The organism is Schleiferilactobacillus perolens DSM 12744, from assembly GCF_001435585.1.
Classification (GTDB): domain Bacteria; phylum Bacillota; class Bacilli; order Lactobacillales; family Lactobacillaceae; genus Schleiferilactobacillus; species Schleiferilactobacillus perolens.
Window position 1 is genome coordinate 1 of record NZ_AZEC01000002.1, and the last position, 57,671, is coordinate 57,671.

The 57,671-nt window shown below is 50.0% G+C and carries 47 protein-coding genes, 1 other RNA gene and 1 pseudogene (1 of these 49 running past the window's edge); 36 read left to right on the forward strand and 13 right to left on the reverse strand.

The features are described 5' to 3' along the window. Positions 1-106 precede the first annotated feature (106 nt). Positions 107-289: an LBP_cg2779 family protein gene (locus tag FD09_RS02240; RefSeq protein ID WP_201782852.1), complete on the reverse strand. Its 183-nt coding sequence runs from the start codon at positions 287-289 to the stop codon at positions 107-109. Positions 290-396: 107 nt separating this feature from the next. Between FD09_RS02240 and FD09_RS02245 the strand changes: the two genes are divergently transcribed. Together FD09_RS02245 and FD09_RS02250 are read left to right on the forward strand one after the other, a co-directional pair. Further along, entirely contained in the window at positions 397-723 is a 327-nt protein-coding gene (locus tag FD09_RS02245) for a hypothetical protein (RefSeq protein ID WP_057817888.1), read from the forward strand. 2 nt (positions 724-725) lie between these two features. Next, the gene (locus tag FD09_RS02250) at positions 726-1,799 is read left to right on the forward strand and encodes a M42 family metallopeptidase (RefSeq protein ID WP_057817890.1); all 1,074 of its coding nucleotides are present in this window, start codon (positions 726-728) and stop codon (positions 1,797-1,799) included. 74 nt (positions 1,800-1,873) lie between these two features. On the opposite strand, the gene lepB is transcribed toward FD09_RS02250, so the two are convergent. After that, positions 1,874-2,398: a signal peptidase I gene (gene lepB / locus FD09_RS02255; RefSeq protein WP_083487494.1), complete on the reverse strand. Its 525-nt coding sequence runs from the start codon at positions 2,396-2,398 to the stop codon at positions 1,874-1,876. A 129-nt stretch (positions 2,399-2,527) separates the two neighbouring features. After that, positions 2,528-3,562 (reverse strand): hypothetical protein, encoded by a 1,035-nt coding sequence (locus FD09_RS02260; RefSeq protein WP_057817893.1) that lies wholly within the window; start codon positions 3,560-3,562, stop codon positions 2,528-2,530. A gap of 158 nt (positions 3,563-3,720) precedes the next feature. Between FD09_RS02260 and FD09_RS02265 the strand changes: the two genes are divergently transcribed. From FD09_RS02265 to FD09_RS02275, 3 genes are all read left to right on the forward strand, one after another. Further along, positions 3,721-4,488 carry a hypothetical protein gene (locus FD09_RS02265; protein ID WP_057817895.1) on the forward strand — a complete coding sequence of 256 codons (768 nt, stop codon included), beginning with the start codon at positions 3,721-3,723 and terminating at the stop codon, positions 4,486-4,488. A gap of 81 nt (positions 4,489-4,569) precedes the next feature. Further along, positions 4,570-5,532: an ABC transporter permease gene (locus FD09_RS02270; protein ID WP_162261465.1), complete on the forward strand. Its 963-nt coding sequence runs from the start codon at positions 4,570-4,572 to the stop codon at positions 5,530-5,532. Beyond that, positions 5,529-6,902 carry an RsmB/NOP family class I SAM-dependent RNA methyltransferase gene (locus FD09_RS02275; RefSeq protein WP_057817899.1) on the forward strand — a complete coding sequence of 458 codons (1,374 nt, stop codon included), beginning with the start codon at positions 5,529-5,531 and terminating at the stop codon, positions 6,900-6,902. Before FD09_RS02270 ends, FD09_RS02275 begins: the two co-directional genes overlap by 4 nt. On the opposite strand, the gene fni is transcribed toward FD09_RS02275, so the two are convergent. Genes fni through mvk form a run of 3 tightly spaced genes read right to left on the reverse strand, consistent with a single transcriptional unit; the run spans position 6,899 to position 9,942 of the window. Then, positions 6,899-7,957: a type 2 isopentenyl-diphosphate Delta-isomerase gene (gene fni, locus FD09_RS02280; protein ID WP_057817901.1), complete on the reverse strand. Its 1,059-nt coding sequence runs from the start codon at positions 7,955-7,957 to the stop codon at positions 6,899-6,901. The genes FD09_RS02275 and fni overlap by 4 nt on opposite strands. Beyond that, positions 7,950-8,960: a diphosphomevalonate decarboxylase gene (gene mvaD, locus FD09_RS02285; RefSeq protein ID WP_083487448.1), complete on the reverse strand. Its 1,011-nt coding sequence runs from the start codon at positions 8,958-8,960 to the stop codon at positions 7,950-7,952. Before mvaD ends, fni begins: the two co-directional genes overlap by 8 nt. Then, positions 8,953-9,942, reverse strand: a complete 990-nt coding sequence (gene mvk / locus FD09_RS02290) for a mevalonate kinase (protein ID WP_235812193.1) — start codon at positions 9,940-9,942, stop codon at positions 8,953-8,955. Before mvk ends, mvaD begins: the two co-directional genes overlap by 8 nt. A gap of 122 nt (positions 9,943-10,064) precedes the next feature. Between mvk and FD09_RS02295 the strand changes: the two genes are divergently transcribed. The 7 genes from FD09_RS02295 to nth all read left to right on the forward strand — a co-directional run bounded on the left by FD09_RS02295 (position 10,065) and on the right by nth (position 23,644). Continuing rightward, positions 10,065-13,733, forward strand: a complete 3,669-nt coding sequence (locus tag FD09_RS02295) for a PD-(D/E)XK nuclease family protein (protein ID WP_057817905.1) — start codon at positions 10,065-10,067, stop codon at positions 13,731-13,733. Next, complete coding sequence (gene addA, locus FD09_RS02300) at positions 13,726-17,478, forward strand: helicase-exonuclease AddAB subunit AddA (protein WP_057817907.1); 3,753 nt, start codon at positions 13,726-13,728, stop codon at positions 17,476-17,478. The genes FD09_RS02295 and addA overlap by 8 nt, the downstream gene beginning before the upstream one ends. A 36-nt stretch (positions 17,479-17,514) precedes the next feature. Next, positions 17,515-20,331, forward strand: coding sequence for a helicase C-terminal domain-containing protein (locus FD09_RS02305; protein WP_057817909.1), 2,817 nt, complete (start codon positions 17,515-17,517; stop codon positions 20,329-20,331). Between the two features lie 41 nt (positions 20,332-20,372). Further along, a complete protein-coding gene (locus FD09_RS02310) occupies positions 20,373-20,834 on the forward strand; it encodes a cell wall elongation regulator TseB-like domain-containing protein (RefSeq protein WP_057817911.1) in 462 nt (153 codons plus the stop codon). 124 nt (positions 20,835-20,958) lie between these two features. Next, positions 20,959-22,263 carry an asparagine--tRNA ligase gene (asnS, locus tag FD09_RS02315; protein WP_057817913.1) on the forward strand — a complete coding sequence of 435 codons (1,305 nt, stop codon included), beginning with the start codon at positions 20,959-20,961 and terminating at the stop codon, positions 22,261-22,263. An 87-nt stretch (positions 22,264-22,350) separates the two neighbouring features. Then, positions 22,351-22,983: a DnaD domain protein gene (locus FD09_RS02320; protein ID WP_057817915.1), complete on the forward strand. Its 633-nt coding sequence runs from the start codon at positions 22,351-22,353 to the stop codon at positions 22,981-22,983. A gap of 13 nt (positions 22,984-22,996) precedes the next feature. Next, positions 22,997-23,644: an endonuclease III gene (gene nth, locus FD09_RS02325; RefSeq protein ID WP_057817917.1), complete on the forward strand. Its 648-nt coding sequence runs from the start codon at positions 22,997-22,999 to the stop codon at positions 23,642-23,644. Between the two features lie 128 nt (positions 23,645-23,772). Here nth and FD09_RS02330 read toward each other — a convergent pair whose 3' ends face one another. Both FD09_RS02330 and recU read right to left on the reverse strand, forming a co-directional pair. After that, positions 23,773-26,100, reverse strand: coding sequence for a PBP1A family penicillin-binding protein (locus FD09_RS02330; RefSeq protein ID WP_057817919.1), 2,328 nt, complete (start codon positions 26,098-26,100; stop codon positions 23,773-23,775). Beyond that, on the reverse strand, positions 26,097-26,741 hold the full coding sequence (gene recU, locus FD09_RS02335) for a Holliday junction resolvase RecU (RefSeq protein ID WP_057818471.1): 645 nt from the start codon (positions 26,739-26,741) through the stop codon (positions 26,097-26,099). The genes FD09_RS02330 and recU overlap by 4 nt, the downstream gene beginning before the upstream one ends. 71 nt (positions 26,742-26,812) lie before the next feature. Between recU and FD09_RS02340 the strand changes: the two genes are divergently transcribed. From FD09_RS02340 to FD09_RS02360, 6 genes are all read left to right on the forward strand, one after another. Beyond that, positions 26,813-27,376: an SLOG family protein gene (locus FD09_RS02340; protein WP_057817921.1), complete on the forward strand. Its 564-nt coding sequence runs from the start codon at positions 26,813-26,815 to the stop codon at positions 27,374-27,376. 108 nt (positions 27,377-27,484) lie between these two features. Further along, positions 27,485-28,300 carry a cell division regulator GpsB gene (gene gpsB / locus FD09_RS16985; protein WP_083487456.1) on the forward strand — a complete coding sequence of 272 codons (816 nt, stop codon included), beginning with the start codon at positions 27,485-27,487 and terminating at the stop codon, positions 28,298-28,300. Positions 28,301-28,350: 50 nt separating this feature from the next. After that, positions 28,351-28,707: RNase P RNA component class B (gene rnpB / locus FD09_RS15830), an RNA gene on the forward strand. A gap of 396 nt (positions 28,708-29,103) precedes the next feature. Further along, the gene (locus FD09_RS02350; RefSeq protein ID WP_057817923.1) at positions 29,104-30,288 is read left to right on the forward strand and encodes a THUMP domain-containing class I SAM-dependent RNA methyltransferase; all 1,185 of its coding nucleotides are present in this window, start codon (positions 29,104-29,106) and stop codon (positions 30,286-30,288) included. A gap of 106 nt (positions 30,289-30,394) precedes the next feature. Continuing rightward, positions 30,395-30,628, forward strand: coding sequence for a hypothetical protein (locus FD09_RS02355; RefSeq protein ID WP_057817925.1), 234 nt, complete (start codon positions 30,395-30,397; stop codon positions 30,626-30,628). Between the two features lie 181 nt (positions 30,629-30,809). Further along, positions 30,810-31,151 carry a hypothetical protein gene (locus tag FD09_RS02360; RefSeq protein ID WP_157053658.1) on the forward strand — a complete coding sequence of 114 codons (342 nt, stop codon included), beginning with the start codon at positions 30,810-30,812 and terminating at the stop codon, positions 31,149-31,151. 63 nt (positions 31,152-31,214) lie between these two features. Here the strand turns inward: FD09_RS02360 and FD09_RS02365 are convergent, their stop codons facing one another. Further along, positions 31,215-32,102: a DegV family protein gene (locus tag FD09_RS02365; protein ID WP_057817930.1), complete on the reverse strand. Its 888-nt coding sequence runs from the start codon at positions 32,100-32,102 to the stop codon at positions 31,215-31,217. A 171-nt stretch (positions 32,103-32,273) separates the two neighbouring features. Between FD09_RS02365 and FD09_RS02370 the strand changes: the two genes are divergently transcribed. Further along, the gene (locus tag FD09_RS02370) at positions 32,274-32,876 is read left to right on the forward strand and encodes a nitroreductase family protein (protein ID WP_057817933.1); all 603 of its coding nucleotides are present in this window, start codon (positions 32,274-32,276) and stop codon (positions 32,874-32,876) included. A gap of 63 nt (positions 32,877-32,939) precedes the next feature. Here the strand turns inward: FD09_RS02370 and FD09_RS02375 are convergent, their stop codons facing one another. Next, on the reverse strand, positions 32,940-33,335 hold the full coding sequence (locus tag FD09_RS02375; protein ID WP_057817935.1) for a reverse transcriptase-like protein: 396 nt from the start codon (positions 33,333-33,335) through the stop codon (positions 32,940-32,942). A gap of 65 nt (positions 33,336-33,400) precedes the next feature. Between FD09_RS02375 and FD09_RS02380 the strand changes: the two genes are divergently transcribed. The 8 genes from FD09_RS02380 to FD09_RS02415 all read left to right on the forward strand — a co-directional run bounded on the left by FD09_RS02380 (position 33,401) and on the right by FD09_RS02415 (position 43,127). Further along, complete coding sequence (locus tag FD09_RS02380) at positions 33,401-33,835, forward strand: EbsA family protein (protein WP_057817937.1); 435 nt, start codon at positions 33,401-33,403, stop codon at positions 33,833-33,835. After that, positions 33,792-35,504 carry a formate--tetrahydrofolate ligase gene (locus FD09_RS02385; protein WP_057817939.1) on the forward strand — a complete coding sequence of 571 codons (1,713 nt, stop codon included), beginning with the start codon at positions 33,792-33,794 and terminating at the stop codon, positions 35,502-35,504. The genes FD09_RS02380 and FD09_RS02385 overlap by 44 nt, the downstream gene beginning before the upstream one ends. Then, complete coding sequence (lspA, locus tag FD09_RS02390) at positions 35,479-35,967, forward strand: signal peptidase II (protein WP_057817941.1); 489 nt, start codon at positions 35,479-35,481, stop codon at positions 35,965-35,967. The genes FD09_RS02385 and lspA overlap by 26 nt, the downstream gene beginning before the upstream one ends. Continuing rightward, complete coding sequence (locus FD09_RS02395) at positions 35,960-36,880, forward strand: RluA family pseudouridine synthase (protein ID WP_057817944.1); 921 nt, start codon at positions 35,960-35,962, stop codon at positions 36,878-36,880. Before lspA ends, FD09_RS02395 begins: the two co-directional genes overlap by 8 nt. Positions 36,881-37,039: 159 nt before the next feature. After that, positions 37,040-37,585 carry a bifunctional pyr operon transcriptional regulator/uracil phosphoribosyltransferase PyrR gene (pyrR, locus tag FD09_RS02400; RefSeq protein WP_273376224.1) on the forward strand — a complete coding sequence of 182 codons (546 nt, stop codon included), beginning with the start codon at positions 37,040-37,042 and terminating at the stop codon, positions 37,583-37,585. 4 nt (positions 37,586-37,589) lie between these two features. Next, positions 37,590-38,894 (forward strand): uracil-xanthine permease family protein, encoded by a 1,305-nt coding sequence (locus tag FD09_RS02405; protein WP_057817949.1) that lies wholly within the window; start codon positions 37,590-37,592, stop codon positions 38,892-38,894. A 5-nt stretch (positions 38,895-38,899) separates the two neighbouring features. After that, complete coding sequence (locus tag FD09_RS02410) at positions 38,900-39,997, forward strand: carbamoyl phosphate synthase small subunit (RefSeq protein ID WP_057817950.1); 1,098 nt, start codon at positions 38,900-38,902, stop codon at positions 39,995-39,997. Continuing rightward, the gene (locus FD09_RS02415; RefSeq protein WP_057817953.1) at positions 39,990-43,127 is read left to right on the forward strand and encodes a carbamoyl phosphate synthase large subunit; all 3,138 of its coding nucleotides are present in this window, start codon (positions 39,990-39,992) and stop codon (positions 43,125-43,127) included. Before FD09_RS02410 ends, FD09_RS02415 begins: the two co-directional genes overlap by 8 nt. Before the next feature lie 49 nt (positions 43,128-43,176). On the opposite strand, the gene FD09_RS02420 is transcribed toward FD09_RS02415, so the two are convergent. Beyond that, positions 43,177-44,895, reverse strand: a complete 1,719-nt coding sequence (locus FD09_RS02420; RefSeq protein WP_057817955.1) for an NFACT RNA binding domain-containing protein — start codon at positions 44,893-44,895, stop codon at positions 43,177-43,179. A 134-nt stretch (positions 44,896-45,029) separates the two neighbouring features. On the opposite strand from FD09_RS02420, the gene FD09_RS02425 reads away from it, so the two are divergent. From FD09_RS02425 to FD09_RS02445, 5 genes are all read left to right on the forward strand, one after another. Next, positions 45,030-46,328: an alkaline phosphatase family protein gene (locus tag FD09_RS02425; RefSeq protein WP_268873277.1), complete on the forward strand. Its 1,299-nt coding sequence runs from the start codon at positions 45,030-45,032 to the stop codon at positions 46,326-46,328. A gap of 27 nt (positions 46,329-46,355) precedes the next feature. Further along, the gene (locus FD09_RS02430; protein WP_057817957.1) at positions 46,356-47,225 is read left to right on the forward strand and encodes a DegV family protein; all 870 of its coding nucleotides are present in this window, start codon (positions 46,356-46,358) and stop codon (positions 47,223-47,225) included. A gap of 148 nt (positions 47,226-47,373) precedes the next feature. Then, a complete protein-coding gene (locus FD09_RS02435; protein WP_057817959.1) occupies positions 47,374-48,147 on the forward strand; it encodes an ABC transporter ATP-binding protein in 774 nt (257 codons plus the stop codon). A gap of 8 nt (positions 48,148-48,155) precedes the next feature. Next, positions 48,156-49,916, forward strand: coding sequence for a hypothetical protein (locus FD09_RS02440; protein ID WP_057817961.1), 1,761 nt, complete (start codon positions 48,156-48,158; stop codon positions 49,914-49,916). Positions 49,917-50,063: 147 nt separating this feature from the next. Continuing rightward, the gene (locus tag FD09_RS02445) at positions 50,064-51,476 is read left to right on the forward strand and encodes an MFS transporter (protein ID WP_057818475.1); all 1,413 of its coding nucleotides are present in this window, start codon (positions 50,064-50,066) and stop codon (positions 51,474-51,476) included. 68 nt (positions 51,477-51,544) lie between these two features. On the opposite strand, the pseudogene FD09_RS02450 reads toward FD09_RS02445, so the two are convergent. Further along, a pseudogene (locus FD09_RS02450) lies at positions 51,545-53,026 on the reverse strand (alpha-amylase). A gap of 152 nt (positions 53,027-53,178) precedes the next feature. Here FD09_RS02450 and FD09_RS02455 point away from each other — a divergent pair. Together FD09_RS02455 and FD09_RS02460 are read left to right on the forward strand one after the other, a co-directional pair. Beyond that, positions 53,179-53,742, forward strand: coding sequence for an NUDIX hydrolase (locus FD09_RS02455; protein ID WP_235812195.1), 564 nt, complete (start codon positions 53,179-53,181; stop codon positions 53,740-53,742). Between the two features lie 118 nt (positions 53,743-53,860). Continuing rightward, on the forward strand, positions 53,861-54,550 hold the full coding sequence (locus FD09_RS02460; protein WP_415649451.1) for a deoxynucleoside kinase: 690 nt from the start codon (positions 53,861-53,863) through the stop codon (positions 54,548-54,550). 42 nt (positions 54,551-54,592) lie between these two features. On the opposite strand, the gene FD09_RS02465 is transcribed toward FD09_RS02460, so the two are convergent. After that, the gene (locus tag FD09_RS02465; RefSeq protein ID WP_057817967.1) at positions 54,593-55,333 is read right to left on the reverse strand and encodes a MurR/RpiR family transcriptional regulator; all 741 of its coding nucleotides are present in this window, start codon (positions 55,331-55,333) and stop codon (positions 54,593-54,595) included. A gap of 125 nt (positions 55,334-55,458) precedes the next feature. Here FD09_RS02465 and pfkB point away from each other — a divergent pair, with 125 nt between their 5' ends. Further along, positions 55,459-56,394 (forward strand): 1-phosphofructokinase, encoded by a 936-nt coding sequence (gene pfkB, locus FD09_RS02470; protein ID WP_057817969.1) that lies wholly within the window; start codon positions 55,459-55,461, stop codon positions 56,392-56,394. Further along, a protein-coding gene (locus FD09_RS02475; protein WP_057817971.1) for a fructose-specific PTS transporter subunit EIIC crosses the window boundary here: on the forward strand, positions 56,394-57,671 show its 5' portion. Its footprint extends 699 nt past the window's final position; 1,278 of the gene's 1,977 nt are visible here — the first part of the coding sequence; its start codon is at positions 56,394-56,396; the stop codon falls past the right edge of the window. Before pfkB ends, FD09_RS02475 begins: the two co-directional genes overlap by 1 nt.

Below are 57,671 nucleotides of genomic sequence, written 5' to 3' on the forward strand. Positions count from 1 at the left end.
GTCTAACAATTATGGGGCACTTCAAACTGACTAATGTCAGTTTGGGATCTTTTGACCTTGACCGCTGCCGTTGAAGTCCCACTGAGCGGTCATTGAGGGGGAACGCTTAATTGCTGTTCATGTATTCCCGCAACTTCTTTTCTTCATCTGGTGTGGGATTAACTTCACCAGACTTGAAATCGTGGATCTTTTCAACGGAGAAATGACTGGAAAAAGCCATTTCGCCATCCGTCATGTCATGGGTCTTTTGAAAACGGATAATTTGCTCTGCAAACTTTGATAACGCCATGTTTTTGGTCCTCCTCAACATTCGATAACTTAAGCATAGCGAATTGACCGGTATTCGTCAAAGATTACACAGGCTGGTATACTTGGCTATGAAGGGAGTTTTACAGTATGGCGGATGACACATTATCAGAATTTCCGAAGAGCGAATTTGAGGCGTTTTCAACGGCCAAAATGTCCCATTTTTTACCCTATCGGAAGGGAATGGATCCAGCTGCTGTCGAACAATTTTTCGGCGCGGATTTGGGTACCAAAGCCGATTTTGATTCCACCCATTTAGTGGTATTTGATCACGGCCGGATGTTGAAAGTGAACCCAGGCGAGATTGTCGCTAAATTTCCCAATGGCAAATATAAGGTGATTACTGTGGAGTACTATCAAAAAAATTTCAATGAGCCCATTGTCGTGGATGATGTGGCTACAACCGAGGAGTCTTAGTGGTGAACAAAGAAGAATCTGTCGCTTTAATTCGTGATTTAAGCAACGCTAATGGTGTGTCTGGTTTTGAAGATGAAGTCGTGCGTGTGGCCACTGACTATGTGCAGCCCTATGCTCAGGTCACTGAAGACCATATGCGTAACTTACGCATCGATCGGCATGGTAACACTCAGATTAAACCCCAGTTGCAATTGGACGCGCATAGTGATGAAGTCGGGTATATGATTCAAGCCATTAAACCCAACGGCACAATGCGGTTTGTGACCGTAGGCGGCCAAGCCGCCGTGACCTTACCAGCGCACAAGGTGCGGATCCGCAACAACCAAGGCGACTATATCCCAGGTATTATCACTAGCACGCCGCCGCACTTTATGACTGCCGAAGAACGTCGCACCCTGCCGCCAGTCAGCGCACTCACTATTGATGTTGGCGCCACTTCTGCGGATGAAGTCCGTGATAAATTTGGGATTGATATCGGTGCTCCGGCAGTCCCTGCGGTGGACTTTGAGTATATTGCACAAAGCGATGTCATGATGGGCAAAGCTTTTGATAATCGGATTGGTACCGCGCTGCTTTTGCAGACCATTAAAGAACTGGCCGAAAAAGAACTGGCCGTGGATGTCGTCGGTTCGTTGTCTTCCCAAGAAGAAGTTGGGGAGCGCGGTGCCCAAGTCATGGTTCGCAAGATTAAACCGGATTTGGCCATTGTCTTTGAAGGTGCCCCCGCCGATGACACGGTTATGCCGGATTATATGATTCAAACCGGGATGCATCGCGGACCGATGCTGCGCGATTTTGATACCTCAATTATTGCCAGTCCGCGATTCCAAGCATTGGCCTTGAAGACTGCAAAGGATAACGGGATTAAAGTTCAACGGTCCGTCCGTACTGGCGGTGGTAACGATGGTGCAGTGATCAATCTGTATGCTGGCGCTCCGACTATCGTCATTAGTGTGCCGGTCCGGTTCGCCCATACTGCATACTGTTATGTGGCTTACGACGATTATGCAGCGGCTAAGAAACTGGCTGTTGCCTTGATCGAAGGATTAACTCCGGAGACAATCGCTGCGCTATAACGATTGCATGCGCGTCAAAAAAACGAGGTTCAGAATCTATTGAATAGATTCCGAACCTCGTTTGTTGTTTTTGGTTAAAAGCCACGCCATTGATTTAACGGCCAATAACGTAGTTTCACCACCCCGACGATGGCATCCTTCTGGATGAAGCCTAATGCCCGGCTGTCTTTAGAGACATTGCGATGATCACCCATCACAAAGTAACTATCTTTGGGTACCCGTTTACCCAGTGATAACGACTCTAAAGAAAAATTCTCGGTGTACAAAGTACCGTTGGTCAACTCGTTTTCATACTGTTTCAAAAACGGCTGATTGTATTTTTTACCATTGATGTACATGACGTCGTTTTTGGATTCAACGGTATTGCCGGGCATGCCGATGACCCGTTTGATATAGAGTGTGTTAGGCTCATCGGGGGCTTTGAGAATGACAATGTCACCGCGTTGAACGCTGGCATGGCGCAAGGCGATGATCCGATCGCCGGATTCAAAGGTTGGCTGCATCGACGGACCGGAGACTTGGTCGTTGGCTAAGACAAAGGTGAAAAGGAGAGCGATGATGCCGACAAAGACGGCGGCCATAATGAAGGTTTGCAACATCCATTGGCCAAATCTCTCTTCTTCTTGTTGTTGTGCTCTGGCTTCACGCCGATTGTTCGGTTCGTTCAATACCCGCCACACCTTCCAGTTGGATTCTTAAACATCATACCGCATTACGTTGGAAAGGGGCTAAAGTTTGTCCAGCCAGTCATTCCATGCACTAGGAGTCAGGAAAGGGAGCGGTTCTGGCTTGGCGCGGCGCATTTTGCGGAAGAGGCGGGGTTGCGGCAGGGCAATAATGTTGCCTAAAATTTGGGCGGCAGCGAAGGCGTCATGGGGATGTTCACGATTGGTGACGGCGGATAACACCACATCAGCGGTGCAATATGGATGGCGATTGGCCAGGACCACAGCTTGGGGTTGATGCTCCGCAGTGGCTAATGAAACGGCAGCATCCGCTCCCAGTGTATAATTTTGTTCTACTTGGACGTGGCGCAGCCATTGTTCGATGGTGGCTTCGTCGTAACGGGGATCGGCCATCAAGGTGTGCCAAGGATAACCGTTGGCACGCCCCCATTCAACAGCCTGACTAATCGCGGGGACATCAATGGCGGTCACAAAGGTAAGCGAATTTGGGCGCCCCTGGGTATGCCAAATATAGGCTAGAGTGGTGTACCAACCTAATGCTGGCAATGATCGGTTGGCTGGATCAGCAGTACCAGTGGGATCAATTTGGGCGCCCTGAGCATCCGGCTGCCAAGCGATCCGCTGGTTGTCTTGGGTGACCGTCAGGAGCCTTTGGGCCACCGGCTCACCACTGCGGGCGGTGCGCACAGCAGCGGGTACTTTCAATGCCGTCGCGGCACTCAGAATGGCCGCACTTTCCCACCAATCAATCCCCGTCGTAAACCATGGGGACTTGGTCAGGGGATACCAGATTGTTGAGAAATCAGCACTGCTGAGCGTTGCGCCATTGAACAATTCCCACACTGGGGTTTCGTTCACGGTGGTTCCCAACTTGAGCGGCGGTAGTGCGGAAATAAGGTCAGTTTCATCGGGCAACCAGGCCTGTTGACATGATTGGACAAAATCCGGCCAGGCGATATCGGTGGCCATTTCGGGCAGCACGATTGAGTCGGGAATAATTGTTTGCCGCTCTTCCACTGTTTGTGGACCAGCTCCGCCCTGTGTGAGACTGCTATCTTGTTTCCATTTGATTGACATGAATATCCTTCTTTCTGTGAAACGCTTCCTTAATTAGTTTACCACCGATAATTCTTGGCGGCGATCACGTTTCGTTAAAGCCTTGGCGGTGGGCCTTTGCGGGAAGCCTTTGGTCGCATATAATAGGGACATTAAGATTCCATATTACGGAGGGGATAATGTTGACACCAGGATGGCAGACGGCGTATTGGCGCCGCTTAGATACGCTGATGACCCAATTTGCCCCCGTTGTGCCGGCACTCCTCCCCCGCTACCGGATTATGACCCAGTGGGCGGCGGCCCTGAGTGTCCACACTGTTCCGCCAGTGGCTTTACCTAATTTGCAGTTGTCCACAGAGATGATCGCGATACTGCTTTGGCATTATCCGGCACAGCAAGCCAATATTCGCATGTTAGATCATCTGCTGGGTGAATTTCGTCATGTGGTTCAACGCCAATTTGGCGAATGGGCGATGGTATCTGCCCCGTTTGTCACGGCGTTGGCCGGCGCCTGGCAGGGTAAACGGGTAGTGGAATTGATGGCCGGCAATGCCTTGCTTTCCGCTGGATTAGCAAAGCAGCAGGTGGCTGTGACCGCGACGGACGATCTATCCTGGCAGGCCGCCAATGGGACAGGGCGTACCCCTTGGTATCCAGTCATCAATTTAGATGGTCAAAGTGCTGTCAAGCAAACTATGGCCACTACGGATGCCTATTTACTGGCTTGGAGTCCAGACGGCGACCCAGTGGATTGGCAGATTCTGCAAACATTACGAGCCGCTCATTGGCCGGGTGACTTATTAGTTATTGGGGAGTACAAAGGGGCCACAAATTCCGCGGTATTTTGGCAGCAGGCGCATTTGCGTACCACCCATTTGACACGGACTTTAAATCGATTACTGCCCCGTTTTGACTTAATTAATGAACGGGTGTTTCTGGCGCAATGATGATCTGGACGAAATGAGGTTTTTAAAATCAAACAGAAGTTGATCCTTTTAGTGGGAAATTTAGTGGCCTTTTTCTTAATTGTGTGGGCATTTAGTATTTCTGATCAACAAACGTATCAAAATCGACTCAATCGTAATGGCCTCTCTGCGTCGGCTTTACGGGTCAAAACAAACTCCAAAGAACGGGTAGCTACACTGATTCAAAAACTCGCCGACAGTCATTTGAAAAACTATCAGGTTCAATTGACGGATGCCGCCCATCCCACCGTCACGTATGTTTTTGCCCAAGGTGATTACACTCAGTTGCCCATTAGTTCCGGCCGGATGCTGACGGATTCGGACTTTTCTGCCCCCGTGCCTTTTGTGGTGGCGGGTGATGCCGTGAAAGATCGCCTCTACCAACCGGCTAATCAGGCCTATTACTACGACGGCAGCCGCTATCTTTCTGTTGTGGGAACAGTTGGGGCGGCCAATTCGACAGCCATCAATGACCATATTTTTATTTCATTATCCACTGCGCAAACCACGCTAAAAGGGCGGTTGCGGCATTATACAATCAATATTGACGGCACATTAGCCACTACCAAGCAAAAAGTGGCAAAACAGATCTTTAAAGTCAAGTCGTTTGCCAAGCCCAAGTATAAAAATAGCAACCAGACTGCTTGGGCCATTCCACCCATCGCTCTTACCACGGGCATTTTGCTGGTTGCCTTGGTATTGACCATTGGCATAGCTCGTTTCTTTGCGTTGGCAGAAATCAAGCAATTGAATGACACCCGGTTGGATCGTACACTGTATCGACATTTAACCTATGGCTATGTCCGCCAGTATTTCTTTTATGCTTTAGTGGGCATTGGTGCCGGATATTTTCTGGGCAGTTCCAGGCTCTATTTACTCAGTTACCAACAAATTTTCCTCACCGTGGCCCTCTATGGTATTTTACAGGCGGCTATGGTGGTCGTTAAAATTGTCCGGACAAAACAAAAACATGTGTTGACCGAAGAGGAAGAAGATCGCGCATACGAAAAGGAGCATCAAGGATGACATTAGCCACCGGCTTTGCCGAGAAATACACACAGTTACTGGGGTCCGACGCCCCCGCTTTTTTGAACAGTTTTAACCAACCTTTTGAAAAAGGGTATCGGCTGGATCCACTGCATCCCAGTGGCCGCTCTTTGGTCGCCGCGGATGCAGTGGCGGTACCGTGGGCAAATGATGGCTTTTTTGGCACCGTTCACGGCGCTGACCCTGCATTTTGGACCGGAGCAGTGTATTCGCAGGAACCCAGTGCCATGGCCGTGGGTCCTCAACTTCATGCCCAGCCAGGTGAACGGGTACTCGATGTGGCTGCGGCACCGGGGGGTAAAACCACCGACATCATTGGTCAAATGAATGACCAGGGGATGCTGGTCAGCAACGATATTGATCGCTCCCGGGCGAAAATTTTAGCGGAAAACGTGGAACGGTGGGGCGCTGCGCACACCGTGGTGACTAGCGCGACACCCAGCCAACTGCGCCAATCTTTTCCTGGCTTTTTTGATCGTATTTTACTAGACGCCCCTTGTTCCGGTGAAGGAATGTTTCGTAAGGATCCCAGTGCGATGCAGTATTGGCATCCCGACTATCCAGCTGAATGCGCCCATCGCCAGCGAGAAATTCTTCGGGATGTTCTACCGATGCTCAAAACTGGTGGAGACTTGGTCTATTCCACCTGCACATTCGCACCCGAAGAAGACGAGCAGATCATCGCTTGGCTGCTGCAGACTTATCCCGGTCTCTCCGTGGTCCCGATCCCTTTGGTTGGCGGAATGGTCGCCGGTCGGCCAGAATGGGCGGACGGCAACCCGGACTTGGCCGGTTGTGCACGGCTGTTTCCCAATTTAGTCCGGGGAGAGGGGCATTTTGTCGCCCATTTGCATTTTAGCGGTGTGAGTGAACCTGACGCTCAGCCGGCTAAACGGCATGAAAAAAACCGGCACGCAGCCGGTTTTACTCACTCTTTGACGAAGGCAGAACAGTCATTATTGGCAGCGTTTTGGGAGGACACTTTCAACACCCCCGTGCCAGTTGCGGCCAGTCGGTGGGGAAACCAAATCATCGCTTTGCCACCGGCGTATCCCGCTAGTGCAGCCAAGCTCAAGATTATGCGGCCAGGTTTGATCATCGCCGATATTAAGGGTCATCGTTTGGTGCCCAATCATGCGTTGGCATTGGCGATTCCGCGAGACCAGTGGCGATTTGAAGAACCAGTGGATTTAGGCGCAGCAAATCAGTATCGTCACGGGGAAACATTACCCACGACGATGACTGGGCGCCACTGGGTATTGATGACTTATGCCGCCTCCGGTTTTGCGGTGGGGCACGCCGTCAATGGGACGATTAAGAACTTTTATCCGAAAGGGTTGCGTATCTAAGGCAGAGACAAGTGGCGCTGCTGGGCATAATTGCTCATCTCTGGCTCCCACCACAAGGGTTGGCGGCGCAATTCGGTAATGTCGCGGGCATTGACGAGAGCAAAGAGCGCAGGCAATTGATCAAGCCAAGTGGATACTAGGTCGCTGGTGCCGTTCAGTCCGACGTGCATTAAACTTCTTAACAGGAAACCGGCCACACCCACACCGGCAGCACCTAATCGGAGGGCAGTGAGGACGTCCAGTGGATTCGTGATTCCACCGGAAGCCAGCACTGTTCCTTTTTTTTGGAAAGATTGACTTTCTAAGAGGCTCTGTGCAGTGGTGAGTCCCCAATCGGCCAGATAATCGTAAGTGTGGCCGGGGCGGCGGGCATTCTCAATGGCGGCAAAATTGGTCCCGCCGCGGCCGCTTATATCGACTGTGGTGACCCCCACCGCCGCCAACTGCAGCAGTGTTTCTTGGCTCATCCCGAAGCCGACCTCTTTCACCACCACCGGCACGGCACTCTCTTGCACAATGGCTGCGATGTGTGTCAACCAATCGGTGGCGACATGGCCCTCAGGCATCACGGTTTCCTGGACGGTATTGACATGAATTTGTAAGGCATCAGCGGCCAGCAGTGCAACCGCGCGGCGTGCTTCAGCAGGGGACTTATCGGCCCCAATATTGGCCAGGATAAAACCGTCTGGGTTCTTTTCGCGCACGATGGTAAAACTGTCCGTCAAGGCGGGAATGCTGAGGGCGGCCGACAATGAGCCCACAGCCATGGGTAAGTGGAAACGCCCCGCAATTTGCGCTAATTGGCCATTGATTTCCTTACCCTTCGCTGAGCCCCCGGTCATGGCGTTGATATATAACGGCGTGGGGAACTGGCGGCCCAAAAAGTGTGTGCTTAGGTCCACTTGAGTCGCCGCCACAGTGGGAATGCTTTGGTGGACAAAATGCACGTCGGTCAATCCATTCCCATTGCCCGTAAACCGGGTCGCCAGCGCGATATGTTCATCTTTCCGCCGGGAATAGGGATTATTGGGGTAGGGGTGTTTCGTATCAGGCATGGGTATTTTCCTCCTTCCGGGTTTGGTGGTAACTCATTTCCGGACCGGCATGGGTAATGGTCACCTGGGCGGTGGGAAATTCCGTCTGCAGCCAAAGTTGCAACTGAGTGACATAAGGTGCCAGCGTCAATAATTTAACATTTGGGCCTGCATCCACTGTGGCATAAACCGGGATACCGGTACGTTCACGCAATTGACCGACTTGCTGAATCAATGCCAATGTACTGGGCAAGAAGTAGGTAAAGGGCGGCCGAGCCGCCAGGGTAGCAGCGTGCATCGCCAGCGCGTTGCCCTCCGCAATGGTGCCGACCGCACGAAAGTCGCCTTGGCGCAATGCAGGTAACAACAGGGTCAGATCTTCATCGGCGCGCTCCGTCCAAGCGGCAAAATAACTGGACGTGGCGGCGGTTCGCGCCATGCCGTCCGTACTGCCAATCGATTTGGGCTGATCTGAGAAAACAACAGCAACGACCCGAATGCTAGCCAGTAATTCTGGCGCTGCGGCCACCGGCATCGCAAAAGAACTGTCGTCATCATGACCCGCAAACCAGCGGACAAAGCCACCGTCGATGGAGCGTGTGGCCGAACCTGACCCTCTGCGCGCTAACCGGCTTAACTGGCGATGGTCCAAGGTCAGCCCCGCTGCCTTTGCCGCCGCTCCGGCCAATGCGGCCATGCCTGAAGCTGAACTGGCCAGCCCCGCGGCCGTGGGCACGTGATTGTAACTTTCAATCAAGGCAGCACTTTGAATGTGGGCCAAAGAACGGACCTGGTCCACCACTTTGACGGCTTTTGTTAATGCCGGCCCCGTCAAGGTCTGATCATCTAAACGGAGCGTATCTTTGGCTGCGCCGCCAAAAGTCACCCGAGTCTCGGTATAAAAATCGGCTAGGGTGAGAGAAAGGGAGTCGTTGGCGGGGAGCATTAATTCTGAGTCTTTTTTCCCCCAATATTTAATGAAGGCAATATTCGTGTGAGCCCGTGCCCAAAGTGCGTTAGTCATGATTGTTTTCCTCCGTATCCAAAGGGTCGATCCACGTGGCTGAAGCGTGGGCATCTTGTAAGGCTTTGTTCACGCGGCCGGCTGTGGCCAAGTCAGGACAAAGGGCAATCATGCAGCCGCCGCGGCCGCCGCCAGTCAATTTGGCTCCCAAGGCCCCCGCTTGGCGGGCAACAGCAATCAAGTGGTCAAGGGCGGGATCACTCACTGTCAGTTGCTGTAATAGGCTTTGATCCTGGTTTAGTAAGGACCCCAATGTCTCTAAATCTCCAGTATGAATAACGCGGCGGCCTTGTTCGGCAATATCCCCCAGCTCGGTTAAGGCAGTATTCGTGGCCTGCGGCTGGGTCTGCCGTAATTGACGGACCGCCGCCACCGCCGGACCTGTTTCACCTTGTTTGCCAGAATCAGCAATGACTAACACCCCCCGTAACGGGTCCGTTAATGGGACAATTGGCGCATTCTTGACGAACCACAGAGGGACCGCACTGGCCGTGGTGGCCGCATCAATCCCACTGGGAGTGCCGTGGATAATATCTTCTGAGACCGCGGCCCAGCGTTGTAATAAGGCATCGCTGAGGGGCACAGCTGCATAATCATAGAAAGCCCGGGTTAAAGCAATGGCAGTGGCCGCGCTGGAGCCCATTCCCCGGGCCGTGGGAACTTGAGAGTCGATAGTGATGGCCAGCGGCACGGTAATCGCTAAACGATCGGCCAAATCTCGCCAGAGCGCCAGCGGACCGTGCAGGGAACGGGGCGCCGTGGCCACCGGTCCAGTAAAAAACGATGTTGTCAGCCAATCCGGTTGCCCGCTGACTTGTGGCTTGATTGTCACCACACAGGGGACCGCCTTTAAGGGTAAACAAATGGCCGGGAAGCCATACACCACTGAATGATCCCCAATTAAAATAATCTTGGCATGGCTTTTTCCCATCCCAACTTGCATAAAATACACCTCGTCCTTTCGCAAAAATATCTTCTTCAATTGTGCCGTCAAATGGCGCAAAGCGCAACAGATAAGCAGGCAAATACGTGTTTGCCTAACAGCCGGGAATGTGGCAAAATTTAAGTATTAGATTCGTTACGGAGAAAAGGAGCTGTGTCGCCATGCAGGAGCAAACAGCAAATAGTAAGGTTACCATACTGACGGGTCCATTGACCAAGGACCATCATCGCGAATTGGTCAAACGGATTGCCGATGACTTGGCCCGCCATCCCACAGGCCAAGTCTTTTATTTAGTGCCCAACCATATTGCGTTTGAAATCGAACGGAGTACTTATCAAGCACTCAGCCAGGACCCGCGTTTTGCTAATCCGTTGGCTCCCGATGTCCATGCATTCGGGAATATTCAGATTTCCGCATTTGATCGGCTGCTCTGGTATTTCCTGCAAAAAGATCCCAAATATACCGCTTTGACTGCCACAGACACCGCTCAAACGATGGTTTTATCTAAAATTTTGGTGGAATACGGCGACGATCTCCAACTTTATCGGGGGGAAGTCCACAATCCGGGATTCTTAGAGCAATTGCGCTTGCAGCTGGGCGAGTTAGCCAATGCCGGAATTGATGCGGATATCTTGACGCTGCTCCAAGATGCGGAAGGGACCCAGGAATTTCATGCAAAAATGCACGACTTGACGATTATTGCGCGCGCTTTTCCAGAAGAATTGGGACGTTATTTTGTCTCTCCTGAGGAACGATTTGCCTATGCCATCAAACAATTTCAGGCCCATCCAGAATGGTTCGCCGATACTCGGATTTATGTCAGCGGGTTCGATCGCCTCGATGCCAGCTTTTTAAGTATTCTCCAAGTGTTGATGCGGCTGAGCGTGCACACCACTGTCGATCTTATCGGTGATGAGGGTGATCTGACAGGCCAAACTGACCAAGACGCGGCACCATTTTTTGCACCGACTAAACGGCTCTATACCCAGTTAACGGAGAGTGCTCCGGGGGCAATCAATTTGGTCGCTGTGTCAGAAGAGGCGGCGTATACACCTACCATGGCGAAATTGGCCGATTATTGGGTCGCCAGTGCGCGGGGACTGCCGGTGACTGACAATGCGACCAACAAGGGAGTGAAGATCTGGCAAGCAGCCACTCGGCAGGACGAATTGACTGCTGTCACTGCAGAAATTAAACGCCTGGTGGCGAGTGGCCACTATCGTTACGGCGACATGCGTATTTTGACGCCTGATCTGGCCCAATACGAAACCATCATTCGTCCAACATTCCAACAAGCCGGCGTGCCATACTTTTACGATCGGGCGGTACAGATGACGGATCATCCATTGGTTCAAGTCATCTCGGCCATCGGCGAATTGATCAATGGCAATGTGACTTACGCTAATCTTTTCAGTTTGTTGCGGACTGAATTGGTTTTACCCAAGGAGATAGCCGCTCAAGCGGCGGCAACCACATTGACAGGCGGGCAAACGCCCGTGTATTTGGCCACTTTCCGCAATCAAGTGGATGCGGCCGAAAACTATACATTGGGGCACGGCCTGCAGGGCAGTCAATTTGCCAAAAAGGATCCTTGGCAGGAGGCCAATGCGCCAGTATCTGAGGAGGATGATGAGGTGAGTGCGATTTCCACCCATCTTTCTGCTGGCGAACCGATTCATCTGTTTATCCGGAATGAATTATTGCCATTTGTGAACAAATTGAAAAAGGCCGCCGATGGGAAGAGCGCGTTGACATTGTTATATCACTTCTTGACCCAGCACGGACTAATCAGTCAATTCACGTTTTTCCGCAACACAACTCAGCAATCCGGTGATCCAGTCGGGGCAGATCGCCCGCGTCAGGCCTTTGCCGTGTTTACCCGTTTGCTGGATGAATATGTGCAAATTCTAGGGGACCAACCTTTTTCCACAGACGATTTCACTGCAATATTTTCCGCCGGGTTCAATGCCGCCAGTTACAAACAAATTCCGGCGGTCATTGATACGGTTCAAATTGCTGATTTGGGGGTCACCACAGCAGCGAACGCCAAAGTGACCTTTATTATTGGTGGTACCGCCAATTCTTTGCCGGCACCTGTGGAATCAACCAGTTTACTCAGTGATCGTGACCGAGAATCGATTCTGGCTTTGCAGGATCAATTAAGCGCCAAAGATCCCGACCAGGCGGCGGCGCTGTCTACCTTGAGTGGAGGGACTGAGGATCGCCTGGCGGCTAGCGAATATATTGCGTACAAGGCCTTTTTCAGTGCCACTGAGCGACTGTATTTGTGCTATCCGCAACTGCAGGCAGAAGAAAGCCAACGGATTTCGCCCTATTACGACCGGATTCAACGGCATCTCAATTTAATTCCGATTTATGTGGATTTTTCCGGCGAGGGTTTAGTCCGTGCCCAAACTCAGCAATATATTGGTCACTGGTTGGCCACGCCGTCGCTGGCGGGAAGCTGGGTCGTCAAGGCACTGCGGGTGGATCAACAAAATTTATTTTGGCAAACGGTCGCGTGGCATCTGCAGCATAGTGACACCAAGCCACGCCAAAACTATTATCAATTTATTTTATCTGCCCTCAACTATGAGAATCGAGTCGGTCAGTTGTCCCCGGATATTGTTCAAGACTTGTACGGCAATCATTTAAATGTGTCCGTGTCCCGACTGGAACAATACTATCAAAACCCGTACGAATACTTTCTACAATATGGACTGCGGTTGACTGAGCGGGACACATACGATCTGACGCCAGCGGAAACGGGCAGTTATTATCATTGGGTGCTGGATCACTTAATCAAAACGATCCACGCTCAACAGCAAGACATCGCGCATTTAGATGATCAAACGTTGGCTGATATGGTCCAAGAGATTGCTGGTGCTGCAGTGCATGAACCATTTTTTGCGATTCTGAACGGTTCCGGCCGGATGAAGTTTTTGCGGCAATTGTTGGCGCGAACATTGCAGTACATGGCGTGGCTGCTTAAGGAACAGGCTGAAAGATCCGCGTTGCGGCCACTGGCGACGGAAGTTCTTTTTGGTCAAGCCGGGATGCCTGGCGGTTTGCCCGCTCTAGAGTATCCGTTAGGCCGGGAGCATTCCGTGCGAATACGCGGAAAAATCGATCGGATCGACGGCTTTCACGATCAAGAAACTAATCAAGATTTCTTAACAGTGATTGATTACAAGTCGTCTAGTCACCAATTCGAGTACGGCCAAGCACTCTATGGTTTGTCTTTACAGTTGCAAACCTATCTGCAAGCCCTATTGAATGCGCTGGGCAAACCTGGCGATTTGGCCCTGCCGGGTCGAGCTACCGTCGCGGGCGGCTTCTATTTGCATATTAATGAACCGTTGCTGCCCATGGCCGATGCGTTGAAAAAGAAGGATAGTGCTGAGCAAATTTTCACTGAAACGATGTTAAAAAAGAACCAATTCAAAGGTATTGTCCTCGCAGATGATGCGTTCTTGACCCAGGCTGATACGAGTCCGCAACGCACAATTCTATTAGCAGGGACCTCGAATACGAAAAAGAGCGGTTACCGCAATAAAAATGCCCTCACTCAAACCGATATGGATACGATTTTAACGTACAACGAATATATGATTCGGCGGGCGGCGGCCAGTATCTTAGCGGGGGACATTGCCTTGCGCCCAGCCCGCTTTGCGGACGGCCGGACATTACTGTCATATTCACCGTATCAAAACGTGATGTACTTTGACCACATGTTGAAGGAAAACCAATACATGCCAATCCCCAAATTGGATGACCCGCAAAGTGCAATTCGGCAAATGCAAGAAAGGATGGCTGACAACCATGAGTAATACCAAGTTTACTGCCAATCAACAAGCTGCCATTGCCCATGCCGGCCATAATATTCTCGTGTCTGCGAGTGCCGGGTCCGGAAAAACCACTGTCTTGGTGGAGCGGGTGATTCAAAAACTCATTCATGGCGAGGACATTGATCGCTTATTGATCGTGACGTTTACCCAGGCAGCGGCGGCGGAGATGCGGGAACGGATCCGTGCGGCCTTGGCCGCCAAGGCAAATGAAACGACTGACCGGACACTGCGCTTACATTTGCGCAAACAATTGGCCCATATCGGTTCTGCTGATGTTTCTACACTGGATGCGTTTTGCGCGCGCGTGGTTCGTCGCTTTTATTACGTGATCAATTATGATCCGGCTGTGCGGACCCTGGGTGATGATAATGAACGACTGCTATTGTGGCAGCAAGTCTGGGAACGCGTCCGGGACCAATACTATGAAGACGACGATCAGGATTTTCTCGATTTAGTCAGCAACTTTACGACTGGCCGCAGTGATGATGGATTGACCAAGTTGGTCTTTCGATTATTGACGAATGCCATGGCCAGTCCTGATCCGTTGGGATGGATTGACCAAGTGCCGGCACTTTATGATTTCCCGCAAACCACCGCCGGTCTTGACCACTCGCCATTATTGGCGGAAAACCAGCCAGGTAATTTACGCGCCCAGATTGTATTGACCTATCAAGATTTGCTGCAGCAATATACGCAGCAAGTGACCGGTGTCGCCGAAATCGCAGATTTAAGTAAGTTGTATACGTTTGGTATGGAGGAAACGGACACGCTGGCGGATGTTTTGCCAGTCATCCAACACGGTGATTTTGATGGTATTCGACAGGGCTTGCTCGATGCGCAAAATGTCTTGAAAAACCGATTCCCAGTTTTCACGAAGCGGAACACTGAGGAATCTTTATTGGCTGTCAAAGACCAAGTCAAAGCCGCCCGAGACGATATTAAGGCATTTGTGACAGAACAATTAACGGGTCCGTTTCTATTAACCGCCAGCGACTGGCTGCCTATCATGGCGCAAGCGCAAAAACTCACTGATAAACTTACCCAAGTACTCCATGATTTCGCCGAAGCACTCACGCAGACAAAAAAGCGGCGCGGAATTGCTGAGTTTGCCGATATTGAGTTGGCAGCATTACAGATCTTGCAAACTAAAACTGAAACAGGGATTCAACCCAAGGTGTTCTTTGCGGAGAAGTATCATGAAATTATGGTCGATGAATATCAAGACACCAATCCGTTACAGGAGGCGATTTTGACCACCATCGCCGCTTCTCATCCGGGGAATATGTTCATGGTCGGGGACATTAAACAGTCCATCTACGGATTCCGTCAGGCAGACCCCACTTTGTTTGCCAAAAAATATGTGCAGTATGGCCAAGCTGATACGAGCAGTGAACGAATCGTCTTAGCAGAAAACTTTCGTTCGGCGAAAGCAGTCGATGATATGGTGAATTATGTTTTTAAGCAGCTGATGGATACGGCTGTCGGGGATGTCGTGTACGATGACAATGCCCAGTTACAATTTGGTGCCAGTTACTATCCCCAAGAAACTGCTGAGAAAACAGCTGTCATGTTGGTCCCGGATGAAGTGCCTGATGAGGACGCCACTGCTAACCGGATCCCGTTAACAGGGATTGCGGCCCAAACAGCCGCAGTGGGGGCGAAGATCCAGTCTTTGGTGACTCAGCAGACGGCTATTTTTGATAAACAGTCGGGTCAGTTGCGGCCACTGCAGTATTCTGATATTGCGATTATTGTGCCCACCAGAGGTGCTAATCTGGATATTTTGGATGGTTTAGATGCCTTCGGGGTGCCAGTGGTGATGAACGATGCCAAAGAATACTTCCAAACCACGGAAATCACTGTCATGCTGAACTACTTGAGTGTCATTGACAATCCTCGCCAAGACATCCCGCTGGCAGGCCTCTTACGCTCGCCAATCGTTGGCTTCACTGCCGATGAGTTGGCCACTATTCGGATCCATCATCAAGCCGGGCCTTATTATGCGGCTTGGCAGCATTTCGTGGCTGACCCAGCCGCGCCTGGGCAGGAGACACTGCACCAAAAGGCAGTCGCCTTGGCCCACCAAATTGAGCAATATCGTACATTAAGCAAACAAGTACGGATCGCCGATTTAATTTGGCAAATTTATTTGGATACCGGCTTTTTGGATTATGCCGGCGGGATGCCTTCAGGAAAACAACGCCAGGCTAATTTGCACGCCCTGTATGAACGAGCTAATGATTACGAAAATAGTGGTTTTAAGGGTATTTTCAACTTCATCCGCTTCATTCACCAAGTTCAAGAAAACGATCAGGATTTGGCGATGTCACCGGTTACCAGTACAGATGATAATGCAGTGACCGTAATGACGATTCATGGCAGCAAAGGTTTGGAATTTCCGGTCGTCTTTTTGCTAAATGCGCAACATAATTTCAACCGGACAGATGAACGCGGAGCGGCCATTGCGTTGCGAAATGGTGGCATTGGCATCAAAATCAACGATTATCACCAACACATTGCCTTTGCCACCCCTCAGCATTATTACGCCCAAACCGTGCTCCATCAGGTTTCTCAATCTGAAGAACTGCGTAAGCTATACGTGGCTTTGACTCGGGCCCGGCAGCTGTTGTATGTCGTGGGATCAATCAAGAATGACGCGGCCGCCATGGTGAGCAAATGGGCCAGCGCGGTACGGACAGACACACCGTTGCTGGCGGTCACTAAGCGGGAGAGTGCCAGCAACTTCTTGGATTTGATTATGCCCGCACTCTTGCGGTTGCCCGCCGTGAATACTGTGCTCGATGCAGATGGTTTGGTGCAGACTGACCAAAGTTTGGGCGAACCTGCCATAAGTGTGGCGGTGAGTCCACCAACCTCGGCTCCCCAGCGAGCGCAGAGTCGCAAAAAATCAATTCAAGTGGAAGTGTCCCAATTTCCAGAGCTGCAGGATCAAAGTCAGCGCTGGCGGACAACCTATCGCTACACCGTGGCCACGCGGACAACGGCTTTCCAATCTGTGACCGAAATCAAGCGCCAAATGGATGATCCAGCCAACGACGAACTCACCGTGAGTCGCGCCGTGGCTGCCCACTATACGGCTACTCCGGCCAATCGCTATGCAAAAGACGATGAATTCAGTGCGCCAGAGTTTGTCACGGCTCAGGCCAAACCAATGGCCACAGCAGTGGGGACGGCCACCCACCTGGTGTTTCAATCGATTGATCTACATCATCCCGTGACTGAAGCCACCGTCCAGGACAAAATAGGCAAATTGGTGGCGGATGGCAAATTAACTGCCATCGTGGCCGATCAAATCGATGTGGCTGGCATCGCGGCTTTTTATGCCACTGATTTAGGCCAGCAAATATTGGCGCAACCAGCCGCCGTCCAACGGGAAGTGCCGTTTTCTTTAATGCTTCCACCCACCCGGGTCTTTCCTGGTACCAAAGTGACGGACTTCCCACCAGACAGCGATGTTCTGATTCATGGTATTATAGACGGGTATTTGGCGCCGCTAGACGGTGGCGACATTATTCTGTTTGATTACAAGACAGACCGGCTAGCCACATTGCCCAACGGTGCCGCAAAACTGCGACAAGAATATGCTGTGCAATTGCAGTTGTACGCTGCGGCGCTCACTGGCATGCTGCATCGGCCAGTGGCCAAGCGTTACCTTTACGCTGTGTTGAGTGGGGCACTCATTGCGGTGCCGCCAGCAGATTTCTAATTTATTGATTGTGACAGAGAAGGGAAGGGTCAAACGATGCGCACAGGGCGCCTTTACGCCGTCGTGGATCTAGAGACCACAGGGACTGATTATGCACAGGGTGACCGGATCATCCAGTTCGGTTGTGCATTAGTGAAGAATGGTAAAATCGTCGATACCGTGTCCCAAAACATCGACCCGCATCAGGCGCTGCTGCCTGCAATTCGGAATCTCACAGGGATTCATGACAAGGAATTGGCGCAGTCGCCAGACTTCCAAGAAATCGGAGAAACGCTGCATGGTTTGTTAACCGATGCTGTTTTTGTTGCCCACAATGTGAACTTTGATTTGCCCTTCATTAATTCGGAATTTGCTGGGTTGGGTTTGCCGCCAGTGGGGCAGGAGGCTTTGGACACGGTCCAACTGGCGCAAATTTTGCTGCCGGAGGCACCGAGCTATAAATTGTCTGATTTGACTAAGTTCTTGGGAATTACCCATGACAACCCCCATCGAGCAGACAGTGATGCCATCGCCACTGCTAAGTTGTTTATTTTGCTGGACCATCGTCTCAGCGCACTACCGCTAGTCACCCGGGTCCAATTAGGCAAAATGGGCACCCATTTGCTGCGGCAAACTGGTGATTATCTTTACGCTGCTGGTCAGCAAACTAATCAGTCCGCGGACAGCGATCGTTTTGTGGTGGTCAATGGCTTGGCGTTGCGCCAAGTGACAGAGACGGTGCCAGTACCGGCGCCCTATGTTCCGTATCCCACTACCCAAAAAGAAATGACCGCTTTATTACGGCCGCGTTTCACTGCTCGTAAGCGACAGATCAAAATGATGAATGCCGTGTATCGCCATGCCCAAAACGGTCAGGTGCCGTTGCTTATTGAAGCCGCCACCGGGTCGGGGAAATCTTTAGGATATCTGTTGCCATTGATTTTGCGGCAGCAGGATACTCAACAGCAAATTATTGTGACGACATCGACGATTGCGTTGCAGGAACAATTGGCGCAGCAAACCCTGCCAGCCATCGCGGCGGTGCTGCAAACGACATTACGGGTGGAAATCGTTAAGAGTGATACCCACTATATTGATTTAGCTCAATATCAGGAGTTATTGCACCGTCAAGACTTGAATGAGGGCAGCCAAATCCTCATGATGAAGATTTTGGTGTGGCTGACCCAAACGACCACGGGTGATTTGCAGGAATTGCAGTTGACTACATACCGTTCACCGTTGTTCAGTGAAATCGTGAGTGGGCAAGAGGATGACGCCGATTCGCCCTGGTATGCTGTGGACTTTTTACGGCGGGCCCACGCTCGCCAAGATGCCGCGCAAATATTAATCACGAACCATGCTTACTTCACCCGGCACTATGCCGAGCAACCCTTTGCCCGACATGCCTTGGTCGTTGTGGACGAAGCACAGCATGTGGCCGATAGTGCGGTGGATGCATTAATGGCAAAGGGTAATTTGCCGACGATTTTACGTTATTTACACCGCATTAAAGCGGTGGTGGACAGCGTGGTGCGGCAGGAACAATGGGGTAATGGTGATTTGTTTCGGTACCAGGTCGTTTCTGTGACCCAAGCCATTGATGGTTTAACCGCTCGCACCAATGCCTTACAGGGAATGCTCTATGAACAGGCTATTCAGGGCAATGTTGTGCGCGCCGAGCGCAATCAAACCATTCAACGCCTGTGGCAGCCGGATGAGAGTAATGCCGACATGTTGGGTCGGCAATTGGAACAGTTGGATGATCTCTTGAATCAGCTCTTCCATAACTTGCACCAATTGACCACCGTCATCGCCGACCAGGCCGATCATTGGTCTAAACAGGTCATTGCAATGGGTGAAACCATCCAAACGACTTTGGAGGAACTGGCGCCGCTGACCGACGATCTTGCCCAATTGGCGCAAGTCCAGCAATACCATAGTGCCAGTGCCGGATATGTGGTTCAAATGCGTAATTACGGTGACCTGCATTCCGTCTCTTTGCATTGGTGCCAAGTGGACATTCAGGCATTGTGGTCGGCGGTGACCAAACGCTTTGCACCGTTTATCTATGTCGGTGCCACGCTGCGCATCATGGATAGCTGGCAACCGTTTTGTCAGCCTTTGGGCATTACGGACGCTACCAAAATGGTGTTGGCCAATGGGTTTGCCTATAAACGAATGGGCCGCGTGTTTATTGTGCCGGATGCCCCGGATATTAAGGAGACAGTTCCTGCAGAGTATGCCCACTATGTTGCCACCATGATCAATCAGTTGGCGATGGCCAACCATGAACGGATCCTCGTGTTGTTCAATTCTTTGAGCATGATCCAGAATGTGTATGATGATATTTCTGAAATACGTCTGGTTGGTTCGCGGGAGTTGTTAGCTCAAGGTGTCACTGGTTCTGTGGAAAAGGTCATGAAGCGCTTTAAATTGTCTGATGGTGCAATTCTATTGGGAGCAGCGACTTTTTGGGAAGGAATCGATTTGCCCAATGATACGCTCCAGATCTTGGTCGTGACCCGGTTGCCGTTTGAACCGCCGACTCGGCCGCTGACTCAACTTCGAGCAAATTTGATCACCCAGCGCGGCGGCAATCCTTTTCGCCAAGATGCCTTGCCCCGGGCTACCCAACGCCTGACCCAAGCGTTTGGCCGTTTGTTCCGATCGCGGCACGATCATGGCGTCATGATCGTGTTGGATCGGCGTATTATGAGTGAAAGCTGGGGCCATCAAATTCTGCATAATTTACCCCGTACAGTGCCCAAGGTGCAACTGGCCAGTCAAGAGGTGGCCAGCGCCACGGCAGATTTTTTGGCCGGTCGCGTCCCACAAATTGCAGAAACTAATCCGTTGCCCACAAGCGACCATTAATTGTTATAATGTTAGGCAGAGTTCGAAAGAGGAGGGATACAGTGCGGTCGAATTGGCAAAAATGGGCTTACTGGGGTGCGCTGATCATCATTGTCGCGGGTATCTTCAGCGTTTATTTGGTGGCCACAGCGCCTCGCCGGAATGCTGAAAGCCAAGCCATTAATGTGGCGGAAAAAACAGCATCACTCACCACACCGCAAACCTTCTTTATGTTTCAGCGCGACGAGACATACTACACCGTCGGCGGTAAAACCAAAGATGGGCAGTCGGTCTTCGTGATTATCAATGCTCGCAGCGGGCGCACGCATACCGTGAGTGCTGGCGCCGGTCTTTCTGCGACTCAAGCACAAAACCGTGCACGCCAAATCAGCGGCCAGCAACAAGTTGAGAAAACAGTGTTGGGTTGGTATCGCGGTGCTGCCACGTGGGAAGTCACCTTACGCAGCCACAGTGGCAATTATCAATACGTTTTACTTAATTATCGTACCGGTAAAACAGTTTAGGCTTCGCCATCATTGATGCGAAGACCAGGCGATCAGGATCGAGACGAGGATTAAGACCGATGGCTTTCCACCAGTCAAAGCCTGTCACGGCATCCCTGATCGTATCTTTTTTGGGAGGTTTAACATGGCAGAACCAGAACACATTAGTATTATTGATTCACCCCAGCACGTTGATGAAGAAGTCAGAATTGGGGCTTGGTTAACCGACAAGCGGTCCAGCGGCAAGATTTCATTTCTGCAGTTGCGGGACGGCACTGCCTTTTTCCAAGGTGTCGTCGTTAAAAATGCAGTTTCTGAATCAGTTTGGAATATTGCTAAGGATTTACACCAGGAGGCCAGTTTTTGGGTGACTGGGGTCATTCACGAAGACAAACGGTCCCACTTTGGTTATGAAATTGAAGTGAGCAATATTGAAGTCGTGGGAGAATCAGAAGGCTATCCCATCACCCCTAAGGAACACGGAATCGAATTCTTACTGGATCATCGGCATCTTTGGTTACGGTCTCGTCGGCCGTTTGCGATCATGCATATTCGAAACGAAATGATTCGCGCCACGTATGAGTTCTTCAATCAGGAAGGGTTCATTAAGATGGACCCGCCAGAAATCACGGACGCCGCACCGGAAGGCACCACGGAGTTGTTCCATATCGATTATTTCGATAATGATGCCTACTTGTCTCAATCAGGTCAGCTTTACATGGAGGCCGGCGCAATGGCCTATGATAAGGTCTTCTCATTTGGCCCGACCTTCCGGGCGGAAAAGTCGAAGACACGCCGCCATTTGACCGAATTCTGGATGATAGAACCAGAAATGGCCTTCATGCATCAAGAAGAGAGCTTGGAGATTCAGGAACGTTACATTGCGTTTCTCGTGCAAGGTGTCCTGGATCACTGCCAATATGACTTGAAGCTGCTGGATCGCGACCCCAAGATTTTGGAGCGCTACACAAAGACACCGTATCCGCGGATTACTTACGATAAGGCGATTGAAATGTTGCAAGGAGCCGACTTCAACACTAAATGGGGCGATGATTTTGGTTCGCCAGAAGAAACTTACTTGTCTGATCAATTTGAACAACCCGTGTTTGTTTTGAACTATCCCAAGTCGATCAAACCGTTCTATATGAAGAGTCATCCCACGCGCGATGATGTTTACCTGTGTGCGGACTTGTTAGCCCCCGAAGGTTATGGCGAAATTGTGGGCGGTTCTGAACGGGAAACAGACTATGCGAAGCTAGAGCAGAGTATTATTGATGCTGGTCTGGACGTGAATGAATACCAATGGTATTTGGATCTGCGTAAGTATGGTTCAGTACCGCATTCCGGCTTCGGTTTGGGCTTAGAGCGGGCCATTACCTGGATCTGCCACTTGGATCACCTGCGCGAAGCAATTCCATTCCCACGGATGATCAATCGGTTGAAACCTTAATTAAGTTACTGATGGAAAAGGGTGGGCGTAATGTCGACCCTTTTTTCAACGACACAATGTGCATCAGATCAGAAAGGAGCCGGTCTTGTGGAATTTTGGCAAGCGTTGGTACAAGCGCCGTTGATTACTATCTCCAACCTTGTATTGGCGCATTATCGGGCATTGGGAATGACCAATCGACAGTTGATCGTGTATTTGCAAATGGTCAGTTTTACGGCGGCTGGTCAACAATTCCCACCCATCAAAGAGATTGCGCAGCGTACAGGGTTGACCGAAGATGAAATATACGGCGCACTACACGAAATGTTGGATGCGGGGTTTATCGACCTCCGGACGCAGACGGATAGTGCCGGTAAGCAAATGGATTGGTATGATTTAACGCCGCTATATGCTCGACTGGCTGAAAAATATGGGCAATCGAACCCGATATCAGATTCTGGAGAACCAGAACAGGCGCCCGTGACCCGGCAACGCTTATTTGATGAAATCGAAGTCGAATTTGGTCGTCCTTTATCACCTATTGAACAGGAAACAATTAGCGCGTGGCTAGATGAAGATCACTATTCGCCAGAATTGGTCTCCTTGGCACTCCGCGAAGCGGTGTTGAATCAGGCCTATTCATTGAAGTACATGGATCGCATTTTGCTGAGTTGGGAAAAACGCAATATTCGGACGAAGGCCGATGTCGAGCGCGAACGCGCCAACCGTAATCGTTTCTGAGGAGGGACTTGTAATGTGGGACGATAACCGCATGCGCTGGGGAATGCACCAGTTGTTTCAATTAATTCCAGATGCGCAAGGGGCACTGCATGCCGAATCGGCGTATCAGTTACTGATTGCCGTTATTTTGAGTGCGCAAACGACGGACGCAGCGGTGAATAAAGTGACACCGGCTTTGTTTGCGGCGTATCCCACACCGGCCGCGCTGGCGGCAGCGACACCAACAGATATTGAAAATTACATTCATACGATCGGTTTGTTCCATACCAAGGCAAAGCACATTCAGGAAACCGCCCATCGGCTGGTCACCGACTTCGAAAGTACAGTCCCCCAGACCCATCAAGAGTTGGAGAGTTTACCTGGGGTGGGACGTAAAACGGCTAATGTAGTCCTGGGTGATGCGTTTGGGGTCCCTAGCTTTGCCGTGGATACTCATGTGACGCGTATTTCTAAACGATTGCCGGTGGTGCTGGCGAAGGCGAGTGTGACGGATATTGAGCGGCGGTGGACTGCCGCTTTACCAAAAGATGAGTGGGTGCAGGGGCATCATACGCTGATTTTGTTTGGGCGGCAGTATTGTATGGCGCGACGTCCGCGGTGTGCGGAATGTCCATTGGCAGCCTATTGTGCGACGGGGCAAAAGAATTTAGAGCGCCGCTAATAAGGCCGTGCCAATGTTGCACAAGCTTGATCGATAATCAAACTGAACATGACCACCTTTAAGACATAGAAAAAGCTGAACATTTTCTCCTCAGTTGTGACTGGGGGAAATGCTCAGCTTTTTTATTGTTACTCTGTTTGGCTAGAGCCTTGGTTGTTGGCATTATTGTTATTATTATTGTTGCCAGTTGGCGGGGCGGTATTGCCGCCTGTACCGCCGGTGTTATTGCTGGAAGAACTGGCGGAGCTGCCCTGGCTGGAGTTTGAGCTATTACCCCCTTGACCGCCTTCGCCACCGCTAGTATCCGTACTCGGTTGGCTTTCATTGGCGCTGCTGGACGAGGAAGATTCTGTTCCTGGACCAGAGCTGAATGAAGACGCACTGCTGCTGGAGCTGTTGTGCGTGGAACCATCCTCAGATGATGAGCCATCGTTGCGCGAGCTTTGCGAACTTGACGACGATGACCCAGGTGTAACTGCGGTGGCTGGTTGAGTGCCACGAAGGTAAAGTTCGGAACCAGAGCGGACGACGTTACTGGGTTTCTTCCAATCAGTGTTCGTTTGCTTTTCGGCCAAATAACTCATAATCTGCCGATAGAAAAGAATCGCTGTATTTTGTTCTGCCCCGGCAATCCCCCGCTTATTGGCGGCATCGTATCCGGTCCAAATGGCGACAGAGAAATGCTGCGTGTAACCAGCCATCCAGGAGTCGCGCACCGTATCATTCAAGGCCGGGTTATTGGCGAGGGTGGTGCTGTCATAATCCGTTGTCCCAGTTTTTCCGGCCTGATAGAGTCCCTGAATGTTAGCCGCTGTTGCTGTACCACTAGTGAAGACACCCTTCAGCATATCCGTGATCATGTACGCTGTACTGGCTTTCATCGCTTGCCGATGGGTCGTGGAATAAGTGTGGGCGACGCCGTCCGCCGTGATAATTTTGTTAATGTACTGTGGCTTGTAATAGGTCCCGCCGTTACTAAAGGCACTGTAAGCAGCGGCAAGTTGAAGCGGAGAGACATCACTGCCAATCCCGACTGACAGACCCGCCGAGCTGGGGATGGAAATGCCCAGACCACTGGCAAATGTGGATGCACGGGACAAACCCACTTTTTCCAATGTGCGAATGGCGGGCACATTGCGCGACTGAACCAAAGCTCGCCGCATGGTCATCTGCCCCATGTATTGGCGATCCCAATCGTAGAGTTGTATGTTGGTTCCTGGATAGGTGTAAGCCGTGTCGGACACTGGTTCACTGGTAGGCCAATTCAAGTATTCGATAGCTGGGCCATAATCCAGAATGGGTTTCATCGTCGAACCGTTACTACGGTCCGCAGTGACTGCACGATTCAACGCCAGCCTGACGTTACCCAGTTTTCGCCCACCGAGCATCGCCACCACTTGACCGTTATTGGGATTCGTGATTGCCACCCCAGTTTGCATCAGGTCGTTACTGAATACACCGTCCTCGGCATTAGCCAAATCATACAACCGCTTTTGGATGTCGTAATTCACATTGGTATAAATCTTCAAGTTATCAATGTACGGATTGTAGCCTTTGGCTTTGACATCGTCGATGACTTGTTTTAAATAGGGATCTAGGACCAAATCGGTTTCATCATTATTCTTGTGTGCGGATTGCGGCTGCAAACCATCGGTAATGGCCGTTCCTTTGGCCTGGGCTGCTTGGGCAGCGGTGATTTTTTTGTTTGCGACCATGGCGTTGAGGACTGTATCTCGCCGATCTTTGGCCTTCGCCGGATTCTTATAAGGGTCGTATGACTCGGGCGCCTGGGGCATTCCCGCCAACAAAGCGATTTGAGGCAAATCCAATTGGTTCAAGCTTTTCCCAAAATAGTATTGAGCAGCCGTGGCCATGCCATACACACCATTGCTCATGTATACTTTGTTGATGTAAAACTCCAAAACTTGATCCTTGGAGTAGTCGCGGGTTACTTTAAACGCCAACCAGGCTTCCTGGGCCTTGCGTCGTAAAGTTTGATCGGAAGCCTTCGTGGAGAATACGCTCAGTTTAACAAGCTGCTGAGTAATTGTACTGCCCCCCTGGAGTGTGTCATTGCGGGCATTTTGTACAGCTGCAGATAGAATCCGAATTGGATCAACGCCCAGGAATTCTTGATAGAAACGGCGATCCTCAATGGAAACTACCGCATTCTTGAGCGATCCTGGAATTTTATCACTCGTGACATAAGTCCGGTTCTCACTGCCCAGCTTCGTTAATTCTTGACCCTCAGCACTGTAAATGGTGGAAGCACCACCGCTCTGCAGTTTTTCTAAAGTAATTGCCGGAGCGTCTTTTGCATAGTATGCAAACAGTGCGGTTCCTGCCAGCAATACAGCCAGTAAAGCTAAAAATACCCATTTGAAAAATCGACGAATTGGATGTCGCTTTTTACTGGCTCGATTCCGTCGCGCTTTTCTTGAATCGTTTGTGTTCATTCAATCGTTCCTTTACTGTTTTGCGGGTGGGTGGCAGCAATCAGCGCATCCACCGCATCTAAATAGGGGATGGCCGGAGCAAATCCCACCGCAATTTTATAGCCGACACGGGCCACTTCTTTTAAAGGAATTGAGTGGCGCCCGGTGGTGTCGTCCCAATAACGCAAAAGTGCTGTTGCGGGAAATAAATAGACGCAATTTGGATCTGCAAATTGCATGAGGGTGAAGCAAATTCCCTGCTGAGCCAGACACCGACGAAAGTGATCGATTTGGTGCTGGTGATAATTCTTAAGTGGGAAAGAATGTTTGTTCTTAGTCTGTTTTGCTTCAAAGTCTAGATAATAGCCCTGATAAACACCGTTATAATCAGTGGTTGAGGGTTGACGGAAATAAGCCTCTTTGATTACCGCCTGCGACCGGGCAGGGTAATCGACATGGACAATTTGAACGGGTGTCGGTTTCTTGTAAACCACGGCTGAACCGTGTTCGCGATAGTATTCGTTACTTTCGTTAATGGCATCTTCCAAACGCATTCCGCGTTTACCGAAAATCACATTTTCAGTCTTCGGCGGTCGGGCCGTCACGGAAGAATCTTGCGCATCCGCGTGATATTTTCTACCATTAGGGTAAGAGATCGTCACAATTTTCACCTGCCTTTTGTTATTATACCAACTCTCGTCATAAAAATGTATCGAAGAAGGGAACGTTAGTTTTGGAACGTGTATGGATTACCGGCTATCGCAGCTATGAACTCGGCGTTTTCGGGACCACGGACCCCAAGCTGCAGGTCATTAAGTATCTTTTAAATCAGACTTTACAGCGCTATGTGGAAGATGGCTTGCGCTGGGTCATCACTGGCGGCCAGTTGGGCATCGAACAGTGGGCGTTGGAGAGTGCTCTTGCGCTAAAAAAAGAAAACGGTGTGCCGAAATCAGCGATGATGCTGCCGTTCACTGATTTTGGTCAAAAATGGAACGAAGACAACCAATCCCATCTGGCTGCGCTAAAGGAACAAGTCGACTTTAGCGCTAGCGTATCGGCTTCGCCATATCAAACACCGCAGCAACTCAAGGCATATCAAACTTTTATGTTAACCCATACGGACGGTGCAATTTTGGTTTACGATCCCGAAAAAGAGGGTAGACCGAAATACGATTACGACATAATTCAAAAATTCCAAGAAAGCCGGCCGTATCCGTTGGAAGTGATTGACTTTTATGCCCTCCAGGATGCGGCAGATGAGTATGCAGAGCAACAACGCCCAGACGAATGGTAGGTGGTAAATACTTTTATCAGTCCTCGGTCGGGTACCGCTCTGCCGGGCACTTTGCTATACTGGTTATGACAACATATTTGCTGTGAGTGAATGACGAGGTGGATAATGATGGATAATCGTAATAATCAAGCACAATCCGGTCAAAACACAAATAATGCACCCCAGGGGCATCGATTAAATTTAACCCCCACGGATATTGTGAATCAAGATTTTGGCCACAAGATGCGCGGATATGATTCAGAAGAAGTGGATAATTACTTGGATCTTGTAATCAAGGACTACGAGACCTACAACGAGCAAATTAAGGCCATACAACAAGAGAACAATCGTTTGAAGTCTCGAATTGACGAATTGACTAAACAGCTCAGCGCCCAGGGACCGGCCGTTGCGGGTAACAGCAGCGCCGGTTCAGGAAGTAGTGCTTCCAATTATGATATATTGAAGCGCCTGTCCAATCTAGAACGTCATGTGTTTGGCGTCAGTAAGGCCAACCCGGTACCGAGTGTGCAGCGCTCGTATGTTCCGCCCCGCTATAACAGTGCACCAGCACAAGGGCCGACAAATCGATTTGCGGGTCCAGGCATGCAAACTTCCCCGAATCCCGCAATGACTCATCGCGGCGAGGAAACCCCGCAATATTCTCAACCGGCTCAATATCAGGAACCGCAAACGCCCAATCAGCCTGCGAGTCGCCAGAATCCGGCGCCACAGCCACAAGTGAATCGTGGCCCACAACAGCCGCAGAGCACACCAGTGGCTGAACCGTCTGCAAAGAGCGATCCTTATCAAAATCAAGTGGGTGGCGGTACGCAGTATCGTAATTATGGACCGCAATCTCCAGAGAACCAAACAAATAATGGTTACGTGAATCCGAATCCCGCGCCTCAGCCATCTGGTGAAAACAACTATCGGCCGCAACAATAACCATTTTAGGGTCGCATTTTCAGGATAGATGGTGTATGCTATTTTATTGTGGTCTTGAGTAATCGCGGTCAAGTCAGCTTGACTGAGGAAAGTCCATGCTCGCACGGGCTGTGATGCCTGTAGTGTTCGTGCGTCGCCCAATAAGCGGCGGTACGCTTTTGCGTAACGGCGAAACCAAAGCTAAGGATGCAAATCTATGCGGCGGTTTCTGAAAAGTGCCACAGTGACGAACCTGTTTGGAAACATTCAGGATGGAACGGGTAAACCCCGCGAGCGAGTAACCCAAACTTTTTGGTAGGGGCGTCCCATGAGGGAAATGAACTGGACATGGGAGCACTTCGGTGCAGATAGATGATTACTGAAGAAATGCGTGACACACATTTTGGAACGGAACATGGCTTATAGAGACCACATGTCAGCGACTGGTTCAGAGCGATCTGCCAGTCGCTTTTTGTATAGAGAGAGGGCGCAGCCGACCGGTTAGAAGCGGCGTCATAAGGCAAGGGCGGCAGAAAAACCCGCACTTAGGTTTTTTTGCCGCCCTTGCCTTATGACATAGCTTCTGGTCGGCGGAGCCNTAAGGCAAGGGCGGCAGAAAAACCCGCACTTAGGTTTTTTTGCCGCCCTTGCCTTATGACATAGCTTCTGGTCGGCGGAGCCCGTTTACCCGAAAGTACATGTTAGGACCGGCTTAACGAATCTAAGTCAACAGTACGCACATACGGAGCGTATAATTTAACCCAGAACCCAAACCCCCAATTCAACTCAATCGCACCCTAAACAGGAAACAAAGGAGTCTCGAAATGGCAGCAAAACTACAATTAATGGCCGCAATGGCCGGCGGTTTCGAAGCAGTCACCGCTAAAGAATTACAATCAATGGGCTATGAAACCCATAACGAAACTGGCCGAGTCGCTTTTACAGGGGACATGACCGATGTATATAAGACTAACCTATGGCTGCGCAGTGCCGATCGCATTTTAATTGTCCTGCGAGAATTCAAGGCATTTTCCTTCGATGATTTATTCAATGTCGTTGCTGATTTTGCTTGGGAAGAATGGCTGCCGATGACCGCTAACTTTCCGATTACTGCCAAATCGGTCAAGTCCAAACTACACAGTGAACCGGACGTCCAAAGTATCGTAAAAAAGGCAATCGTCGAACGCTTAAGTGCGTATTACCACCGGCGGACACGTTTACCGGAAACTGGTGCCACCTATCACATTGACGTCCGGATCACGAAAGATGTGGTCCGCCTCACATTAGATACCACGGGCGAAAGTTTATTCAAACGGGGGTACCGGGCAGAATCCGCCGAAGCACCATTGAAGGAAAACTTTGCGGCGGCATTGATTCTTTTGACCAGTTGGCACCCTGCTGATATGCCATTTTTAGACCCAGTTTGTGGGAGTGGGACGATTCCCATTGAAGCGGCATTGATCGGTCGGAACATTGCCCCAGGACTGCAGCGGCATTTTGCCTTCGAGGGTTTCCAGGCCTTTGATCCCCCTGTCTTCAACGACATTAAGGCGCAAGCAATCGCTGCTCAAACGGACGAGCCCCTAATGATCTTCGGTCAGGATATTGATCAAAATATGATCGAACTTTCCCGGGTGAATGCCCACAAAGCCGGGGTCCTGCATGACATCCGCTTTAAGCAGCTGGCCGTCAAAGATTTCAAAACAACGGTTCCTAATGGGATCATCGTCGCCAATCCGCCATACGGGAAACGGTTGGCAGACAGCGATACAGTCCATCAGCTCTATGCGCAAATGGGAGATGCTTTCCGCCCGTTAACCACCTGGAGCAAATATATTTTAACCTCGGACTTGGAGTTTGAACGATACTTTGGTAATCGCGCCACGAAACGACGCAAATTGTATAATGGCGCGTTGCGGACAGATTACTTCCAATATTGGGGCCGGCCCAATTGGAAATTGCCTAAGCAGATTGTGACGTCCCTCAGTGATCCCGTTAAAGAAGACTAAAGAATACAAGTTGCTGTTCTCTCGACGGCCGCCTTTGTTATAATGAAGGTGTAGTGAATTCGGTTCCACACCGGCACTGCAAATTGCGTCGAAAGGATGAGATATTATGGCACATCGTCAAGATCTCCAAGAAATTTCAGCAATTCTCGACCAGTCAATGCAAAATGAGGCTCCAGTTAAAATTCGGACGATTGATCACCGAACTTTGATTGGTGCGGTATCTGGATTTGAAGAGGGTACCGTGAAACCATATTTTGAACGGCGCACCGTATTCTTGAACACGAAAAAAGGGGTCAAACGGATTAAGCAGTACGCGATTCAAAACGTCATGGCCCAGTAAATGATTTGTGCCGCTGTTTTTTAACATTAAAACTTAATCATGTCCAGACACAGAGACGCTTTGGCGCATTTGTGTCTGGACATATTCTTTTCCGCACTGGGGAATAGTGAAAACTGCGTTATAATTAAAAATGTAAACAAATGACGCCATTTGGCGGATTTTTGGAAAGTAGTGATTGTTGATGGCAAAGAAGAAGGAACGCGAGGCCCGACATAGCGCAATCGTGGACATGAATGATTTTCTGTTCAACTATGCCCACAAAACGTTGCCCGAAACCAAGTTGACAGATTTGGCCAGTACGTTGGTGAACGCAACTAAAGGCGGCATTCATGGGTTGGACGATCTTTTCCACGATAATGGGATTGGTCGGGAAGACAACTTTTATGCGATTGGTTTAGGATTCGTCAAAGATTTCTATGATCTGGACGGTGAACAAGCCAAACAAGAAACCGACAAACTGGCGCAAGAAGCGTTGGCATACTTAGCGAATCACGGCAACGACTTTGTCCGCTGGGAGCACTGACCGTTCTTTTCGCACATTAAAACCCGTCATCGGTATTCAATGCCGACGACGGGTTTTAGTTTGCTATTTCTGATATTGCTGGGCTAAGTCGTGATAATCTTGGGTCCAAATGATTGCCATCGCACCTTTGCCGGTATGCACTCCGATGACGGGTCCAATAATACTTTGATCCACGTGAACTTGGGGGAAGGAAGCCGTTAAATCCTTGACCCATTCTGCCTTCATCTTAGGTTCATCAGCATCAAAGACAGTAACCCGGACGGGATAATTCACGTCTTCAATAGCCTGTGCAAAATCACGTTTGATATGCTCATACGCTTTTTTGGCTTGGCGCTCTTTGGCAATCGCCTCAATCTTTCCTTTATCTTGGATATCCATGGATAGAATCGGTTTAACTTTCAATAATCCCCCAATTGTGGCACTTACCGAGCTCAGCCGGCCAGTCCGTCGCAGATGAGATAGATCATCCACCATAAAGCGCACGCCCATTCTGGCCCGCATGGTTTCTAACGCTTCCACGATTTCGTCGATGGTATTGTCTTGGCTGACCATGGTCGCCGCCAGCAGATCCATGTAACGTAAGCCCGCGCAAGTAATATGGGAATCATAGGTGACCACTCGGAGTGCATCGAAATGCTCACCGAAGGCTTTCAGATTCTCTGCATAAGACGAAATACCAGACGAAATTACCAAGCAAATGACACTGTCGTATCCTTCTTTGACCAATTGTTTAAAGACTTTTTCCATCTCGCCTAAGGACGGGAAAGAAGTGGTCGGTTGGACAGGTGCTGTCACGAGCCGGTCATAAAACTCGGTAAATGATATATCTACCAAATCGTGATACGTGTTTTCTCCCCAATGAATTGTTTGCGGGACCACAATAATGTGGTGCGCAGCCGCTTCCTCGGGGGTCAGGTAAGCGGTAGAATCAGTCACAATTGCTGTTTTCATAGTTTTGCCCCTTAATAATTGCTTACAATTTGATACTGCTTTCAGTTTACCACAATCACTGTTCAGAATTGGTCAGCAAGACCAATAACAAATTTTCAGAAAAGTGATTGACTTACTAAAAGTAAGTATGATAAAGTATCTTTAACGTTAAATCAAAGGTGGTTATCACACGTGCAAGATGAAGTATTGACAACAATGAAAAAGCGCCGTTCAATTTATCAATTAGGTAAAAATGTGACACAAAAGCCAGAAGAGATTGTCCAGTTGGTCGAAGACATTATTATGCATTCGCCCACTGCGTTCAATGGCCAAACCGTCCGGGCAGTTTTCCTCTTTGGCGACAATCACGATCGTCTCTGGGATCTCACTGGGGCACGATTAAAGAGTGAAGTGCCTACAGAAGAGGCCTATCAAAACACGTTGGCCAAGTTGGCTAACTTCAAGGCGGCCTTTGGTACCATTCTTTTCTTCCGCGACCAAGCCATCGTGACAGAAGAAGAAAACAACTTCCCGCTGTATCGGGATAATTTCCACGATTGGTCTGAACAAGGTCAGGGTGGTGCGCAACAGGCTATCTGGGTCGCCTTGGCTCAAAACGGGATTGGGGCCAACTTGCAGCACTACAATCCGTTAATTGATGCCGAAGTGGCAAAGACTTTTGACATTCCCGATAACTGGGTGCTGCGCGCACAAATGCCCTTCGGTTCCATCGAGGGCACTGCCAGCGAAAAAGAATTTTTACCTCGCGAAGACCGTTTTAAAACTTTCTTTTAATCACCCAAACTGAGTGACAATAGGACTAAACCAAGTGCCTGCAAGGCACTTGGTTTAGTCCTATTAATTTTGGTCACGTTGCCGTTGCAGGGCTTGTTGGGCCAATTCATGGACTTGATGGGTGGTTTTCTTTGGGACCCATTTTGGAAAGACTAAGCGAAATTGATCTGTGACTGCCAGCAATGCCGCGAGTTCAGGGGCGTAGCCATGGCTGTATCTTTTTTGCAGTGCAGTAACGACGGCTTTGGAGTCCGTAGTAAACTGAACGATTTCATTTTTCAATCCAGCATCGTTCAGCAATTCAAATCCAAGTTGTGCGGCCTTGAATTCAGCGGCATGATTGTCTTGAACAGTCAAAGGAACGCTCTGCGTATGCCTTTTTGCCCCCTGTTGCCACACAATTCCGGCCCCTGCCAAACCGTCGGGTGCAAATGCACCATCTGTTTGTAACCGAATCATTACGAATTCTTCCTTCTCGTAGGTTATACTATATTATGCTATTCTAACATGGACGGGGTGATGACTTGAAAAACAGACTTTTCTACCAACCCAGTGCACCGGTGGCGATGATTTATTGGTCATTGACGTTAACAACTATTTTAGCCGGCTGTATTTGGGAAATGGAATCGGCCAGTTTTCAGTTTTGGCCGTTGCTGCTGTGGGTGCCCGGGGTGCTCTTAGCCGTATATGGTATTTTGGGCAATACAGTCACATTGATTGACCCAAATACGATCCTTATTCATCGCATCTTTTGGTTGAAGCCCAAGCAGGCACAATTCGTGAATATTGCTACTGTACTGACGACCAAACGCGGTCGCACGTTGCAGTATAGGCACCCCCACTATTTGCAACTCGATTTTTTGTTTAGGAAATCTGATCGACAGACATTTGACCAATGGACAGCCACGATCAATCATGTCGCACAATCAACAGAAGGGAACGATCCAAGTGCAATCTGATTTGGCAATCGCACAGAACAACGAGAAGAATGATATTTTACCCATTACGACTATTGCGGCCAATATGGGTTTGAGTACGGATGAAATTGAAGTGTATGGTAAGTACAAGGCAAAGCTGAGTTACGAAGCAATGAATCGCCTGCAGCATGCGTCTCAAGGTAAGTTGGTACTGGTCACATCCATTAATCCCACACCCGCCGGTGAGGGTAAATCGACAGTCACGATTGGTCTGGCGGATGGGTTAAACCTGTTGGGTAAAAAGACCACCGTAGCCTTGCGTGAGCCAAGCCTTGGCCCCGTCATGGGGATCAAGGGTGGGGCGACAGGCGGAGGCTTCGCTCAGGTCGTGCCCATGGAAGACATTAATTTGCACTTCACTGGGGATATGCACGCACTCACCACAGCAAATGATACGCTGGCGGCATTGATTGATAATCATTTGCAACAGGGAAACGAACTGAATATCGATCCCCGCCGGATTCAATGGAAACGAGCCCTAGATATTAACGACCGGGCCTTGCGTAATGTCGTCATTGGCTTAGGCGGTCACGCCAATGGGATTCCGCGGGAAGATGGGTTTGACATCACGGTAGCCAGCGAGTTAATGGCTGTTCTCTGTCTAGCCGATTCCATTGCTGATTTAAAGGAACGAATTGCCCGTATTGTCGTCGCCTATACGTACGATCGCCAGCCGGTCACAGTGCGGGATCTGGGTGTTCAAGGGGCGATTGCCATGCTCTTGAAAGATGCCATCAAGCCTAATTTGGTCCAAACGCTGGCCCATACCCCGGCCTTCATTCATGGCGGCCCTTTTGCTAATATTGCCCACGGCGCCAATAGTATTTTGGCCACACGAGCAGCACTGGGTACAGGGGACATTGCCATCACAGAAGCCGGTTTCGGGGCTGATTTGGGCGGTGAAAAGTTCATGGATATTACTGCCCCAGCGATTGGGCATCTCCCTGATGCTGTGGTGATTGTGGCCACGGTCCGAGCATTGAAATATAACGGCGGAGTGAAGTTGGCTGACTTAAGCACCCCGGATGTCACTGCCCTTAAGTCTGGTTATGTTAACCTGCATAAACATATCGAAAACATGCAGCGTTATGGCCGGCCGGTTTTGGTGGCAATCAATGTATTCAGCCAAGATTCTGATGAAGAAATCAAGACGTTACAAAACCTGTGTGCCGCAGACGGTGTGACCGCGTATCGTACCACGGTCTGGGCGGATGGTGGTGCTGGCGCTGAAGATTTAGCCTCTGCAATTATCCAAGCAGTGGATCGCGGGGGTGATTTTAAGCCACTATATGATAACGAACGTACCAGTGTGACCGATAAACTCACGACCATTGCCCAAACGATTTATGGTGCCAAAGATGTCTCCTACAGTATTGAAGCCAAACGGGCCTTGCGTCAGATTGAACGTAATGGTTGGGGTCATTTGCCGATCTGTGTGGCCAAGACCCAATACTCCTTGTCCGATAATGCCAAGTCGTTGGGTGCACCAAGCGGCTTTACTTTGCATGTGCGGGACTTGATTCCGAAGCTTGGGGCAGGCTTCATTGTTGCGATGACCGGTAGTGTGTTGACCATGCCTGGGTTGCCTAAGCATCCTGCGGCATTAGATATGGATGTGGATGCAAATGGTAAAATCACCGGCCTTTTCTAGATTTTGGTGGCTCTATAGTCTCATTATTATTGGTGTGATCGTCGGTTTCGATCAGTGGCTCAAAGTCTGGATTGTGCAAAATGTGCCTTTTGGAGAAAGTCGTCCGGTGATCAAAGGCGTATTTTCCTTGGCCCATGTCCAAAACGATGGCGCCGCTTGGAGTATCCTTTCTGGCCGGCAGCCGTTCCTCATCGGAATTACGGTGGTTGCCTTGGTTGCGTTATTGTGGCTGGCATTTCATTATCGGACCAATGTGCTCTTGCTGACTGGTCTGAGTTTCATGTTGGCCGGGGCCATCGGCAACTTTATTGACCGGTTGCGCCAGGGGTATGTGGTGGATATGTTTCAATTGGATTTCATCAATTTTCCAGTTGCCAATGTGGCCGATATTGCGATGACCGTTGGTGTGGCGGTCCTGTTCATTTACCTATTATTCTTTGATCGGAGCGGTAGCCATGAGTGAGCCAATACAATGGATCGTCCCCGTCACAGCGGCCAGTGACCGGCTCGATAAGGCATTGGCCAAAGGCTTAGCTGATCAGGATATTACCCGATCTCAAATTCAGAAATGGATCAAAGAAGAACGGGTGACGGTGGCTGGTAAACCGGTGCGGGCAAAAGAAAAGGTGCCTGCGGGGACCGTGGTCATAATCACGCCGGCTGACCCAGAGCCGATTCAGGCTGAGCCAGAGGATATTCCCTTAGCCATCGTGTATGAAGACGACGACGTGATCGTCGTCAACAAGCCCCAGGGGATGGTAGTGCATCCTGCGCCAGGGCATTATCACGGTACCTTGGTGAACGCCCTACTGGCCCATGGTCAACTGGCCACCATCAATGGGGCTATTCGTCCGGGGATTGTCCACCGGATTGATAAAGACACTTCCGGCCTGCTGATGGTGGCAAAAAACGACCGAGCCCAGCAAAGTCTGACTGCTCAACTGAAAGCCCATAAAAATGAGCGCAAGTATTTGGCGATCGTGCATGGTGTCATTCAAGAAGATAGTGGGACGATTGATGCGCCGATTGCCCGCAATCCTAAGGACCGGAAAAAGATGGCCGTGGTGATTGGCGGCCGCCCGGCGGTTACCCATTTCAAAGTGTTGGCACGATTCCGACATTACACGTATATCCAAGCAATTCTGGAAACTGGTCGCACCCACCAGATTCGGGTCCATATGGCCTATATTGGCCATCCAGTGGCAGGGGACCCACTGTATGGTCCCACTAAGACCTTGCCCGGCCATGGTCAGTTTTTGCACGCGGCCACGCTTAGCTTGACTCAACCGACCACCGGAAAAGAACTGACTTTTTCAGTGGCGCCGCCCAAAATATTTCAAGATACTTTGAATAAATTAAAGACCGGTGACAATTGACATTATTTGCCAATTTCCGTATGCTGTATCTAGCATTCCTTTAAGCTAGCCCTGTGAGACTAGGAAGGTGATTCGGTCTTAGCCCTCTATTCTCACGCAGAATAGGGGGCTTTTCTCATTATGAAGGAAAGCAAAACGATCAGAAAGAGGGAATTTATTGTGGCAGAAACTAAAGAAATCGTCGATGCGCAGGCAATGACACGGGCATTAACCCGAATTACGTACGAAATCATCGAACAAAATCATGGCATCGATAATTTGGTCTTGGTCGGTATTAAGACGCGGGGGATCTATTTGGCCCAGCGGATCGCCTCACGCTTGCAACAATTGGAACACGGGACTGTCCCGGTGGGTGAATTAGATATCACGAATTATCGGGATGATTTAGGTCACCGGATCAAACCGGATCCAGATGTTGAAGCATCCCACGTCAGTTTTCCCATCGATAATCAGCATGTGATCTTGGTGGATGATGTGCTTTTTACCGGCCGGACAATTCGGGCTGCGTTGGATGCCTTAATGGATCTGGGTCGGCCAAAGAAGATCTCTTTAGCCGTATTGGTGGATCGCGGCCATCGAGAACTGCCAATTCGGGCGGATTTTGTCGGCAAAAATATTCCGACGTCCTTATCCGAACGTATTCAGGTACAGGTCAAAGAAATTGACGGTAGTGACGGCGTGGCCATTGGTCAACGCGAGGAATAAATAAATGGCAGAAAAAGAGGAATACCATAACGATGACGTGGTATTAGACATCCACGACAAGCCGCCCTTTGGTCACTGGGTCGGTCTCTCCATCCAGCATTTATTCGCCATGTTTGGCTCCACCGTCCTGGTGCCCATCCTAGTCGGACTCGACCCGGGCATCGCCCTGTTCTCTTCCGGTGTCGGTACACTCCTGCACATTATGATTACCAAGCGTCGCATTCCCGCCTACATGGGATCATCCTTCGCCTTTATCGTACCCATGGTGGCGCTCATGAAGACGGCCGGTTATCCCGCCATCGCCCAAGGGACAATCGCTGTGGGTCTGGTATACTTAGTGGTGGCCACAATCGTTTACTTCATGGGTTCCGCGTGGATTGACAAAGCACTGCCGCCCATTGTGGTGGGCCCCATCGTGATGGCTATTGGGCTTTCTTTAGCTGGAACTGCGGCCACGGATGCCACGATGAACAACAAGGTTTACGACTGGCGCTTCTTCGTCGTGGCGATGCTCACCGCCTTGATCACGGTGGCATTCAATATGTACCTAAAGGGCTTTGCCAATCAAATTGCTATTCTATTAGGAATTATTGCCGGTTATTTCATTGCGCTGGCGTTTGGAATTGTCGATCTTTCGGGGGTCATCAATGCACCGTGGCTCAAATTGCCGAACTTTGAAATTCCTTTCGTTCAATACCAACCCAGTTGGCACCCGGATGCTGTCCTGAGCATGGCGCCCATCGCTTTTGTCACGATGACGGAACATATGGGTCACATCATGGTACTGAATGGGTTGACCCATCGTAATTTCTTCAAGAATCCCGGACTGCACCGGACGCTTACTGGGGACGGGGTGGCGTCGATTGCGGCAGGGCTGTTGGGTGGTCCGCCAGTGACCAGTTATGGTGAAAACATCGGGGTCATGGCCATCACCCGGGTCCATAGTGTTTATGTGTTGATTGGCGCTGGGGTATTTGCCATTCTTTTTAGTTTCATTGGTAAACTAGCGGCATTAATTGAAAGTATTCCTTCACCTGTGATTGGTGGTATTTCCTTCCTGCTTTTCGGGGTCATTGCCTCCAGTGGATTGCGCGTACTGATTGATAATCACGTGAACTTTGATCAGAAACGTAATTTGATGATTGCCTCCCTGGTACTGGTCATTGGTATCGGTAATGCCCACTTGCAGTTAGGACAGCTTGATTTTTCAGGGATTGCCATTGCGACTGTGCTGGGCATTCTCTTGAACTTAATTTTACCGGCAAAGGCCCGTAGTGAAAGGACTGAGTCGGCGCAAAAAGAAGGTTGAAACGCATGAAACGGTATCTGGTACTGGAAGACGGCTCGTATTTTACAGGCGTCGGTTTTGGCGCGCCGGTGATCACCACTGGTGAAATCGTATTAAATAGCGGCAACGGCGACTACACGGCGACAATCACAGATGCGGCCAATTTCGGTCAAATTGTGGCGTTCACCGATCCGGTGATCGGTAATGTCGGCATTAACCAAGAAGATGCCCAGAGTCTGCTGCCTAAAATTCGCGGGGTCGTGGCCCGTAACGTCACAGAAACACCCCAATCATGGCACTCACAATACAGCTTGAGTGAATACCTGAAATTGTATAAAATTCCGGGAATCACCGGTCTGGATACCATGGCCCTCAGTCGCCTGTTATTGCAGAAGGGACCCATGAAAGCCAGTTTCATGGATACTGCGGATGAACATGCTTTCGACCAAATTCGGGCACTGGTACTGCCCCACGATCAAGTCAAGCAAGTGTCCACCAAACAACCCTACGCCAGTCCGAATATTGGTCAGGATATTCTGGTCGTGGATTTGGGAGTCCGCCATGCATTGTTACGAGAATTGTCGCGGCGGGATTGCAATTTAACGATCGTACCGTACAACACTCCGGCTGCCGATATCCTGGCTTTTGCGCCAGCCGCGGTGGTCTTTACCAGCGGTCCCGGCGATCCCAATGATGCGGCGGTGGTGGCTGAAACTATTCAAGGATTGCAGGGGCATGTCCCAATCTTGGGGATTGGTTTGGGGGCAGAGTTAATTGCCTTGGCTAATCATGCCCAAGTGGCACTGACTTTGACGAATCATCGCGGTGGTCCCTTTCCCGTTAGAGAAGTGGCCACCAGTCGCATCTGGCAAACGATGCAAAACCATAGCTACGGGATTGTACCAGAGAGCTTAGCCGCCACGCCGTTGATTGTGACGCATGAGGACTTGCGGGATCATAGTGTGGCCGGCATTCGGCATCGTCAGTATCCGGTGGCGGGGGTGCTATTTTATCCTGAAGCGGACCCGGAATCCACGGATGCGACGCAGTTAATTGATGAGTTCATGGAAATGGTGCAAGCCTATCAACATCGCCGCGGGAAGGAGCAGACCACAGATGCGTAAAGTGATGATTTTAGGCTCTGGCCCTAACGTTCTGGGGCAGGGGGCCGAGTTTGATAAAGCAGGCGCGGCGGCCTTGGCCGCATTGCGCAAAGATGGTTACGAAACAATTGTCGTGAACTCCAACCCGGCGACGGTCATGACCGACACAAACAGCGCCGATCGAGTCTATATTGAACCAGTCACAACACAATTTGTCAGTCAAATTATTCGCCAGGAAGTGCCGGATGCGATTCTCGCTACTTTTGGCGGCCAGACTGCGTTAAATTTGGTCATGGAATTGGCGAATAGCGGTATTCTCAGCGAACTGCATGTCAAGATGCTGGGAACGCCATTGAATGCTGTGGAGCAAACGGAGGACCGCGAGCTGTTCTACAATCTTTTACGTAATCTCAATGAGCCTGTTCCCCAAGCGATGGTGGTGGATGATCTGGCGAAAGGGCAAGAGTTTGTCCAGCGAGTGGGGTGGCCCGTCATTGTCCGCCCAGCCTATACACTCGGGGGGACTGGGGGCGGTATTGCCCGCAGTGAGAAAGCGTTAACGACCTATGTGCAAAATGGAATCACGTTGTCGCCCACGGGCCAAGTGGCGATTGAGCGCAGTATCGACGGTTATCGGGAAATCGAAATTGAGATTGTTCGGGATCATCACGACAACACGGCCATCGTGGCCACCCTGGAGAATATTGACCCGGTCGGCATTCACACCGGTGATTCCATGGTGGTCACCCCTGTCCAAACTTTGAGCCACACAGAACTCACTCGGTTGCGAGAAGCTGCAATTAAGATTGTGCGGGCACTAGAAATTGAAGGTGTCTGTGACGTCCAATTTGCTGTGGATCCAGCCACCGACAATTATTATGTCATTGAAGTGAATCCCCGGATGGGTCGTTCAGGCGTATTAGCAGAAACAGCCACAGGCTATCCTTTGGCAAAAGTGGCCGCGCTGTTAGGTGTCGGTAAAGACTTGGCCGACATCTCGTTGAGCAGTGATGGTCGAACCACGGCCGCCAGCGAACCAGTGCTGGATTATTTGGTGACCAAACTGCCCCGGTGGTCTTATCAAAGCATCGGTGCTGATCGGCGGATCGGCACTCAAATGAAGGCCAGCGGGGAGGTCGTGGCATTCGGCCGTAGTATTGAGGAAAGTGTCCTCAAAGCAATGCGCAGTTTAACCTGGGACACCGACGATGAGTACTGGCAACGGGTGAATAAATTTGATGACGATACCCTGGTTAGCCACCTCATCCATCCTGAAGATGATCGGTTGTTTGCGATTCTTGTGGCGTTAGCGCGGGGATACGATGTCCCAGAAGTCGCTGAGTTGACCAAAATTCATCCGTATTTCTTGGCGCGGATGGCCCACATTGTCCATATTGGGCAGCAATTGACCGATCACGCAGGGGACGTGGCTATTCTCAATGAGGCCAAGCGGTTTGGCTTTTCCGACATGCGGATCAGTGAGTTATGGGCATTACCTGTGGAGCAAGTCCGGGCACTGCGCCTGGAGGCAAAGATTGTCCCACATTTCAGCAATTCCGGGACGAATGACGGCAATTCTTTCGGTGCGCCTAAGCTCTTCTTTAGTACGTACGGTGAAGCGGGTCAGCAAACGCCCCTGGCCAAGGATTCTGTTCTGGTGATTGGCTCCGGTGCTTACCAGACCCGGCAAGGGCAGGAATTCGACTATGGCACGGTGCATGCGCTCAATGCGATTCATCGGTCTGGTTACGCGGCAATCTTGATCAACTGCAACGTCCAGGCCGTTTCCACCGCTCGTAATCACAGTGATCGGTTGTATCTTGAGCCATTAACGGTGGAAGACATTTTGAATGTGGTAGATGCCGAAAAGCCGGTGGGGGTCTTAACCCAATTTGGTGGTTCTACTGCCGCCCGGTTCACTAAAGCATTGAATCAAGCCGGGGTTAAACTATTCGATAGTCCATTGACCGAATTACCCAAACAATCTCTTAAAGAACCGCTCAAACTGCGGGGACGCATTCCCACCGATCAGGCGCACGTCGCCGAGCAGGCCGAACAAATTGGTTATCCCTTATGGGTGAGTCCTTCCAAGCGGCATTTCGCCGCGAATGCTCACTTCATTACGAGTGCGGAAATGCTGCGGACCTTTTTGCAGGGAGCACATTTGGCGGACGATCAAGTCATTCGTTTGCAGCCATACACGGATGGCGCCACTTACGAAGTATTCAGTTTGAAGGATGATACGGATGTTTATATCGCCGGCATCGTGGAACATTTATGGGCTCAAAACGCTAATGTGGACCACATGCTGTCGGTGTATCCGACTAATCATCTGACACCGAAGCAGCGGACCGCGTTGGCCCAAGTTGCCCAGCAGGATGTGGCGACGATGAATGCCCGGGGTATTGTTCAGGTGACCTATATTTGGCAGCGAGACCACTTCCGCCGCTTGTATGCCCAAACTATTGGCGGCGGATCGTTACCATTCTTTGCCAAGGCCAGCGGCATTCCTTTGGTGGAGTATGCAACCCGCATCTTTTTGGGCAATACGCTGGCGGAGCTTAATTTGCCGCAATTCAGCGAAACGAAACGACGGGTCGTATATGTCTGGGCCCCGGTTTATTCCGTGGCCAAGCTGACCCAACAGGCCAACGACTTGAATGTCACGACTTATCACACTGGCGAAGTCATGGGCAAGGCACAGACGTTTGCCAAGGCCTATTACAAGACGTTAGCGGCAGGAAACAACCCATTTCCGAGTTATGGCAATATTCTGTTCACTGTGGCGGACAGCGACAAAGCCCAAGCCTTGGCGCTGGCCCGCCGCTTCCGGGCAATTGGCTACCAAATTCAAGCCACCCCGCACACCGCAAACTATTTCCAGGATCATGGGCTGCCGATTCAGCGGATTCAAAATAAACATGCGGTGGCGTTGAGTATGACGCCACAAAACAATTTGGAGGGACCTCAGGCAATCGTGTACACCAATGATCCCATGGACGCGTCGTCTATTCGGGATACGGTGCTGATTCGTAACGTTACTTTGGTTCAGGGGATTCCCTTGTTAACAGAACTGGATACCTTGGGTGCTTTGCTCAACGTGTTGGAATCCCAGCGATTTGCGACTGTGCCTCAAGGTAGCGAAGAATAGGATATAAAAAATGGAGAAAGTCAGGCGGCTTTCTCCATTTTTGCGGCAATTATTCAGTGACACTCGGCTTCTTTTGTCGGGCGATAATATCACTTTCTTTTGGGGTGACATAAAGCGTCTGTTGGCCTTCATAAATCACAAAGCCCGGTTTCGCGCCGTTGGGTTTATGCACCTTCTTGACGACCACAGTGTCTACTGGGACATTTGCAGACCCCCGGGCCTTGGAGAAGTACGCGGCAATTTCAGCCGCCTCCGTGAGGGTTTGCGGGCTGGGATCAGCAGCCCGGACAATCACATGGGAACCGGGAATCTTTTGCACATGCAGCCAGTGGTCGGTTTTGGCGGCCTTGTGCAGGGTCAACTGATCGTTTTGTAAATTATTTTTACCAACCAAAATTTGGGTGCCGTCACTGGCATAGAATTTGTCCGGCTTGCCCAGGGGTGTTCGTTTGGCTTTTTTGCGACCGGTGGTTTTCTTCGGCCGTAAATAGCCCTGCTGCACCAATTCGGTTTTGATATCGGCTAAGTCACCGGGATCAGCCAATTGAATTTCACTCAGAATGTTCTCCAAGTAGTCGACTTCTTCTTTGGTTTCCTGAATCTGCGTATTGAGGAATTGTACTGCGTTCTTCAGTTTTTGATACTTGGTAAAATATTTTTGGGCATTACCAGAAGGGGACAGTTGATTGGACAAAGTGATTTTCAGCGGCGCGTTGTTGTTGTAGAAGTTAGGCAGCGTGATCGTGGTCATGCCCCGGTCCACCTTATTGAGATACGTCGTCAATACTTCACCCTTAATGCGGTAAGTATCGGCCTTTTCAGTGGCAGCTAATTCTTTTTCCTGTTTCCCCAGCTTGGTTTTCTCCTTATTTAATGTGTTATTCACCACCCGCAGTAAATCGCTGCCTTGCTGGCGGACGCGGTCGCGCTGGGCTTTGTCCCGATAGTAATGATCAAGCAGCGCGGACAGGCTGGGATAATGTTCTACCGGCGTCGTCGTTGCAGAATACGGAAACGGGGTAAAAATTGTTTTGTCGTTGGCCGTTTCGGCGATGGTCGGTTCCGGATTATTCGCCTCAATGGGAGCAAAGAAATTAGCCCAGATGATGGTCCATTGATCTTGAGGTTTGTCCTGCAGGCGTTTCACTAACTCACTGGCCGTATCGGCGCCCAGGCCTTGGAAAGTTTGTTGTAACGTCTTACGATCCATATCTCGAGTCAAACCGGATAAATCAACTGGGGTGGCCAACGGATTTCGCCGGTCCTCATGGGGCGGAGCGACATAGGTGGCCCCGGGCATTAACAACCGATAGCGATTTTGTTCCGGAGAAACGTGGCGAATCAGATCCAGGATCTTTCCAGATTCTTTTTCCACCAGCATGATGTTAGAATGGCGGCCCATTAATTCCACCACCAAAATAAGTTCCTGGGTATCGCCTAATTCGTCTCGGGAACGGAAATGAAAGTGAATTTGCCGGTCAGTTTCCACCTGGTCGACTTCGGTGATAATGGCCCCATCTAAATATTTACGCAGCGTCATGGCAAACTTTGTGGGGACATCGGGATTTACATAGGGAATGTCGGTCACTTGAATGCGGGCGTACGTGGGATGGGCGGATAGTAAAAGGGGATGATTGTGCCGATTCGCCCGAATCGTCAGCACGATTTCGTTTTCATAGGGTTGTTGAATTTTTGTAATTTTACCTGGGATAATCGTGCTGTTCAGTTCTTGCACCATTGCCCGCGTGAAGATTCCATCGAATGACATGATACACCTGCTTTCTCTTTTGTCGTCAACTAACCATTATATAGGTAGGGCGATACCCGGGCAAGAAGTTGGGCCAAGGATTCCGGTCAAGTGCTCACTAGGCATATGTTATAATATCCATCGAGGTGATTTTCGTGGGGAATCGTAAGCAAAAACTGGTCGTGGTATCGTTGGATGCCATGGGCGCGGCTGATCTGACACCCGCCGCATTAAAGGATTTACCGAATTTGGCGGCGCTGATCAAGGCTGGGACCCATGTCCAACAAGTGCGAGGGGTGTACCCGACGCTGACCTATCCGTCTCATACCAGTATCATTACCGGGATGTATCCCCGGCATCACGGCATTGTGAATAATACTAAGATCCAACCGGAGCGGTTGTCCCCTGACTGGTATTGGTACCGCAAAGATGTCCATGCCACGCCGCTGTACCAGGTGGCCAAGGAAGCGGGCATGACCACGGCGGCTTTTTTGTGGCCGGTCACTGCCCGCAGCGGTATCGATTACAACATCGCAGAAATTTTTCCCAACCGAATTTGGACCAACCAGGTGTTGATTTCGCTTTGGGCCAGTTCGCCGTTATTTATTCTGCGCTTAAATGCCAAATATGGCCACTTACGCAATGGAATTCACCAACCGCAACTCGATGATTTTGTCACGGCAGCGGCCGTGGACACCATTGTCCGGAAACAGCCGGATCTCACTTTGATTCATTTAGTTGATATGGACTCCCAGCGCCATGCTCACGGCGTGACATCGCCAGAGGCCATGGCTGCTCGCAAACGGCTGGATGCCCGCTTAGGAAAAATCATTCAGGCCACGAAGGATGCCCACATGTATACCCGCACTAGTTTTGCCGTCTTGGGTGACCATTATCAGATTAATGTCCACACCATGATTCGGCTCAATGCGCTTTTTCGTGCCAAAGGCTGGCAGCGGGCGATGCCGGATGGCATGATTGCCCCCGATTGGCGAGTATTGGCCAAGTCCGGCGACGGCTCCACCTATATTTACGTCCGGGATCGTAATGCGGCGCTCGAAAAAGAGATTGCCGATCTGATTGCACCCATTCCAGGTATTGAACATGTTTATTCCCAAGGGGCTTCTGCCGATTTTGGCGCTGATCCCCGCTGCACCTTCCTGGTCGAAGCCCAGGCTGGTTTCTACTTCATTGATGATGCCAATGGCGCCATCACTGAAAAAGTCGATCCCGCCGATATCGGTCAGCCGGAACGGTACCGCGCAGTCCACGGGTATTCACCGTTTAAGCCCGATTATGCGACCACGTTGATTCTGGCAGGTGAGGGAATCAAGCAGAACTTCACCGTTCCCCACGCGCGGTTAATTGATGAGGGACCAACATTTGCCAAAGTTCTTGGTTTGCAATATCCTTATCCCACCGATGGCGAGGCCATCGCAGACGCGTTTGAATAGATTAGAGTTGGAAAGGCTGGTTCCTTGATGCACATTGCCATAGTCACTGATAGTACTGCCTATTTGTCTGCGGCGGAGGTCGAGCAATATCATATATCCGTTATCCCCATTCCAGTGATTCTAGATGGGGTAGTCTATGATGAGGGAAAGACCATTGATACGCCCACATTTTATGCCAAATTGCGCACATCAAAGTCATTTCCCAGCACCTCCCAACCACCGCTGGGCGAAGTGATGAAGCTGTATGAAAATCTGGCCAACGAGGGTTACGATACGATTCTGTCGATCCACTTGGCCAGTACTATTTCCGGCTTTTACCAGACTTTAGTGGGATTAGCTCCCACCATGACGAAAGCGCGGCTAGTGCCTTACGATTCCCATATTACGGTGAAGCTGATGGGGTATTTAGTGATCGCGGCGGCGCGACTAGCAGCCCAGGGTAAAAGCGTGGAAGAAATCACCCAGACTCTGGATAAGCTGCGCGCCACAATGGATGAAGTGTTTATCGTCAACGATCTGCAAAATCTGGTCCGCGGCGGCCGGCTGTCCAATGCCTCGGCGTTCATTGGCGGGATGTTGAAAATTAAACCACTGCTGACGTTTAATGATGAAGATAAAATCGTGGCGTTTGAGAAAGTCCGGTCGATCAAGAAGGCTTACAGTCGCGCTGAGACGATCTTTAAGGAACGCATTGCCCAGGTCGATTATCCGGTGCGGGCCTTGGTCATTCATGCCAATGATCCAGAAGAAGGGCAGCGCTGGTTAACTGATCTAAGCAGCCGTTTCCCGAATGTCGCGTTTGAGTTGAACGAATTTGGCCCGGTGGTAGGGACCCATCTTGGTGAAAAAGCGATCGCCATTGCTTGGATGGCCGATGTGTTAAAGACAATTAACTAACAATTTTGTTATATTGACGACGAGTAGACCATTGTGCCGGAAACTGCCGGGATAAGGGTCTATTCTTTTTTGTTTATATTCGCATTGTGAATTCATTTACTTTCAAAACATACCCACTTATGCTATTCTCATGCTAGGAGGTGCGCCCATGACTGCCATAGTAGAACTCTCAGACGTATTTAAATCATTTGACCTGCATCCTGTCCTCACCGGTTTATCATTCACAGTGGAACCGGGTACCATTGTCGGGTATATTGGTCCCAATGGCGCCGGCAAAAGCACCACTGTAAAAATGATTCTCGGTTTGACTCAACCGGATCGGGGCACGATCAAGGTTTTTGACCAGGAAATCAAACCTGGTGATTCAGAGTATAAGAAACGGATCGGTTATGTCCCAGAATCGGCCGATGTTTTTGATGTGTTAACTGCCAAGGAATATTTAGGATTTGTTGGGCAATTGTACGGCCTTAGTCAAAATGACGCCGAGGCCAAAGCCAGCGAACTACTCACCATTGTTGGGATGAAGGGTTCGATTAATGCTCGGATCAGCGGCTTCTCTAAAGGGATGCGGCAAATGGTCTTGATTATTGCCAGTTTGCTGCACAATCCTGATTTATTGTTTTGGGATGAACCGCTCAACGGGCTGGATGCCAACTCTGTCTTGATTATTGAAGAAGTTTTGCAACAGTTGCGCAATAGGGGGAAGACGATTTTCTACTCCTCCCACATTTTGGATGTCGTTCAAAAAGTATCGGACCGTATTCTACTATTGAATGACGGTAAGGTAATTGCCAATGGGACATTTGCTGAATTGAATGCGGAAAAAGACAACACGTTGCAGGAACTGTTCAATGAATTGACCGGTTTCTCAGAGCACGGTCAAAAAGCCACTGATTTTGTCAACGTGATTGAAGCGGGGTGAGCCAATTGATGAACTTCTTTCGAAGAAAAAAGGAGCCCCTGTCTGATGAAACAGACACCACCCAGGCCACGACACCGAATACGATTATGGCCACTTCTCGCTGGCTGCGTTTCTTTGATTTATTTCGCGGCTTAATTGGCCGCCGCGGCGTCGACTATGATCAGTTTCGTCTGATCTTGGGGTACAAGCTCTATATGGACGCAGCCGATCCAGAATTTATGAACACGCTCAATAACAACAGTAAGCGTCGAGAAGGGCACAATGCCTTTTTTGCTGGGTTATGGGTGTATGCTCTGATCAGTTTATTTATGTGTACCTTTGTCTTTATGTTTCCAGGAACCCGAGTCTTTGGGCTGGGTTATGCACTGCTATTTTATTCGATGATGTATTTGACTGTTCTGGTTCAGGCTTTTTCTGGTAGTTTGTTAGATGTCCGGGATGTGGGTATCTTGGAAACCCGTGGCGTCACGGAACAAACCCGGTCCGCCGCGCAGACAGCCCATATTATGGTGTACGTTTTCTCTCTGTTTGTCGCGATGATGGCCGCACCGATTATCTCCAGCTTTATCGCCACAGGGATCGTCAGCGGGGTGGTATTCACCATCAGTGCCCTGTTGCTGATGATTGTGAATTACGTCTTCTCCATTGTTCTGTATGCTGTAATTCTGCATTTCTTCCACGGTGAACGGCTTAAAAATATTTTGAGTATGATTCAAATTGTGATTATGATCCTGTCAATCATTATGTATCAACTCCCGCAATTATTGACCAGTGCCAGCGCTAGTTTCAGCAGCATGAACAAACCGATGTCCTTCAACTGGGTCATGGCGGTAGTTTATCCATTCTGGTTCACTGGCCCAAATGAATGGTTGCGCTCTGGGCAATTCAACGCGGGCGGTATTCTTTCCGTCTTAATGTTGATCACTGTGGTCGTCGCCTATTTTGCTTTCAATCCGGCGATGAGACGGCTGACAAATAATTTAAGCAAGCTGACTGAAAGTGGCTCGGAACCCGCACCAACCGGCTGGTATTTCCGTTTGTGGCGTAAACTGATTCCCCAACGTGACCATCAAAAGGCTTTCTTTACATTAAGCTGGCGGATGATGCAATCGGATGGCGATTATAAGATGCGGGTCTATCCCAGTATGGTAATGGGCTTTGTTTTCATGATTATTCCACTCATGAATGCGATCCAAGAACCAGGGAACTTCTGGACCACTTTACGCAGCAACTGGGTTTGGAATATGCTGCCGGCATTCTCTGTCATGGGGTTGCCCATCGCAATTTACTATTTACGGTTTACGAAAAATCCCAATGCATTGAACGTGTTTGCCAATGTACCCAACTTTGACAAAGCAGTCATGTACCGGGAAGCGATTCGGACGGTGCTGGTGCGGTTGTCCTTGCCGGTAGTCCTCGTTTTAGGCATTGTCACGATACTGGTGACCAATCCGCTTAAAGGCATCGGGACGATGGTGGCCGGGCTGGGCATCAGTGCCTTCGTCGTGGTCATCAATGGCCAGTTATTCCAAGGCACCACACCCTATGGCACAATTTTTCAAACGGGGCAAGTGAACTCCGGGGCGATGATTGGCGGATATATGCTGTCCATCGCCATCGCAGGTATCGGCGGCGGCCTCTCTGCAGTCGCTCCTTGGTGGGCCGCCATCATTGCAGGAATTATCCTCTTCGGCGGTAGTTGGGTATGGTTGAATCACGCATTTAGTCATCCTACCTTCCGTCTGCCGGGCGAACCGGGCGGAGATTAATCAATGTTTTTGTTCATTTCGAGCGTCAGCGCTTTTTGACTGGCGCTTTTTTGATGGCGGCACAGCGGTATAATTGACATATAGTTTCTGAAAGAGAGGGTCTTTTTGTTGAAACAACCACAAGCTGCCGCACACCGCGGTATCGTGATGACCGCTGTATTTATTGCCACCTTCATGACTAGTGTGGAAGTTACCATTGTCACCACCGCATTGCCGTCCATCATCAGTGCGCTCCACGGGTTAGCGGCGCAAAGCTGGATTATGAGTGCGTATCTGTTGACCACCGCCATTACCACGCCAATTTATGGCAAATTGGCGGATGCGTGGGGCAGGCGCCGAATTTTTCAGTGGGGAGTCATTGTCTTCACGCTGGGGTCCTTGCTTTCTGGATTAGCACCGACCATGGGTTTGCTAATTATTGCCCGGGCATTACAGGGAATCGGCGCTGGTGCCGTGATGCCGCTGACCTTCACGATTATTGCCGATTACTATGACTTCACCCAGCGGGCTAAGGTCTTAGCCCTAAACAATACGGCCTGGGGTCTGTCGGCATTGGTGGGACCCTTAATTGGCGGATTTTTGGTGGATCAACTGTCTTGGCACTGGGTATTTTTTGTGAATGTGCCTTTAGGAATCTTAGTGGCGATCCTGATTCAAGTCGGCTACCATGAAAAGACTTCGGCGCACCCGTCTTTGGCCATTGATTGGCAAGGAATCGGCTGGTTGTCGGCGGGGTTAATTGCCTTGCTGCTGAGTGTCCAAACTTTGGTACGGATGCCATTGATTGCAGCGAGTTTACTGGTTGTGGCGGTGGTGTCCATGATCCTGTTTTGGCGGACAGAAAAGCGCAGTAAAGATCCGTTGATTGCACCGCGGATGTTTGCGAATCGGACATTTTCAATTCAAATTGCCACGGCCATGATTCTTTCGGGAGTATTGATTGGCTACCAGGTCTATTTCCCTATTTGGCTGCAATCCCTTTATCGCTTGGGAGCCACCGAGGCCGGTTTTGTGGTGACCTCTAGTTCTGTCATGTGGCTGACTAGTTCTTTCTTTGTCGGGCCAATCCTGGCTCGCTTTGTCCCCAAACGGGTGAGTTTGATCATTATTACGGTTTTGCTGGCGGCCTATGCGAGTCTGTTAGCAGCTGGTCTGCGTTTCCCGGTCTGGACATTCTATCTTATCGCTATGATCAATGGCACGGGTATGGGAATTGTCATCAGCATGAATACTGTCTTGGCTCAGCAACTAGCTCCTCAAGACATGGTGGGGTCTGCAACTTCCATCTTGACGTTGGGCCGATCACTGGGGCAGACGATTATGACTGGCATATACGGGGCGGCACTCAATTTGGTGATCCGCTGGACCCGGGGAGACATTTCGTTTGCTCATATCAATGAAGTGATTAGTGCCAATGGCAGCCGCGTTAAACCCACGACGGCCATGGCCCAGGTGATCTTGAACAGTTTGCACGGGGTCTTTTTGATCGTGGTGGTCATGCTGCTCATTGCTTGGTGGTTAAACTGGCGTGATCCGCAACAATCTGTGGTAAAGGGTTAGCAAGTTTATTAAACCAAAAAAATAAGCACACCCCCCACAAAATCGGGTGTGCTTATTTTTGTTAACGGCTAGTTCATTTCTTCTTCGGCATCTAAGGCCTTGACGACTTCTTTATTGACATAAACTGAAACCTGAGCATCATTAACCGGAAAAACACCGACACCATTTTCGTCTAACTGCACCTCGGTATCATTGTTTCCCAGCATATCGACGAATGTCTGACCAGCATGGACCGCGGAGACGGTCATCTTTTTTTCGCCGCCTTCTTTATTCGTCATGATCACTGCGTAACCCGATGAATCATGATCAAAATCACCGGTCCGGGTCCATCCGATAATGTTAGGATCATCGATGTAATCCACCAACCCGCCAAATGCCAAATATTCTCTAATTTTCAGCATGCGCGTCAATCCTTTACCCACTGGGGCGGAGTCTTTTTCCGGAATCCCCATCAGGTCACCCCAGAACACGGTGGGAATACCCGCACTGCGTAAAAGAATAAGGGCATACGCCTGCAGTTTGAACCAACCATCCACCCAAGACTCTAAGCTTTGTCCGACTTGGGTATCGTGGTTGTCCACAAAAGTGACCGCAAAGTCCGGTCGCTCACTGATCAATGTGTTATCAAAGATGTGGCGCATATCATAATCCCCCATGGAGTGGGCCGCCTCATAAAGATTGAAGTGCAGTGGGACATCAAATAGGGTGACTAAATTACCCGATGAGTTGAGGTAGTTAATCAGTGCTTGAATGTCATCAGACCAATATTCACCGACCACAAAGAGTTGATCATCGTGTTCGGCGCGGCGATGCAAAAGCCAATCGACAAACGCAGTAAATTTGATATGTTTGACCGCATCCAGACGGTAACCATCTGCTTGCGTCAATGCTTGGAACCACTTGCCCTATTTATCTAATTGGGCCTTAGTCTCCGGGTTGCTCATATCCAAATCGCAGCCCATCAGATAGTCGAAGTTACCATTTTCGCTATCCACTTGGGGTTCCCATTCTTTGGTATGGAATTTATAGATGGCGTGGTTTTTGCTGCGGCCATCATAATCGATACCGGTGAAGTTTTGCCAATGCCAGGTGTAATCGTTGTACTTGCCCTGGCGACCCGGGAAAGTAAACTTTGTCCAGGCTTTGATTTCTTCGGTCTTGCCGGTCGGTTTCAAGCGATCATCAAAAGAATAGCTCTTTGCCTTCACGTTTTCGGCTTCGTCGGCACCCATGAAGTGATCCACAACAATATCCGGGTAAACCTTGAGACCTGCTTCGTGGAGTGCTTTGATACATGCTAAGTATTCGTCCTTGGTACCGTATTTGGTGCGGACCGTTCCTTTTTGATCAAATTCGCCAAGATCGTAAAGGTCATATGTGCCATAACCGACATCGTCAACGCCGGCGGCACACTTATCAGCTGGCGGCAGCCAGACTGCTGTAAATCCCATGTGTTTAATTTTTTTGGCCATTTGGGTCAACCGGACCCAATGCTGGCCATCGTTAGGCAGATACCATTCGAACGCCTGTAAGATCGTTTCTGGCATCATAACCATCCTCTCTATTGGTAGGCATCAATCATGCTGATACCTTAATTGTACCCGCCTGTGTTGCAAATATGCGAGTTTTTGCCTGTAATCGTCACAAAATCGTGTGGTAAACTGAAACTGATCATTGATTGATGCGAAAGGGATGTGGTTGCGTGTTACCAAAATTAACCAAGCAAGGACAAATTCTTTCTGAGAAAGAGGTTTTCAAAGGCCGTATCTTTACGGTCAGTCAGCGTCATATTCATACTCCTGACGGTCTGAATGTGGAGCGGGATGTGGTCACCCACATTCCAGCGGCGGTTGTCTTGGCGTTGACGCCTGATCGGCAAAAAGCCTTACTCAATGTGGAGTATCGGGCAGGGATCAATGCTGAGAGCTATTCGCTGCCAGCGGGACTGCTTGATGCCGGGGAAACCCCTTTGCAGGCGGCCGTCCGGGAAGTCAAAGAAGAAACTGGCTATACGTTGACCGATCCCCATGCAATGACCCAGGTGAGCACCAGTGAAGGGTTTAGCAGTGAGACGAATACCTTGGTTTGGGGCACGATTGATCCGACTGAACGCGGTGCGCAGCATTTTGACCAGGATGAATTTGTGAACTCTAAACTGGTGTCCTTCGATGAAATTATTGCCGCCGTCAAAGACGGCACCATTCATGCCGGCCAAGCTGTCGCTGCCATCGGTTTTTACTTAAGCTTCATCCAACCCAACCTGTGATGTGTTATAATTCGGAGAATCGAAGAGCCGCCCGGCCAGGTGATGACTGGTGTCAATCCAGAGTCGGAGAGGCGAGTTTTTGGAAAGCAGAGAGGGGAAATCAGTGACAGTGTTAGTAATGGCTGGTGTAATTGGCAGCGGTAAAAGTTCGTTGACCCAAATTGTGGCGGATCGGTTAGGGACCCAACCGTTTTACGAAAGCGTCGATAATAATCCGGTACTGCCGTTATTTTACAAGGGTAACAAAATTGCCGAAGAAAAACGGGCTGCAGGCGAAAAGGATGCCCGCAATCCTTACGCGTTCTTATTGCAGATTTATTTCCTGAATACTCGTTTTCATTCCATCAAGGCGGCATTAACGGATGATAATAACGTCTTAGACCGCTCCATCTATGAGGACGCCATTTTCATGAAAATGAATACCGATAATGGTAATGCCACCGAGGAAGAGTACCTGATTTACAAAGATCTGCTGAATAACATGATGGAAGAGCTGAAAGGCTTACCCAAGAAAGCGCCAGACCTATTGATCGATATTCACGTGGACTACCAGACGATGGTCAACCGCATCACGAAACGGGGCCGACCCTATGAACAACTTAGCACAGATCCATCGTTGACGGAATACTATAAGACATTGATCGACTATTACGATACTTGGTACAGTCATTACGATAAGAGTCCAAAAATGCAGATTGACGGCGATCGCTATGATTTCGTCACCAATATTGCCGATCGAACCGCTGTGTTGGAACAGATTTTAACAAAATTACAGGACGTGCGCGGTGACTTTCACGCGACTGCGTAAACATTCTATTTTAGCCGACGTATCTGCAGATACGTCGGCTTTTTATGTGGTTCGTACGACATAGGCATCAAGCAAAATCCGAGTCATAATTTGCAAGGGAAGCCGGGAATGAACTTCATATTCGCTGAAATATGTCGTTTTGGATTGGAAACCTAGAAATAGGGTATCTGTGTACTGAATAATGGGGGCTTCACCGTTGGTCGTGAAGGTGACAATCGGCACATCGTTTTGATCGAGTATTTTGGCGGCGGCCACTAATTCTGGCGTTTCCCCATTGAGCGTGATAATCAACACAACCGAACCCGGGCGAATACGCCGAGCAATTGTCATAATAATATTGGGGTCACGGAACATTTCGGCGTATTTGCCGACCAGCTGCAGTTTGAGGGTCACTTCTTCCGCAATCATTTCTGATAAGCCGCGGGCAAAAACATACACTGCGGCTGCTTTTTGAATTTGCATGATCGCCTCGTCAATGGTGGCTTCATTTAAGTTTTCAATCGTACGTTCCATTTCTACTTGATTTTGCAGAATCACTTGTTTAATTTTACTGTCGACCTGGCGCAAAATGGCATATTCGGGCGATTTTTGGTCAGGGTGCGCCAGCGCATGACGAAATTCAGTGAAACCGGAATAACCCAGCTTCTTCGCTGTTCGAACCACGGTAGCGGTGGAGACGTTGGCGTATTCACTCAGTTGGGTAATCGACATTTTTTGGACTTTAGAACGTTGAGCCTGAATCAAATTGACTAAGTACTTTTCAGCGGCGCTAAGTTTGGCCATTTTGCATCCTCCAGGGTGTGATATGTAAACATTTTCAGTTTTGACTGTCGGCTCGGCAAACTAGAAAACCTTTTCCGTTCGACATGGGTACAATTAAGATAGAGATTGAGAAAAGGGGTCAGCACATGATATACACGCTTACATTAAATCCAGCTATCGACCTATTCGTGGATACCGATCAATTAAAGCCGAATCAGGTGAATCGCACGAATGGGTTCCAGGCGCAAGCCAATGGTAAAGGGGTGAACGTTTCTTTCATTCTACACCGTCAGCACGTCGCTAACACGGCATGGGGCATCGGCGGCGGTTTTACCTTAGATTACATCACCAAGGTGCTTACTGCGACTGGGATTCCTAATCACTTCGTCCGCAGCAGCGGGACGACGCGGATTAATGTATTCACCCATGTCCGAGAGACGGGGGAAGAATTTAAGCAAGTCAATCCTGGCCCCCACGTCAGTGCTGCGGAGTTAGCAGAATTGTGGCAGCAGCTGACTCAGCTTACCGCCAGTGATTGGTTAATCATTTCTGGCAGTTTCTCACAGGGAATTGATCCCGACATTTTGGTAAAGATTGGTCGATTGGCGCAACAAAATAAGTTTCGTTTGATTATTGACACGTCCTATCCAGCAGTCAAAGAGGTGTTGCCGCTGCACCCTTACTTGATCAAGCCCAATGAAGAAGAACTGAAAAGCTGGTATGGCGTCAGCGGGGCGACGGATTTACCAGACGTATTGCGGCTTGGCCAGCGCGCCGTTCATGAAGGTGCCCAAAACGTATTGTTGTCCATGGGCAGCGATGGAGCTGCACTGATCACGCCCACGCAAATCCTGGTGGGTAATGCCCCCAAGGTCGCGGTTCTCAACACAGCGGGTTCTGGGGATACCATGCTCGGTACCTTCGTCGCCGGGTTAATGCAGGGCAAACACCCCGCCGAGAACTTAAAATACGCGCTGGCCGCGGGCAGTGATACCGCCCGCTCATCGTGGATCACGGATTTTGCACACGTGGATGAATTATTGAATCAAATCACGGTTCAAACTCAGGAGGTTGATGGATAATGGCGACTTATGATCTGATTGGGGCCACCGGTTGTGCGACCGGGATTGCCCATACCTATATGGCTCAAGAGGCATTGGAAAATGCGGCCAAAAAAATGGGATACTCAATGAAGGTTGAAACCCACGGTCAGACCGGGGTGGATGATCCGTTAACGGCAGATGAAATTAACAACGCCAAGGCGGTGATCGTCGCATCAGATGTGGATGTGGACGCTGACCGTTTTGCCGGTAAAAGAGTGGTCCAGGTGCCTGTAGCTGATGGTATCAAAGAGCCGGAGAATTTAATCAAGCGGGCGTTGTCACCGAGCACTCCCATCTTCAAGGCCAACTTGGCAGGAGCAGCAAAAAGTGCAGTGAGTGATGAAGCCGCCAGCAGTGGGACCAGTTTCTGGCACTTGGTTTATACTTCGTTGATGAATGGTATTTCTCACATGCTGCCTTTCGTTGTCGCCGGTGGGGTATTGATGGCCGTCTCCATGTTCTGGGGAATCGATAGTGCCAACGTGAAGAGTGCAGAATACAACAGCTTTGCGGCGATGCTGAACACGATTGGCAGTACCGCCATGAACTTAATGGTGCCGGTACTGGGCGCGTATATTGCGGAAGCCATTGCCAAACGCAGCGGTTTAATCATCGGCTTTATCGTCGGCATGATCGCGTTTGTAAATGGCACCGGGTTTTTAGGCGGCATTGTCGGCGGGTATATTGCCGGGGCTGTCATTTTACTCCTACAAAAGGTTTTACAACCGTTACCGAATAAAGAATTCCGCGGATTGAAAGCCATCTTTCTCTATCCAGTGCTCGGCGCCTTCATTGCCGGGACGATCATGTGGGTGATTTCCACCCCCATGGCGGACTTGAACAAGGGTATGATGAGCTTCTTGAAGGGCATGCAAACGGCTGATCCAATTCTCTTAGGGGTCATTGTCGGGGTGATGTGTGCCGCTGACTTTGGCGGGCCAATCAACAAAGCCGCCTACATCACCGGGACTGCATTACTGGCACAAGGCAACTTTTACTTCATGGCGGGCGTCTCAGCAGCTTGTATTGCACCGCCGCTGGCCACTGGCTTTGCCGTTCTCATGAACAAGAATGCCTATACGAAAGATGAACGCAGTGCAGGGTATGTGAACTTCCTATTGGGCAGCACGCACATTACAGAAGGCGCCATTCCTTTTGCCGCAAAGAATCCACTCCTCAATATTCCTTCCTTCATGGTGGGTTCCGCGATTGCCGCGGTATTGACATATGTCACGCGTATCACGATTCATGCGCCC

Coding starts and splice junctions, on each gene's coding strand:
- FD09_RS02435 (WP_057817959.1), top strand. CDS start 47,374: ATGACTGCCATAGTAGAACTCTCAGACGTATTTAAATCATTTGACCTG.
- FD09_RS02405 (WP_057817949.1), top strand. CDS start 37,590: ATGGCAGAAAAAGAGGAATACCATAACGATGACGTGGTATTAGACATC.
- FD09_RS02295 (WP_057817905.1), top strand. CDS start 10,065: ATGCAGGAGCAAACAGCAAATAGTAAGGTTACCATACTGACGGGTCCA.
- pfkB (WP_057817969.1), top strand. CDS start 55,459: ATGATATACACGCTTACATTAAATCCAGCTATCGACCTATTCGTGGAT.
- fni (WP_057817901.1), bottom strand. CDS start 7,957: ATGCCTGATACGAAACACCCCTACCCCAATAATCCCTATTCCCGGCGG.
- nth (WP_057817917.1), top strand. CDS start 22,997: ATGTGGGACGATAACCGCATGCGCTGGGGAATGCACCAGTTGTTTCAA.
- lspA (WP_057817941.1), top strand. CDS start 35,479: ATGGTAAAATCACCGGCCTTTTCTAGATTTTGGTGGCTCTATAGTCTC.
- FD09_RS02350 (WP_057817923.1), top strand. CDS start 29,104: ATGGCAGCAAAACTACAATTAATGGCCGCAATGGCCGGCGGTTTCGAA.
- FD09_RS02275 (WP_057817899.1), top strand. CDS start 5,529: ATGACATTAGCCACCGGCTTTGCCGAGAAATACACACAGTTACTGGGG.
- FD09_RS02440 (WP_057817961.1), top strand. CDS start 48,156: ATGAACTTCTTTCGAAGAAAAAAGGAGCCCCTGTCTGATGAAACAGAC.
- addA (WP_057817907.1), top strand. CDS start 13,726: ATGAGTAATACCAAGTTTACTGCCAATCAACAAGCTGCCATTGCCCAT.
- FD09_RS02355 (WP_057817925.1), top strand. CDS start 30,395: ATGGCACATCGTCAAGATCTCCAAGAAATTTCAGCAATTCTCGACCAG.
- FD09_RS02430 (WP_057817957.1), top strand. CDS start 46,356: ATGCACATTGCCATAGTCACTGATAGTACTGCCTATTTGTCTGCGGCG.
- FD09_RS02410 (WP_057817950.1), top strand. CDS start 38,900: ATGAAACGGTATCTGGTACTGGAAGACGGCTCGTATTTTACAGGCGTC.
- FD09_RS02395 (WP_057817944.1), top strand. CDS start 35,960: ATGAGTGAGCCAATACAATGGATCGTCCCCGTCACAGCGGCCAGTGAC.
- FD09_RS02445 (WP_057818475.1), top strand. CDS start 50,064: ATGACCGCTGTATTTATTGCCACCTTCATGACTAGTGTGGAAGTTACC.
- FD09_RS02305 (WP_057817909.1), top strand. CDS start 17,515: ATGCGCACAGGGCGCCTTTACGCCGTCGTGGATCTAGAGACCACAGGG.
- asnS (WP_057817913.1), top strand. CDS start 20,959: ATGGCAGAACCAGAACACATTAGTATTATTGATTCACCCCAGCACGTT.
- FD09_RS02460 (WP_415649451.1), top strand. CDS start 53,861: ATGGCTGGTGTAATTGGCAGCGGTAAAAGTTCGTTGACCCAAATTGTG.
- FD09_RS02465 (WP_057817967.1), bottom strand. CDS start 55,333: ATGGCCAAACTTAGCGCCGCTGAAAAGTACTTAGTCAATTTGATTCAG.
- gpsB (WP_083487456.1), top strand. CDS start 27,485: ATGGATAATCGTAATAATCAAGCACAATCCGGTCAAAACACAAATAAT.
- FD09_RS02265 (WP_057817895.1), top strand. CDS start 3,721: ATGTTGACACCAGGATGGCAGACGGCGTATTGGCGCCGCTTAGATACG.
- FD09_RS02240 (WP_201782852.1), bottom strand. CDS start 289: ATGGCGTTATCAAAGTTTGCAGAGCAAATTATCCGTTTTCAAAAGACC.
- FD09_RS02245 (WP_057817888.1), top strand. CDS start 397: ATGGCGGATGACACATTATCAGAATTTCCGAAGAGCGAATTTGAGGCG.
- FD09_RS02360 (WP_157053658.1), top strand. CDS start 30,810: ATGGCAAAGAAGAAGGAACGCGAGGCCCGACATAGCGCAATCGTGGAC.
- mvaD (WP_083487448.1), bottom strand. CDS start 8,960: ATGACTAACGCACTTTGGGCACGGGCTCACACGAATATTGCCTTCATT.
- FD09_RS02375 (WP_057817935.1), bottom strand. CDS start 33,335: ATGATTCGGTTACAAACAGATGGTGCATTTGCACCCGACGGTTTGGCA.
- FD09_RS02415 (WP_057817953.1), top strand. CDS start 39,990: ATGCGTAAAGTGATGATTTTAGGCTCTGGCCCTAACGTTCTGGGGCAG.
- FD09_RS02330 (WP_057817919.1), bottom strand. CDS start 26,100: ATGAACACAAACGATTCAAGAAAAGCGCGACGGAATCGAGCCAGTAAA.
- lepB (WP_083487494.1), bottom strand. CDS start 2,398: ATGTTGCAAACCTTCATTATGGCCGCCGTCTTTGTCGGCATCATCGCT.
- FD09_RS02260 (WP_057817893.1), bottom strand. CDS start 3,562: ATGTCAATCAAATGGAAACAAGATAGCAGTCTCACACAGGGCGGAGCT.
- FD09_RS02420 (WP_057817955.1), bottom strand. CDS start 44,895: ATGTCATTCGATGGAATCTTCACGCGGGCAATGGTGCAAGAACTGAAC.
- FD09_RS02385 (WP_057817939.1), top strand. CDS start 33,792: ATGTCGCACAATCAACAGAAGGGAACGATCCAAGTGCAATCTGATTTG.
- FD09_RS02365 (WP_057817930.1), bottom strand. CDS start 32,102: ATGAAAACAGCAATTGTGACTGATTCTACCGCTTACCTGACCCCCGAG.